General features: G+C 67.3%; 56 protein-coding genes (2 of these 56 only partly in view). 35 read left to right on the forward strand and 21 right to left on the reverse strand.

From position 1 onward, the window contains the following. On the reverse strand, positions 1–2105 hold the beginning of the coding sequence (locus KZX42_RS15040; RefSeq protein WP_248120621.1) for an NAD-glutamate dehydrogenase. Its footprint begins 2761 nt before the window's first position; the window shows 2105 of its 4866 coding nt (coding positions 1–2105); its start codon is at positions 2103–2105; its stop codon lies beyond the left edge, outside the window. Positions 2106–2552: 447 nt separating this feature from the next. Here KZX42_RS15040 and KZX42_RS15045 point away from each other — a divergent pair, with 447 nt between their 5' ends. After that, a complete protein-coding gene (locus tag KZX42_RS15045; protein WP_248120623.1) occupies positions 2553–3455 on the forward strand; it encodes a hypothetical protein in 903 nt (300 codons plus the stop codon). Here the strand turns inward: KZX42_RS15045 and KZX42_RS15050 are convergent, their stop codons facing one another. Next, the gene (locus KZX42_RS15050) at positions 3456–4616 is read right to left on the reverse strand and encodes an aminotransferase class V-fold PLP-dependent enzyme (protein WP_248120625.1); all 1161 of its coding nucleotides are present in this window, start codon (positions 4614–4616) and stop codon (positions 3456–3458) included. Positions 4617–4683: 67 nt separating this feature from the next. After that, on the reverse strand, positions 4684–7533 hold the full coding sequence (gene secA / locus KZX42_RS15055) for a preprotein translocase subunit SecA (protein WP_248120626.1): 2850 nt from the start codon (positions 7531–7533) through the stop codon (positions 4684–4686). Between the two features lie 318 nt (positions 7534–7851). On the opposite strand from secA, the gene KZX42_RS15060 reads away from it, so the two are divergent. Genes KZX42_RS15060 through KZX42_RS15075 form a run of 4 tightly spaced genes read left to right on the forward strand, consistent with a single transcriptional unit; the run spans position 7852 to position 10711 of the window. Then, positions 7852–8688: a peptidylprolyl isomerase gene (locus tag KZX42_RS15060; RefSeq protein WP_248120768.1), complete on the forward strand. Its 837-nt coding sequence runs from the start codon at positions 7852–7854 to the stop codon at positions 8686–8688. Positions 8689–8704: 16 nt separating this feature from the next. Beyond that, positions 8705–10096 (forward strand): bifunctional glutamate N-acetyltransferase/amino-acid acetyltransferase ArgJ, encoded by a 1392-nt coding sequence (argJ, locus tag KZX42_RS15065; RefSeq protein ID WP_248120628.1) that lies wholly within the window; start codon positions 8705–8707, stop codon positions 10094–10096. Continuing rightward, entirely contained in the window at positions 10093–10506 is a 414-nt protein-coding gene (locus KZX42_RS15070; RefSeq protein WP_248120630.1) for a (deoxy)nucleoside triphosphate pyrophosphohydrolase, read from the forward strand. The genes argJ and KZX42_RS15070 overlap by 4 nt, the downstream gene beginning before the upstream one ends. A gap of 25 nt (positions 10507–10531) precedes the next feature. Beyond that, positions 10532–10711, forward strand: coding sequence for a Flp family type IVb pilin (locus KZX42_RS15075; protein ID WP_248120632.1), 180 nt, complete (start codon positions 10532–10534; stop codon positions 10709–10711). Here KZX42_RS15075 and KZX42_RS15080 read toward each other — a convergent pair. Further along, complete coding sequence (locus KZX42_RS15080) at positions 10708–11610, reverse strand: methyltransferase domain-containing protein (RefSeq protein ID WP_248120634.1); 903 nt, start codon at positions 11608–11610, stop codon at positions 10708–10710. The two genes, KZX42_RS15075 and KZX42_RS15080, sit on opposite strands and share 4 nt — an antisense overlap. Between KZX42_RS15080 and KZX42_RS15085 the strand changes: the two genes are divergently transcribed. The 5 genes from KZX42_RS15085 (at position 11609) to KZX42_RS15105 (ending at position 14915) form a co-directional block, all read left to right on the forward strand. Beyond that, on the forward strand, positions 11609–12415 hold the full coding sequence (locus KZX42_RS15085; protein ID WP_248120636.1) for a ComF family protein: 807 nt from the start codon (positions 11609–11611) through the stop codon (positions 12413–12415). The two genes, KZX42_RS15080 and KZX42_RS15085, sit on opposite strands and share 2 nt — an antisense overlap. A gap of 42 nt (positions 12416–12457) precedes the next feature. Beyond that, positions 12458–12715 carry a glutaredoxin 3 gene (grxC, locus tag KZX42_RS15090; RefSeq protein ID WP_248120638.1) on the forward strand — a complete coding sequence of 86 codons (258 nt, stop codon included), beginning with the start codon at positions 12458–12460 and terminating at the stop codon, positions 12713–12715. 4 nt (positions 12716–12719) lie between these two features. After that, positions 12720–13559 (forward strand): carbon-nitrogen hydrolase family protein, encoded by an 840-nt coding sequence (locus tag KZX42_RS15095; RefSeq protein ID WP_248120640.1) that lies wholly within the window; start codon positions 12720–12722, stop codon positions 13557–13559. Between the two features lie 7 nt (positions 13560–13566). Further along, the gene (locus KZX42_RS15100) at positions 13567–14016 is read left to right on the forward strand and encodes a DUF1178 family protein (protein ID WP_248120641.1); all 450 of its coding nucleotides are present in this window, start codon (positions 13567–13569) and stop codon (positions 14014–14016) included. 353 nt (positions 14017–14369) lie between these two features. Next, on the forward strand, positions 14370–14915 hold the full coding sequence (locus tag KZX42_RS15105) for a GNAT family N-acetyltransferase (protein ID WP_248120643.1): 546 nt from the start codon (positions 14370–14372) through the stop codon (positions 14913–14915). Here the strand turns inward: KZX42_RS15105 and KZX42_RS15110 are convergent. Continuing rightward, positions 14912–15217, reverse strand: a complete 306-nt coding sequence (locus KZX42_RS15110) for a UrcA family protein (RefSeq protein ID WP_248120645.1) — start codon at positions 15215–15217, stop codon at positions 14912–14914. The genes KZX42_RS15105 and KZX42_RS15110 overlap by 4 nt on opposite strands. Before the next feature lie 250 nt (positions 15218–15467). On the opposite strand from KZX42_RS15110, the gene typA reads away from it, so the two are divergent. The 6 genes from typA (at position 15468) to KZX42_RS15140 (ending at position 24044) form a co-directional block, all read left to right on the forward strand. After that, on the forward strand, positions 15468–17300 hold the full coding sequence (gene typA / locus KZX42_RS15115) for a translational GTPase TypA (protein ID WP_248120647.1): 1833 nt from the start codon (positions 15468–15470) through the stop codon (positions 17298–17300). Positions 17301–17343: 43 nt separating this feature from the next. After that, positions 17344–20043 carry a [protein-PII] uridylyltransferase gene (glnD, locus tag KZX42_RS15120; RefSeq protein ID WP_248120648.1) on the forward strand — a complete coding sequence of 900 codons (2700 nt, stop codon included), beginning with the start codon at positions 17344–17346 and terminating at the stop codon, positions 20041–20043. Positions 20044–20079: 36 nt separating this feature from the next. After that, the gene (murJ, locus tag KZX42_RS15125; RefSeq protein ID WP_248120650.1) at positions 20080–21675 is read left to right on the forward strand and encodes a murein biosynthesis integral membrane protein MurJ; all 1596 of its coding nucleotides are present in this window, start codon (positions 20080–20082) and stop codon (positions 21673–21675) included. A 123-nt stretch (positions 21676–21798) separates the two neighbouring features. Further along, complete coding sequence (trpS, locus tag KZX42_RS15130) at positions 21799–22848, forward strand: tryptophan--tRNA ligase (RefSeq protein WP_248120652.1); 1050 nt, start codon at positions 21799–21801, stop codon at positions 22846–22848. A gap of 26 nt (positions 22849–22874) precedes the next feature. After that, positions 22875–23567 carry a GNAT family N-acetyltransferase gene (locus tag KZX42_RS15135; protein ID WP_248120654.1) on the forward strand — a complete coding sequence of 231 codons (693 nt, stop codon included), beginning with the start codon at positions 22875–22877 and terminating at the stop codon, positions 23565–23567. A 12-nt stretch (positions 23568–23579) separates the two neighbouring features. Then, positions 23580–24044, forward strand: coding sequence for an OsmC family protein (locus KZX42_RS15140; protein WP_248120656.1), 465 nt, complete (start codon positions 23580–23582; stop codon positions 24042–24044). A gap of 191 nt (positions 24045–24235) precedes the next feature. Here the strand turns inward: KZX42_RS15140 and KZX42_RS15145 are convergent, their stop codons facing one another. The 3 genes from KZX42_RS15145 to KZX42_RS15155 form a co-directional block, all read right to left on the reverse strand. After that, on the reverse strand, positions 24236–25168 hold the full coding sequence (locus KZX42_RS15145) for an NAD(P)/FAD-dependent oxidoreductase (RefSeq protein WP_248120657.1): 933 nt from the start codon (positions 25166–25168) through the stop codon (positions 24236–24238). Then, positions 25146–25625: an Rrf2 family transcriptional regulator gene (locus tag KZX42_RS15150; protein ID WP_248120659.1), complete on the reverse strand. Its 480-nt coding sequence runs from the start codon at positions 25623–25625 to the stop codon at positions 25146–25148. The genes KZX42_RS15145 and KZX42_RS15150 overlap by 23 nt, the downstream gene beginning before the upstream one ends. 195 nt (positions 25626–25820) lie before the next feature. Next, a complete protein-coding gene (locus KZX42_RS15155) occupies positions 25821–26570 on the reverse strand; it encodes a dienelactone hydrolase (protein ID WP_248120661.1) in 750 nt (249 codons plus the stop codon). A gap of 107 nt (positions 26571–26677) precedes the next feature. Here KZX42_RS15155 and KZX42_RS15160 point away from each other — a divergent pair, with 107 nt between their 5' ends. After that, a complete protein-coding gene (locus KZX42_RS15160) occupies positions 26678–27307 on the forward strand; it encodes a PadR family transcriptional regulator (RefSeq protein ID WP_248120663.1) in 630 nt (209 codons plus the stop codon). Next, positions 27304–28113 (forward strand): siderophore-interacting protein, encoded by an 810-nt coding sequence (locus KZX42_RS15165; protein ID WP_248120664.1) that lies wholly within the window; start codon positions 27304–27306, stop codon positions 28111–28113. The genes KZX42_RS15160 and KZX42_RS15165 overlap by 4 nt, the downstream gene beginning before the upstream one ends. Here KZX42_RS15165 and KZX42_RS15170 read toward each other — a convergent pair. Together KZX42_RS15170 and KZX42_RS15175 are read right to left on the reverse strand one after the other, a co-directional pair. Next, positions 28100–28750, reverse strand: a complete 651-nt coding sequence (locus KZX42_RS15170) for an alpha-ketoglutarate-dependent dioxygenase AlkB (protein WP_248120665.1) — start codon at positions 28748–28750, stop codon at positions 28100–28102. The two genes, KZX42_RS15165 and KZX42_RS15170, sit on opposite strands and share 14 nt — an antisense overlap. Continuing rightward, on the reverse strand, positions 28713–29096 hold the full coding sequence (locus KZX42_RS15175) for a hypothetical protein (protein ID WP_248120666.1): 384 nt from the start codon (positions 29094–29096) through the stop codon (positions 28713–28715). The genes KZX42_RS15170 and KZX42_RS15175 overlap by 38 nt, the downstream gene beginning before the upstream one ends. Positions 29097–29388: 292 nt before the next feature. On the opposite strand from KZX42_RS15175, the gene dnaK reads away from it, so the two are divergent. From dnaK to dapB, 3 genes are all read left to right on the forward strand, one after another. Beyond that, complete coding sequence (gene dnaK / locus KZX42_RS15180; protein WP_248120674.1) at positions 29389–31296, forward strand: molecular chaperone DnaK; 1908 nt, start codon at positions 29389–29391, stop codon at positions 31294–31296. Positions 31297–31471: 175 nt separating this feature from the next. Then, entirely contained in the window at positions 31472–32674 is a 1203-nt protein-coding gene (gene dnaJ, locus KZX42_RS15185) for a molecular chaperone DnaJ (protein ID WP_248120676.1), read from the forward strand. Further along, a complete protein-coding gene (gene dapB, locus KZX42_RS15190; protein ID WP_248120678.1) occupies positions 32671–33420 on the forward strand; it encodes a 4-hydroxy-tetrahydrodipicolinate reductase in 750 nt (249 codons plus the stop codon). The genes dnaJ and dapB overlap by 4 nt, the downstream gene beginning before the upstream one ends. A gap of 220 nt (positions 33421–33640) precedes the next feature. Here the strand turns inward: dapB and dnaQ are convergent, their stop codons facing one another. The 5 genes from dnaQ to KZX42_RS15215 are packed head-to-tail and all read right to left on the reverse strand — an operon-like array spanning position 33641 to position 37303. Next, a complete protein-coding gene (gene dnaQ / locus KZX42_RS15195; RefSeq protein WP_248120680.1) occupies positions 33641–34363 on the reverse strand; it encodes a DNA polymerase III subunit epsilon in 723 nt (240 codons plus the stop codon). 6 nt (positions 34364–34369) lie between these two features. After that, the gene (gene coaE / locus KZX42_RS15200) at positions 34370–35020 is read right to left on the reverse strand and encodes a dephospho-CoA kinase (RefSeq protein WP_248120682.1); all 651 of its coding nucleotides are present in this window, start codon (positions 35018–35020) and stop codon (positions 34370–34372) included. After that, positions 35017–35823 (reverse strand): shikimate dehydrogenase, encoded by an 807-nt coding sequence (locus tag KZX42_RS15205; protein ID WP_248120684.1) that lies wholly within the window; start codon positions 35821–35823, stop codon positions 35017–35019. The genes coaE and KZX42_RS15205 overlap by 4 nt, the downstream gene beginning before the upstream one ends. Beyond that, entirely contained in the window at positions 35820–36422 is a 603-nt protein-coding gene (locus tag KZX42_RS15210) for a nucleoside triphosphate pyrophosphatase (protein WP_292046506.1), read from the reverse strand. The genes KZX42_RS15205 and KZX42_RS15210 overlap by 4 nt, the downstream gene beginning before the upstream one ends. Further along, on the reverse strand, positions 36419–37303 hold the full coding sequence (locus KZX42_RS15215; RefSeq protein WP_248120685.1) for a pyruvate, water dikinase regulatory protein: 885 nt from the start codon (positions 37301–37303) through the stop codon (positions 36419–36421). The genes KZX42_RS15210 and KZX42_RS15215 overlap by 4 nt, the downstream gene beginning before the upstream one ends. 446 nt (positions 37304–37749) lie before the next feature. Between KZX42_RS15215 and hemE the strand changes: the two genes are divergently transcribed. The 11 genes from hemE to KZX42_RS15270 all read left to right on the forward strand — a co-directional run bounded on the left by hemE (position 37750) and on the right by KZX42_RS15270 (position 48177). After that, complete coding sequence (gene hemE, locus KZX42_RS15220) at positions 37750–38808, forward strand: uroporphyrinogen decarboxylase (RefSeq protein WP_248120687.1); 1059 nt, start codon at positions 37750–37752, stop codon at positions 38806–38808. Next, positions 38805–39881 carry a ferrochelatase gene (gene hemH, locus KZX42_RS15225; RefSeq protein WP_248120689.1) on the forward strand — a complete coding sequence of 359 codons (1077 nt, stop codon included), beginning with the start codon at positions 38805–38807 and terminating at the stop codon, positions 39879–39881. Before hemE ends, hemH begins: the two co-directional genes overlap by 4 nt. Then, positions 39878–40345 carry a CopD family protein gene (locus KZX42_RS15230; protein ID WP_248120691.1) on the forward strand — a complete coding sequence of 156 codons (468 nt, stop codon included), beginning with the start codon at positions 39878–39880 and terminating at the stop codon, positions 40343–40345. Before hemH ends, KZX42_RS15230 begins: the two co-directional genes overlap by 4 nt. A 205-nt stretch (positions 40346–40550) precedes the next feature. Further along, a complete protein-coding gene (gene rho / locus KZX42_RS15235; RefSeq protein WP_248120693.1) occupies positions 40551–41984 on the forward strand; it encodes a transcription termination factor Rho in 1434 nt (477 codons plus the stop codon). Between the two features lie 52 nt (positions 41985–42036). Beyond that, positions 42037–42261: a DUF6489 family protein gene (locus KZX42_RS15240; RefSeq protein ID WP_248120694.1), complete on the forward strand. Its 225-nt coding sequence runs from the start codon at positions 42037–42039 to the stop codon at positions 42259–42261. Between the two features lie 72 nt (positions 42262–42333). After that, a complete protein-coding gene (gene mnmE / locus KZX42_RS15245; protein ID WP_248120696.1) occupies positions 42334–43641 on the forward strand; it encodes a tRNA uridine-5-carboxymethylaminomethyl(34) synthesis GTPase MnmE in 1308 nt (435 codons plus the stop codon). 93 nt (positions 43642–43734) lie between these two features. Beyond that, on the forward strand, positions 43735–45615 hold the full coding sequence (mnmG, locus tag KZX42_RS15250) for a tRNA uridine-5-carboxymethylaminomethyl(34) synthesis enzyme MnmG (protein WP_248120771.1): 1881 nt from the start codon (positions 43735–43737) through the stop codon (positions 45613–45615). Further along, positions 45615–46247: a 16S rRNA (guanine(527)-N(7))-methyltransferase RsmG gene (rsmG, locus tag KZX42_RS15255; protein ID WP_248120698.1), complete on the forward strand. Its 633-nt coding sequence runs from the start codon at positions 45615–45617 to the stop codon at positions 46245–46247. The genes mnmG and rsmG overlap by 1 nt, the downstream gene beginning before the upstream one ends. Continuing rightward, complete coding sequence (locus tag KZX42_RS15260) at positions 46228–47049, forward strand: ParA family protein (protein WP_248120773.1); 822 nt, start codon at positions 46228–46230, stop codon at positions 47047–47049. Before rsmG ends, KZX42_RS15260 begins: the two co-directional genes overlap by 20 nt. A 26-nt stretch (positions 47050–47075) precedes the next feature. Further along, positions 47076–47969 carry a ParB/RepB/Spo0J family partition protein gene (locus KZX42_RS15265; protein ID WP_248120700.1) on the forward strand — a complete coding sequence of 298 codons (894 nt, stop codon included), beginning with the start codon at positions 47076–47078 and terminating at the stop codon, positions 47967–47969. 25 nt (positions 47970–47994) lie between these two features. Continuing rightward, complete coding sequence (locus KZX42_RS15270) at positions 47995–48177, forward strand: hypothetical protein (RefSeq protein WP_248120702.1); 183 nt, start codon at positions 47995–47997, stop codon at positions 48175–48177. Here KZX42_RS15270 and holA read toward each other — a convergent pair. From holA to KZX42_RS15290, 4 genes are all read right to left on the reverse strand, one after another. Continuing rightward, positions 48174–49226 carry a DNA polymerase III subunit delta gene (gene holA / locus KZX42_RS15275; RefSeq protein ID WP_248120704.1) on the reverse strand — a complete coding sequence of 351 codons (1053 nt, stop codon included), beginning with the start codon at positions 49224–49226 and terminating at the stop codon, positions 48174–48176. The two genes, KZX42_RS15270 and holA, sit on opposite strands and share 4 nt — an antisense overlap. After that, positions 49223–49714, reverse strand: a complete 492-nt coding sequence (gene lptE / locus KZX42_RS15280) for an LPS assembly lipoprotein LptE (RefSeq protein ID WP_248120706.1) — start codon at positions 49712–49714, stop codon at positions 49223–49225. Before lptE ends, holA begins: the two co-directional genes overlap by 4 nt. Beyond that, entirely contained in the window at positions 49714–52293 is a 2580-nt protein-coding gene (gene leuS, locus KZX42_RS15285; protein ID WP_248120708.1) for a leucine--tRNA ligase, read from the reverse strand. The genes lptE and leuS overlap by 1 nt, the downstream gene beginning before the upstream one ends. Positions 52294–52452: 159 nt before the next feature. Beyond that, positions 52453–52917 (reverse strand): DUF3576 domain-containing protein, encoded by a 465-nt coding sequence (locus KZX42_RS15290; protein WP_248120710.1) that lies wholly within the window; start codon positions 52915–52917, stop codon positions 52453–52455. 366 nt (positions 52918–53283) lie between these two features. Between KZX42_RS15290 and KZX42_RS15295 the strand changes: the two genes are divergently transcribed. Next, positions 53284–53667, forward strand: a complete 384-nt coding sequence (locus KZX42_RS15295) for an NtrZ family periplasmic regulatory protein (protein WP_248120712.1) — start codon at positions 53284–53286, stop codon at positions 53665–53667. Here the strand turns inward: KZX42_RS15295 and KZX42_RS15300 are convergent. Further along, entirely contained in the window at positions 53657–54316 is a 660-nt protein-coding gene (locus KZX42_RS15300; RefSeq protein WP_248120714.1) for a thiamine phosphate synthase, read from the reverse strand. The genes KZX42_RS15295 and KZX42_RS15300 overlap by 11 nt on opposite strands. Here KZX42_RS15300 and KZX42_RS15305 point away from each other — a divergent pair. Together KZX42_RS15305 and KZX42_RS15310 are read left to right on the forward strand one after the other, a co-directional pair. Further along, positions 54315–55013, forward strand: coding sequence for a YggS family pyridoxal phosphate-dependent enzyme (locus KZX42_RS15305; RefSeq protein WP_248120716.1), 699 nt, complete (start codon positions 54315–54317; stop codon positions 55011–55013). The genes KZX42_RS15300 and KZX42_RS15305 overlap by 2 nt on opposite strands. A gap of 83 nt (positions 55014–55096) precedes the next feature. After that, positions 55097–55783 carry a response regulator transcription factor gene (locus KZX42_RS15310; RefSeq protein WP_055755062.1) on the forward strand — a complete coding sequence of 229 codons (687 nt, stop codon included), beginning with the start codon at positions 55097–55099 and terminating at the stop codon, positions 55781–55783. Between the two features lie 3 nt (positions 55784–55786). Here KZX42_RS15310 and KZX42_RS15315 read toward each other — a convergent pair whose 3' ends face one another. Further along, positions 55787–56240 carry the 3' portion of a hypothetical protein gene (locus tag KZX42_RS15315; RefSeq protein ID WP_248120718.1) on the reverse strand. The gene runs 146 nt beyond the window's last position, so only the last 454 of its 600 coding nucleotides appear in the window; its start codon lies off the right edge, out of view; the stop codon is at positions 55787–55789.

Below are 56240 nucleotides of genomic sequence, written 5' to 3' on the forward strand. Positions count from 1 at the left end.
GACAGCAGGGCGCGGGCCACGTCGGGATACTCGCGCAGCGCCTCTTCCTGCACGGTCTGGGACGGATCGAGGCCTGTCTGCTGGCGATAGTGGGCCAGGGTGCGGATCAGGGCCGCCTCGCGCCATTCGACGCCCAGTTCGACCACCAGACGATTGAAGCCGTCGCTCTCGTTGCGGCCGGTCCAGACGGCGGCGAAGGCGTCCTCGAACGGCCCCTTCACATCGTCGAAGACCAGGGCCTCGCCGCGCGGATCCTCCATCAGGAACTCATGGATGTGGATCTCGGTGTCGCCCAGCGGACGGATGGCGTTGCCATATTCCTCCAGCGTCTTCAGGCCCATGTCGGCCAGGATCGGCAGAACGTCGGACAAGGGCACGGCCGAGCCGCGACGATACAGTTTGAAGCGGAACTGCAGGCGGCTGTCGTCCGGGTTGCGGAAGGCGCGCACGGCGACGGGCTCCCCCTCCCCCGGCGCGCCGGTGTCGTTCAACCGGGTCATGAACTGCAGGTCCACCGCCGCCTCGTCGGCGTCGTAGCGGTCGCGGTAGCCCGCGCCGAAGGCCCGCGCCCATTTGGCGCTGACCGGCCCGACCGAAACCTCTTCCACCCCCGAACGGCGCAGGCCCGCCTCGAAGCGATCGACCCAACCGCGACCCGCCTCGGCCACGTCGGCCTCCAGCTGGACCGGATCGGGGACCGGGTGATCGCCGGGCGTCACGCCGATGATGTAGTGAACGCGCACCAGGGGCGCGTCGGACAGTTGCGGATACCAGGCCGAGATACGGCCGCCCCAGGCGCGGGCGACGATCTGGCCGATGCGCTCGCGCACCGCCGCGTCGAACTTCTCGCGCGGGATGAAGCACAGCACCGAAACGAAGCGGTCGAACGGATCCTGGCGCGAGAACAGGCGAATGCGCGGCCGGTCATACAGATGCAGTATGCCCAGGGCGATGGACAGCAGTTCGTCCTCGCTGATCTGGAAAAGCTCGTCGCGAGGATAGTTCTCCAGAATGTTCTTCAGGCGTTTTTCGTTGTGGCTGCCCGGCGCCTTGTCCGCGCGGGCCAGGGCGTTGGCCACCTTGCGGCGCAGCAGCGGCACCTCGGTCGCCAACTGGTCGTAGGCCTCGGACGTGAACAGGCCGACGAAGCGGGTTTCGCCCGTCGCCTTGCCGTCCGCGCCGTAACGCTTGACCCCGACGTAGTCCATGTAAGCCCGGCGATGCACGCGCGAGCGGGCGTTGGCCTTGGCCACCGTGACCGGCTCCGACAGATCCAGCTGGCGGCGCATCTGGTGCGTCAGGACCGCGGGCTCGGACGCGCGGCGCAGCACGGTGCGCTCGGGGTCCGCCAGTATGCCAAGGCCCTGGCCGGACTGGCTGAGAGGCGCCTCGGCCTCGTAGTCGCCGTTGGCGGTGCGCGGATAGTCGTAGTCGCGCGCGCCCAGGAAGACGAAATGGTCGCTCTTCAGCCATTTCAGGAAGGCGATGTTCTCGTCCAGCACCGCCTGATCGACGGCCGAGGGCGGGGTGGTCTCCAGACGCTGGACCGCTTGGCGCATCAGGCCCGTCATGGCCTCGTGGTCGGCGACGGCGGCGTGGACGTCGGCCAGGCTCTGGGCCAGGCCCTCGCCCAGGACGTCGCGACGCTCCTGCGGCACGCTGTCGATGACCAGCATGATGATCGACAGGCGACGACCGTCCAGATCGACCACCGGGTGGAACAGGGCGCGCACCGAGACGGCGGCCTCGGCCAGGGCGCCCATGACGCTGTCGACCAGGAAGGGGGCGTCCGCCTGGACGATGCGGACCAGGTCATAGTCCAGCGCCTTGCCGTCCACCCCATGCATCGGACCGACAGTGATGGCCGGGGCCGTCGCTTCGGCGCCATAGGCCCTGGCCGCCGTCCAGGACGCGGCCAGCAGGGCGGCCAGGTCCTCGCCGCCCAGTTCGGGCGTCTCGTCAGCGGCGTAATCCTCGTACGCCTGGGCCAGATAGACCTTCTCCGTCGCGCCGGGCCCGGTTCCGACGATCCGGGCGAAGGCCGCCTCCAACGCGGCCTCGGTGATCGGCTGGACGACGGGTTGGCGCAGATCGGGGGCGGTCATGGACGAGCAGTCTCGAACAACGCGGCGGGGCCGCTGGAGAAGCGGCGCGACGTGGCGCCACAACTGCTGACTAGGCCAGGACCGGTCGCGCGGGAAGCCCCTGGCGACCGATCATTGTAATGATCGGTGATAAGCTTGGAATTATTGTGCGGCGCCACAAAGCAGAAAGCCGCCGGACTGGGGGAGTCCGGCGGCCTGCGCGAGCGGCGCCTGGAGGGGAGGGGAGGGCGCCGATCTCGCTTCGCTGCGGTACGGAGGGGGGGTGTCCCGCAGCTTCGAACTGGGAGATGGGAAGGCCGTTTCGCCGTTCAAGGGCGCGCGCGCGCGATTTTTCGCGACATTTTGGCCCCGCCGCGCGGCGGCCTGAAACACGCCACGGCGCAGACAACGGATTTCAGTGTTAAGCGTTGATCGCGTTCAAAGGTGAAGCTGGAGCACCGGGTCGATATGCGTCGATTTATCATGGGGTCCATCGTCGCGGCGGTGATCGGCCTGATGCTCGCGGGCGCGGGCTATTGGGCCTATTGGAACTTCTATTCCAGGTTCCAGCCCGTCACGATCAGCCGCAATCCCGGCGAGGTGCAGAGGCTGCTGGACGAGGCGTCCTGGGTGTCGGACGGCAGCGGGGGCCAGCCGCTCTACATCGTCACCTATCGCGACAGCGCGTCCGGGCATCGCTATCTGCGTGACGAGGCGCCCAAGCTGAAGGCGGCGGGGGTAGAGACCCGGTTCATCCTGTTCGCCCGGCCCGATGCCGAGGGGACGCCGCGGTCCACCGCCGCCGAACGGGCCACGGTCGCCGAGCTTTGGCTGAGCCGGGACTGGCCGCTTTACGAACGCTGGATGGCCACCCCGTCCAGCAGTTGGACCGCCGCCGGCCTGCCCCAGGCGGACGGCAATCTGGCGCGCTCGGCCGTGGTCGAGGCCGGGCGCCGGTTCGACGAACAGCTAGGCCGGTTGCTGCGCGAGTCCGGGGTCAAGCTCAGCTATCCGCTGATCCTGTGGCGCGACAGGGACGGATTTCTGAAGGCCTGCGGCTGCGCCGACAGCCGGGCCTGGGCCTTCATCCGCGACGACGTCGGGGCCCCGGATCGACTGGGCGCGCCGAACAACGAGGCGCCAGGGCCCGACGAAGACCAGATCGCGCCGCAAGGCGCGACGTCGGCCATGCCCTATCCCGACCTGCCCGCCATTCCGCCGGTCGATGCGCCAAACCGATCGCCCGTCGCACCGCCCGCCCAGGCGCAGAACCCGACACACACGCCGACCAGGCCATCGTCCCCATCCTCACGACCCTCCCCGCGCGCGGCGCCGGCGCCGACCCAGCAGGAAGACACCACCTTCTACTGATCAGAGGGCGGCCGAGGCGGCGATCAGCCGATCCACGTCATCGGCGTCTTGATAAAGGCCGAAGCCGAACCGGATGACGTCGTCGCGGACATCGGTGACGATGCCCGCCTGTCTCAGGGCCGTGCACCAGGCGGGGGCGTCGGAATGCCGCAATGCCAGGAAACGGGCGCGTGGCGCCAGGCCCTCGACCGGATTGAGGATTTCAGCCTCGGACAGCGGCCCAGCGCGTCCCGCGATCACCGCCGACTGGAACCGGGCGGCCAGGCCGCGGGCGTGGGCGGCGACGGCGGCGGTGTCCAGACCTTCGGCGGCCAACATCCGTCGCGCCGCATTGAAGCGGTACAGCGCCGAACAGTCGAAGGTCGCGCCCCAGAACCGGCCGCCGTCGCTGCGGTACTGGACCCCGCCGGGTGGTCCGCTCAGATCGCCGAACTCCGCGAACCAGCCCGTGACGACCGGCCGGGGGCAGAAGCCTGGCGGGGCGTGCAGGAAACAGGCGCCCTCGCCCGCCATGGCGTATTTATAGCCGCCCGCGACGTAGAAGACCTGGTCCGCCACCGCCGAAAGATCGGTCGGGGTCGCCATGAAACCATGGTAGCCGTCGACCAGAACCCACGGACCTTCAGGTCGGGCCAGGGCGGCGAGATCCCCGATCCGGTCGAACAGACCGCCAGTGCGGAAGAAGACCTGGCTGACTACGATCCAGTCGTAGGCGCCCGTCTGGGCCTCGGCGACGAAACGGTCGGCGAAGGTGTCGAAGGGCGCCAGCGGCGCCCGCGTCACCACCGCCGCTCCGACCTCTTCCCACCGATCCGCCTGACGCCGGAAGGAGTGGAACTCGCCGTCGGTTGACAGGATACGCACCGGCGCCCGCTCCACGCCCGAAAACAGGCGCAGCAGGAACTCATGGGTATTGGAGGAGAAGACGACGCTGTCGGGCGAGGGCAGGTTCAACTCGGCGGCGACGTGGGCCTGGGCCTCGGGGATCACCCGGCCGAACACCAGGTCCCACTTGTGATCCGCGTGCCGATTGGCGTCGAGCCACGCCTGCTGCTGGGCCTCGAAACTGGCGTCGGGCCACAGATGATGGCTGTGCGCCGCGAAATGCAGCCGATCCGGCGCCGCCGACAGGGCGCGGGAGAAGAGGGATTTGTAAGCCATCCCTCCTCTTTACCGACCAAACCGGCCTGTCACCAAGCGCTCAAGCCGTGACCCACGGCACGCGCGATCAGACCAGCGCGCCGTGGCAGTGTTTGAACTTGCGGCCAGACCCGCAGGGGCAGGGCGAGTTGCGGCCGGTCATTTCCCAGCCTGGCGGCAGCATTTCGACCGGCAGTCTGGCCCGGTCGTCGCCGATCAGGTTTTCTTCCGGGTTCTGGGCCGAGGGATTGGCCATCTCGTTCTCGCCGGTGCCGGGGTTCAGGTGGATTTCTTGGAACTCGGGCAGTTCGGGCGGGGCCTGGAAACGGAACTCGACCGTCATCAGCCAGCGCGTGACGTTGTGGCGCAGGTCATAGAGCAGGTTCTCGAACAACGAGAAGGCTTCGGTCTTGTATTCGTTGAGCGGGTCGCGCTGGCCATAGCCACGCAGGCCGATAACGCCGCGCAGGTGGTCCAGATGGACCAGATGCTCGCGCCATTGCATGTCGATCATCTGCAGCATGAACTGCTTTTCCAGACCGCGCGTCTGTTCCGCGCCGATCTGCTCCAGACGTTCGGCGGCGCGGGCGTCGGCGGCGGCCAGAAGCCGCTCCTCGATCTCCTCATTCGAAACGCCTTCCTCGGCGGCCCAGTCGTGCAGCGGCAGCTCCAGACCCAGGGTCGAGCGGACCTTCTCGTCCAGGCCGTCGATGTCCCACTGTTCGGCATAGGCCTTGGGCGGCATGTAACGTTCGACCAGGTCGGAGACCACGTCGCGGCGGAAGTCGCCGACCAGTTCCGACAGGTCCTCGGAGTCCATGAACTCCTGACGCTGCTCGAACACCGCCTTGCGCTGATCGTTTACGACGTCGTCGTATTTCAGCAGGTTCTTGCGGATGTCGTAGTTGCGGGTTTCGACGCGCTTCTGGGCGGTCTCGATGGCGCGGTTCAGCCAGGGATGGGTGATGGCCTCGCCCTCCGCCACGCCGAAGGTCTTCATGATCGAGTCCAGACGGTCGCCGGCGAAGATGCGCAGCAGATCGTCCTCGCAGGACAGGTAGAATTTCGACACGCCGGGGTCGCCCTGACGGCCGGTGCGGCCGCGCAGCTGATTGTCGATACGGCGGCTTTCGTGGCGCTCGGTGCCCAGAACGAACAGGCCGCCGGCGGCCAGGGCGCGGTCCTTCTGCACCGCGATCTCGGCCTTGAACTCGGCCTCCTTGGCGGCTTCCATCTCGTGGGTCACTTCGACAGCCATGTTGCGCTGTTCCAGCATCCACTTCTGCATCTTCATCTCGAGGTTGCCCCCGAGCTGGATGTCGGTGCCGCGGCCGGCCATGTTGGTGGCGATGGTCACCGCGCCCGGCAGACCGGCGTCGGCGACGATATAGGCTTCCTGTTCGTGCTGGCGCGCGTTCAGGACGCTGTGCGGAATGCCGCGCAGCCGGGTCTCGTAGGTGATGTCATAGGCGGCGTCGCCGATCTTCTCGGCTTCCTTGGTCTTGCCCGCGTAGTCCTTCTTCAAGGTGCGAGAGACTTCGACCTTGTGCTCGTAGCGGTTCAGCAGCTCCGACAGCTGTTCCGAACGCTCGATGGACACGGTGCCGACCAGGATCGGCTGGCCGGCCAAGTGGCACTCGGCGATCTGGCGGGCGATGGCCTGGTTCTTTTCGGCGTGGGTGCGATAGACCTCGTCGTCGAAGTCCTTGCGCTGGATCGGGCGGTTGGTCGGCACCTCCAGCACGTCCATCTTGTAGATGTCGCCGAACTCCTGGGCCTCGGTCGCGGCCGTGCCGGTCATGCCCGACAGCTTTTCGTACAGGCGGAAGTAGTTCTGGATCGTCACCGAGGCCAGGGTCTGGTTCTCGGGCTGGATCTTGACGTCCTCCTTGGCCTCTATGGCCTGGTGCAGACCTTCGGACAGGCGACGGCCGGTCATCATACGACCGGTGAATTCGTCGATCAGGACGATCTCGCCGCCCTTGATGATATAGTCCTTGTCGCGCTGATACAGGGTGTTGGCGCGCAGGGCCTGGTTGGCGTGGTGAACCAGGGTGATGTTCGCCGCGTCATAGAGGCCGGTGGTGTCCTCGGCGAAGTGGCCGCCCTGCTCCAGCGCCTCCTCCATCCGCTCGGACCCCAGTTCGGTCAGCAGAACCTGCTTCTGCTTCTCGTCCAGCTCATAGGCATCCTTGTCCTTGATCAGCTCTTTGATCAGGCCGTCCAGCACCTTGTAGAGATCCGAGCGGTCCTCGGTCGGCCCCGAGATGATCAGGGGCGTGCGCGCCTCGTCGATCAGGATGGAGTCGACCTCGTCGACGATGGCGAAGTTGTGCGGACGCTGCACCATCTCGCGACGGTCATAGACCAGGTTGTCGCGCAGATAGTCGAAGCCGAATTCGTTGTTGGTGCCGTAGGTGACGTCGGCGTTGTAGGCCTGCTGGCGCTGGCCTTGGCTCAGGCCGTTGACGATCACCCCGACCTCCAGCCCCAGGAAGCGATAGACCTTGCCCATCGTCTCGGCGTCGCGGCGCGCCAGATAGTCGTTCACTGTGATGACGTGCACGCCCTTGCCGGTCAGGGCGTTCAGATAGACCGGCGCCACGGCGACCAGGGTCTTGCCTTCGCCGGTCCGCATCTCGGCGATGCCGCCTTCGTTCAGGATCATGCCGCCCGCCAGCTGCACATCGTACTGACGCTGACCCAGCACACGCTTGGAGGCCTCGCGCACCACGGCGAAGGCTTCAGGCAGAATCTTCTCCAGCGTCTCGCCGTTCGCCAGACGATCCTTGAAGGCGTCGGTCATCATCCGCAGTTCGTCGTCGGACAGGGCCGCGAACTTGGGCTCCAGCGCATTGATGCGCTGGGCGTGGTCCTGGAAGGACTTGACCTTGCGGTCGTTGGAAGAGCCGAAAAATTTCTTGGCGAAGCCGAGCATGATGGGTCCGGTAGCGGTCGAGCGTCTGCGAGCTGAGCGGCTCTGAAATCCCGTGAGGGCGGCGATAGGGACGCCGCGAGAGAGGCCCGGACCGATGACGGCCGCGGCGCGCCGGAACCGGGCGCGCGCGAAGGGCCGCGCAGACGATCAAAACCCCTCGACTTGGGCGCAGGGCGGACTTAAGCACCGGCCTAACCCCTGTCAACGCGAGGGGCTTTAGGCCGCCTTCGACGGAGCGCCCCCTTGAACCCATTCCGGCGACCCTCACACCTGCGAAAAATCCCGGTCCTGGCGGTGCTTCTGGCCGCCGGTCTGGCGATGGCGGCCTGTTCGCGCGGCGGGGGCGATCGTCCGCCCGAGCCGGGCGACCGGGCGGTGGCGACGGTGCAGGACCGGACCATCTGGGCCTCGGACGTCAAGCGCGAGGCGGTGGCGCAAGGGTTGATCGGCGAGGGCGAGCCGCTGGACATCACCTCGGACCTGTTCCGCCGCGTGCTGGACGAGGTGATCGACCAGAAGCTGCTGGCCGGCGAGGCGCAGCGGCGCAGACTGGATTCCTCGCCCCTGGCCCAGCGCCGGCTGGAGGCGACGCGCGAACGCATCCTCGGCGACATGCTGGTGGAGAGCGTGGTCGACAAGGCCGTGTCCGACCAGGCGGTGCAGACGCTCTACAACGAACAGCTTCGGCTGGCCAAGAACGCCGAGGAGATCCGCGTGCGGCTGATCCTGTCGCGCACCAAGGCCGACGCCGACGCGGTGATCGGCATCCTGGGCCAGGGCGCCGGGTTCGAGGCGGTGGCCATGGAACGCTCGATCGACGAAGCGACGCGGTTCTCGGGCGGCGACCTGGGCTATTCGACGCCGGACGTGATGCCCCAGGCCTATGCCGACGCCCTGCGCGACAAGCCGGCGGGCGCCCTGGTCGGGCCGTTCCAGACCGAAGGCGGATGGGCGGTGCTGCGGGTCGAGGACCGGCGCAAGGAGACGCCGCCCACCCTGGAGCAGGCCCGGCCGCAGATCGTGCGCTATCTGACCTACGAGGGCGTGCGCCAGTTGCTGGAACAGCTTCGCGGCAAGGCCAAGGTCGATGTCCGCCTGCCCGGTCAGCCGACGCCGCCCGCTCATCCCACCTCCGCCGCGCCCGCCCAACCTTGAGAACCGGCTGCCGACCATGACCAAGCCCCCCTCCACGACCGGCCAGAAGATCGAGCATGCGCTGGAAAAGGCGCTGGACCCCTTCGCCACGGCGCTGAAGCGTGCGACGCGCGCGCCGGGATCGGAACCTGCACCGACGACGCAAGCGCCCGCCGCCGCCGGCAAGCCCGGCCTGGCGCTCTCGCCGCTGGCCGTGCCCTTCCCGACCATTCCGCCCATCGGCGGGGTGGAGATCGCCACCGCCCGCGCGGGTTTCTACAAGCACGAGCGCGACGATCTGGTCGTGTTCCGCTTTGCGCGCGGAACCAGCTGCGCCGGGGTCTTCACTCGCCACAAGATCGGCTCGGCGCCGGTCGACTGGTGCAAGAAACAGCTGGGATCGGCCGAGGGCGGCAAGGATGTGCGCGCCCTGGTCGTCAACGCCGGTTGCGCCAACGCCTTCACGGGCAAGGCGGGCGCCGATGCGGCGCGGCGCACGGCCTCCGAGGTCGCCAAACGCTTCGGATGCCGTCAGCGCGACGTCATGCTGGCCTCGACCGGCGTGATCGGCGTGGTGTTGGACGAAAAGAAGATCATCGCCAAACTGCCCGAGATCGAAAACGGGCTGGACGCGGACGCCTGGGCCAGGGCTGGCCGCGGCATCATGACCACCGACACCTTCCCCAAGGGTTCCTACGCCGAGGCAGAGATCGAGGGCTACAAGGTCCGTATCGCCGGGATCGCCAAGGGGTCGGGCATGATCGCGCCGGACATGGCGACCATGCTGGCCTTCATCGTCACCGACGCCGACATCCATCCCAATGTGCTGCAGGCGCTGCTGGGCCTGCATGTGCGCACCACCTTCAACTCGGTGACGGTGGACGGCGACACTTCGACCAATGACACGGCCTTGCTGTTCGCCACCGGCACATCGGGCGCGCCGCGCATCGGGCGGGTCGGGGATCGCCGCCTTAAGAGCTTCTCGGCCGCGCTGGACAGGGTGATGCTGGATCTGGCGCACCAGCTGGTGCGCGACGGCGAGGGGGCGACCAAGTTCGTCAAGGTGACGGTGGACGGCGCCGCCAGCCCGGCATCAGCACGAAAGCTGGCCAAGTCCATCGCCGACAGCCCCCTGGTCAAGACCGCCATCGCCGGTCAGGACGCCAACTGGGGCCGGGTCGTCATGGCCGTGGGCAAGACCGAAGAGCCGGTCGACCGCGACCATCTGGCCATTTGGTTCGGCCCACACGAAGCCGCCGTCGACGGGGCGCCGTCCCCGACCTATGACGAGGCTAAGATGACCGCCTATATGGAGAACCCCGAGATCGACATCACCGTCGACGTGGGTTCGGGCCGGGCGTCGGCGACCGTGTGGACCTGCGACCTGACCAAGGGCTACATTGAGATCAACGGCGATTATCGCTCGTGACCGAAACCTCCCTTCCTATCGTCCTGGTCGTCGCCGTCGCCCTGATCGACGTCGATGGGCGGGTGCTGATCGCCAAACGGCCCGAAGGCAAGAAACTGGCTGGCCTTTGGGAGTTTCCGGGCGGCAAGGTCGAGCCGGGCGAAAGGCCCGAACAGGCGCTGATCCGTGAGTTGAAGGAAGAGCTGGGCATCGAGGTCAGCGAAAACTGTCTGTCCCCGTTCGTTTTCGCCAGCCACGCTTACGATTCGTTTCACCTGTTGATGCCATTGTACCTGTGCCGACGATGGGACGGCGTGGTCACGGCGCGTGAACACGACGGTCTGGCCTGGGTGAAGCCGAATGCGCTTTCGGACTATCCCATGCCGCCGGCGGACGAGCCCCTGGTCGCCTGGCTGCGCGACCTGTTGTAACCATCGCCGACCAGGGAGGCTGGCCATGCGACGTCTTATCGGCCGGTTTCTGCGCGACGACAGCGGCGCCACCGCCATTGAATACGGCCTGATCTGCGGGCTGATCTTCGTGGCCTTGATGGGTTCGATCGGACTGATGATGAACATCGACGACGGCCTTCTGGCCGTGACCTTCGCCAAGCTGAGCGCCGCGCTCGGCGGTTAGTTCGGTTCCTCGCCCGTCATTTCCCGAACGCCCAAGGCATCGGCGAGCCGCGTCTTGGCCGAGCCGCGCGGCAGGGGCTTCTGCTGGCTTTCGTGCGGTTTCCAGCCGGCCAGGTGGATGATCTCGAACGTCGCGGGAATGCGGCCGTCCTCAAGGCCGTAGCGTTCGGCGTAGAGGGCCGCCGCGCGGGCGACGATGCGACGGTTCAGCGGACGCACCATCCCCTGCAGCACATTGGTCTCGCCCATGGCGCGAAGATCGCGAACCAGAGCGAACAGATCGCGGTAGCGGACCGTGAACCGATCCACGTCGGAAACGGGCAGGGCGAAACCGGCCCGCTGCAGCAGGGCCGCCCCGTCATAGCCGTCGGCGAAGGGCGAGACCCGCGCCTGGGCGCCGCCACGCTCGGCCAGTTCCGCCTCGGTCAGGACGCCCCGCAGCTCCTTCAGCGTCCCCGCCCCGAAAAGCGTCCCGATGAACAGGCCGTCCGGCTTCAGGGCGCGCCTGATCTGGGCCAGGGCGCCGGGCAGGTCGTTGGCCCAATGCAGGGTGAGGAGGGAGACGATCAGATCGGTCGAGTCTGCGTCCAGAGGCAGGGCTTGGGCGCCGGGCGCCGCCCGCTGCGCGAGATCCAGGGTCGCAATGACGGGGCCGACCCTTCCAGCCGCGTCGCTGGCGCGCACCGCTTGATCGAACACGCCGGGATGGGCGGACAGATCGACCGCGACGGGAAAATCGCGCAGTATTGCTTCCAGGCTCTCGGCGGCGTTCTCGGCTGCGCGGACATGCAGGAAGTCGGCCTGGTCGAAGCGGCCGGCCGAGCGCGTCAAGCGGTCCTGGCGGCGCTTGGCGTCGAAGATGCGCGGGGGGGCTTCGGAAGGAGAGTAGGGGACGGTCATGACGTTGCAGGATGGGGGCTGGCGGCGCGCCTGGGAAGGGGCGGGACGACGGTTGCGGACGAACAGTGTCGGTTGGGGACGGGCGCTGGCCGATCTGATCCTGCCGCCGATGGCCCATGACAGCCGCGAAGCGACGGCCGCCGCCGGCCTGACGCCCGACGCCTGGAGCCGGATCAGGTTTTTGGAGGCGCCGGTGTGCGACGGCTGCGGGGCCGCGTTCGACTATGACGGCGGCGCCTTCGCCGAGTCTCGTTGTGCGGCCTGCATCGCCCAGCCCTATGCCTTCGAACGGGCGCGGGCCGCGTGTCTGTACGACGAGGCGTCGCGCGGCCTGATCCTGCGCTACAAGCACGGAGACCAGCAGCAGTTCGCGCCGTTGTTCGCCCGCTGGATCGGCCGGGCGTCGGCAGAACTGGTCGAGGCGGCGGACGCCGTCGTTCCGGTGCCGCTGCATCGACTCCGGCTGCTGTCGCGCCGGTTCAATCAGGCGGCCGAGATCGCCCGGCCCCTCGCCCGCAGCGCAGGGCGCGACTATTTGCCCGACGCCCTCGTTCGAACGGTCCACACCACCAGCCAGGGGGGAAAGAGCCGACGCGGGCGGCGGATGAACGTGAAGACGGCCTTCGTCGTGACCGAGGCGGGGCGGAGGCGCGTCCGGGGGCGACGCATCCTTCTGATCGACGATGTGTTGACCACGGGCGCCACCGCCGAGGCCTGCGCGCGCGCCCTGCTGGACGCCGGAGCGCGCGCTGTGGACCTGGCGGTCGTGGCCCGGGTGCGAAACGCCCGCGAAATCGTTATGTAGGCCCCAAGGCTCGCCTTGCCCTCAGTTCTGGAGATTTAGATTTTGGCCGACGTCGTCATCTACACCAAGCCCGGTTGCCCCTACTGCTTCAGCGCCATGTCGCTGCTGAAGAAGAAGGGCGCGGACTATACCGAGATCGTCGCTTCCAACGATCCTGCCAAAAAGGCCGAGATGGTCGAAAAATCTGGAGGTCGCATGACCTTCCCGCAGATCTTCATCGACGGCCGGCACGTCGGCGGGTCCGACGACATCCACGCGCTGGACCGCGACGGCAAGTTGGACGCCCTGCTGGCCGCCTGACGTCATGAGCGGGGGGATCGACATCGCCCTGGTTCAGACCCGCACCCCGGCGACGGCGGCGGCGGGGCTGGCCCATGTCGAACCCCTGATCCGCGAGGCGGCGTCAGGTGGCGCGCGCTTCGTCCTGACGCCCGAGGGCGCCAATCTGCTGGAGCAGCGTCGCGACCGGCGCGACGCGGCCATAACCGATGAGGACCGGGACGCAGCGGTTCTGGGCCTGCGCCGTCTGGCGGCGGAACTGGGCGTCTGGCTGCTGATCGGATCGGCCATCGTGCGGTCCGGCGGTGTCGGGGATGCGCGGGCGGCCAATCGCTCTATGCTGGTCGACCCCTCGGGCGCGATCACCGCGCGCTATGACAAGCTTCACGTCTTCGACGTCGATCTGCCGAACGGCGAACGGTATCGCGAAAGCGCGGCCGTGCGGCCCGGCGATGCAGCGGCGGTCGCGGATACGCCCTGGGGTCGGCTGGGGCTGACCATCTGCTACGACATCCGCTTTCCCCATCTGCATCGCGAGCTGGCCAAGGCGGGCGCGTCGATGATCGCGGTCCCCGCCGCCTTCACCGCCCCGACCGGCGAGGCGCATTGGGAGACGCTGCTGCGCGCCCGCGCCATCGAAACCGGCGCCTATGTGCTGGCGCCCGCACAGGGCGGGCTGCACGAGGACGGCCGGCGGACATGGGGCCGTTCGACCGTCGTCGGGCCGTGGGGCGAGGTGATCGCCAGGGCTGACCACGACGACCCTTGCATCGTGCGGGCGAAACTGGACATGGAGGCCGTGGCGCGCGCCCGCGCCGCCATACCCGCCCTGACCCACGACCGCGACTTCCTGCCGCCCGCCTGATCCGTCCATGATCCGATACGCCCTGAAATGCGACCACGACCACGGGTTCGAGGCCTGGTTCGGCTCGTCGTCCGACTATGACGACCAGGCGGCGCGCGGCCTGGTCGAATGCCCGTTCTGCGGCTCGCGCGGGGTCGAGAAGGCGGTCATGTCGCCCTCGATCAGCGGAACGAAGCGCGCGGACGCCGCGCCGGACCCGGCGGCGCCCGAAATCATGCGCAAGATGCAGACCATGATGATGGAGGCGGCGCGCGAGGTTCGCGCCCATGTCGAGGCGAACTTCGACTATGTCGGCGACGCCTTCGCCCGCGAGGCGCGCGACATCCACGAAGGCCGCTCCGAAAAGCGAGAAATCTACGGCGAGGCCACGCCCGCCGACGTCAGGAAGCTGAAGGACGACGGCGTCCCCGTCTCGGCCCTGCCCGAAGCCCCGCCCGATCCGACCAAGGTGAACTGAGTCGCCCTTGGGGGAGGATGACTACAGGGAGTTCGCGCCGCCCAAGGCCCTCCGTCCCTGGCTGGAAGACGGGCGGCGCCGTGAGAGGTGGAGCCTGGATCACGACGTCCGCGCCGCGGTCGAGGCGGGAGAGGCGGAACGACGAACACTCGTTCGGGACGCGCGCGAACGGCAGGCGCTGCAACGGCGTTTCGCGGACAGGGTCGGGGCGCCGCCGCGTCTGGTCGCGGCCGCGTCGTTTTCGAGCAGGCCGCCGACGACGACTTTCCCAAACGCCTCGTCTATGAACGGGACGGCGAGACCCTGAACGCTTGTATCGAAGGCGTGATGGACGGGCAGGAAAGGATCATTCGATGGCGCTCCCACAAGTCGGAGTTGAACGCGCGCTGCCCAGCACCGAAAGCGGGCTGAACTGGCGGCCCATGCGGCCGGACGACATCCCGGCTGTGGTCGATGTGGCGCGGCTGTCGTTTCCCGATCATTTCGAGGATCGGGCCTGTTTCGAGAACCGTCTGGCGCTTTATCCGCGCGGATGTTTCGTGCTGGCGGACGGAGACGGGCCGGCGCGCGGCTATCTGATCGCCTATCCGTGGAAGGCCGACAGCGCCCCGCCGTTGAATACGGTGATCGAGGGCCTGCCGGCCGATCCGACCCTGATCTATCTCCACGACCTGGCGCTTCATCCCGAGGCGAGGGGCGGGGGCGTCACCGGCGCCATTGTTGAACGGCTGGCAGAACAGGCGACAGAGGACGGCTGGCCCATGATCGCCCTGGTGGCGGTCAATGACGCGGTGGGCTTCTGGTCCCGGCATGGGTTCGTCGAACAGTCCGCCGAAGCCATGGCGGCCAAGCTGGCCAGCTATGGCCCGGACGCCCGCTATATGCTCAGGCCGCTTTAAGGCCGGTTCAGCGCCGTCTGTCCGCCGGCGCGTACGAAGGCCAGGCGTTGGGACCGGGGTATGGCGTTGGACGCCCGGCGGCGCATTTCCCGCTCGCAAACGCGCGGGTCGCCCACGGAATCCGGCGTCAGGAAGGCGCGGTGCGCGGCGCACCAGTCGCGACTGGCGGCCTGGATGCGGCCCGCCAGGATCATCGGATCGCCTGGCCGGGCCATGTCCAGCCCGTGCGCCTCGACCCGCATGTCCGGCGCGGGGTCGCCCAGCAAGGCGCCAACCAGCATCAGTCCCAGCATCGCGGTCATCGTCGTCATCTCCTGCATCGGCACGACCTGGCTTCAGGTCCGTTGCTGGAAGGAGGCGACGTCAGACGGCGGCGGATGCGGCCAAGCGGATGAAATATCGGTAAGCTTGGAAACAACGCCGCGAACGCCCGCTCTGGCGTTTCACCGCTCTTGCCTGTAAGAGGCGCGCGAAACTTTCTCCCCCCAATGCCTGCATCCCTTGCAGCGGCGCGGATCCTCCGCGACCGAACACAGTCCGGCCGAGCCCTTCATGAACCTGCGCAACGTCGCCATCATCGCCCACGTTGACCACGGCAAAACGACCCTGGTTGACCAACTCCTCGCGCAGTCCGGCGTGTTCCGAGCCAATGAGGCGACGACCGAGCGCGCCATGGACTCCAACGATCAGGAGAAGGAACGCGGCATCACCATCCTGGCCAAGTGCACCTCGGTGCTCTGGAACGGCAAGGCCGGCGAAACCCGTATCAACATCATCGACACCCCCGGCCACGCCGACTTCGGCGGCGAGGTCGAGCGTATCCTGGGCATGGTGGACGGCTGCGTCATCCTGGTCGACGCCGAAGAGGGCGTCATGCCCCAGACCAAGTTCGTGCTGACCAAGGCCCTGAAGATGGGCCTGCGTCCGATCCTGTGCATCAACAAGGTCGACCGCGCCCACGCCGATCCGGACCGCGTCCACAACGAGACCTTCGACCTGTTCGCCGCGATCGGCGCGACGGACGAGCAGCTGGACTTCCCGCACATCTACGCCTCGGGCCGCAACGGCTGGGCGACGCTGGATCTGAACCAGCCCAACGACAACCTGGCCCCGTTGTTCGACCTGATCGTCGACCACGTGCCGCCGCCCGCCGTCCAGGCCAACAAGGACAAGCCGTTCCGCATGCTGGACGTGCTGATCGAAAGCGATCCCTTCCTGGGCCGCCTGCTGACCGGCCGTATCGAGAGCGGCAAGGCCGTTCCCGGCATGGCGATCCACGCCCTGGATCGCGACGGCAAGGAGATCGAGCGCGGCCGCATCACCAAGGTCCTGGCCTTCCGCGGCCTGAAGCGCCAGCCGCTGGACGAGGGTTCGGAAGCGGGCGATATCGTCGCCATCGCCGGCATGTCCAAGGCCACCGTCGCCGACACCCTGTGCGCCATGGAAGTGACCGAGCCGCTGGACGCCCAGCCCATCGACCCGCCGACCATCTCCATGACCGTCTCGGTCAACGACAGCCCGCTGGCCGGCCGCGAAGGCGACAAGGTCCAGTCGCGCGTCATCCGCGACCGCCTGCTGAAGGAGGCCGAGGCCAATGTCGCCATCCGCGTCACCACGACCGAAGGCGGCGACGCCTATGAGGTCGCCGGCCGCGGCGAACTGCAACTGGGCGTTCTGATCGAGAACATGCGTCGCGAGGGCTTCGAGGTCTCGATCTCGCGTCCGCGCGTGGTGTTCCAGACCGGCGAGAACGGCGAGAAGCTGGAGCCGATCGAAGACGTCATGATCGACGTGGACGACGAATTCTCTGGCATCGTCATCGAGAAGCTGTCGGCCCGTAAGGCGGAAATGACCGACATGGGTCCGTCGGGCGCCGGCAAGACCCGCATCCAACTGAAGGCGCCGTCGCGTTCGCTGATCGGCTACCAGGGCGAGTTCCTGACCGACACGCGTGGTTCGGGCGTGCTGAACCGCGTGTTCAGCCACTACGAGCCGCACAAGGGCGCCATCGCCGGCCGTCTGAAGGGCGTGCTGATCTCGAACTCGGACGGTGAAACGGCGGCCTTCGCCCTGTGGAACCTGGAAGATCGCGGCGTCATGTTCGTCGGCGCCGGTGAAAAGACCTATCAGGGCATGATCATCGGCGAGAACGCGCGCTGGGACGACCTGGACGTCAACCCGATCAAGGGCAAGCAACTGACCAACGTCCGCGCCGCCGGCAAGGACGAGGCCGTTCGCCTGACCCCGCCGCGCCAGATGTCCCTGGAACAGGCCATCGCCTACATCGACGACGACGAACTGGTCGAGGTGACGCCCAAGTCGATCCGCCTGCGCAAGCAGATCCTGAACCCGTCGTTCCGCAAGAAGCGCGTTCGCCCGGAATAATCGCCGACTGACGCGGCGGGGGTTTGAGGCCTATATCGGCGACATGACCTCCGCTTCGCCCAGCCTGGACGACCGACTAGACGAGGCCGCCGCCGCGCAGGATCCGCGCGCGGCGGTCTCTTTCGTTCTGCGCGAGGCCTATGACGCCGCCCGCACCCGCGCCGAACGCAAGCTGGACGCCGGACTGAAGGGGCGCGAGGTCGCCCGCCTGTACGCCTCGGCCGCCGACGAGATGCTGATCGCCCTGTGGCGGGTGGCGACCCAGGTGCTGTTTCCGGTCTCCGCGGTCGAGAGCGAACGGCTGTCGCTGGTCGCGGTGGGGGGGTACGGCCGGGGCGTGCTGGCGCCCTTTTCGGACCTGGACCTGCTGTTCCTGCGCCCGGCCAAGGCCACGCCGCGGGGCGAGAGCGTGATCGAATTCGTCCTCTACGTCCTGTGGGATCTGGGGGTGAAGGTCGGGCCGTCCGTGCGCTCGGTAGAGGAATGTCTGTCGCTGTCGCGCACCGACATGACGGTGCGGACCACCCTGCTGGAGGCGCGTCACCTGGCGGGCGATCAGCGCCTGTCCGAGCTGATGATCGGCCGGTTTCGCGACATGGTGTCCAAGTCCGACCCGCGCCCCTTCATCGCCGCCAAGCTGGAAGAACGGGCTGTGCGGCACGAGAAGGCGGGCTCAACACGTTACAAGGTCGAACCCAACGTCAAGGACGGCAAGGGGGGGCTGCGCGATCTGAACACCCTGTACTGGATCGCCCGGTCCCTGGCGCCCGAAAGCCGGCTGGGCGCGACGGTGATGGACGAGCTGTTCACCCCGCGCGAACGCCGGACCTCGGACGAGGCCTTCGACTTCCTGTGGCGCGTGCGCATCCATCTGCATCTGATCGCGGGGCGGGCCGAAGAGAAGCTGACCTTCGACATGCAGCCCGAGGTCGCGCGGCGCATGGGCTGGCGCGGACGCGGCGACGAGCCGGCGGTGGAGCGGTTCATGCGCCGCTATTTCCTGGTGGCGCGCGACGTCGGCGCCCTGACCCGCGCCATGTCGGCCAAGCTGGAGGCGCGGCACCAGAAGACGGCGCAAGGGCTGTCGCGCCTGATGACCCCTTTTCGACCGGCGCGCCGCAAGCTGGAGATCGACGGCTTCTGGATCGACCAGGGGCGACTGTCGGTAGAGGGGTCGGAGGTGTTCGCCGCCGACCCGGTCAAGCTGCTGACCCTGTTCGCAGTCGCCGACAGGCAGGACCTGGACCTGCACCCGGACGCCTTTTCGGCGGTCACGCGGTCGCTGTCGCTAATCACGCCCCGCCTGCGGCGCGACCCTTCGGCGTCGCGGGCCTTCCTGGAGGTGCTGGCGCACGGACAGCGGCCCTACCGTGTGCTGACCATCATGAACGAGACGGGTCTGCTGGGCCGGTTTCTGCCCGAATGGGGTCGGATCGTCGGCCAGACCCAGTTCAACATGTACCACGCCTATACGGTGGACGAGCACACGCTGCAGGCCATCGGCGTCATCAACGACATCGCGCGCGGAAAGCTGAAGACCGACCACCCGATGGCCAGCGAGATCGTGCATCTGATCTCGGACATGGAAGCCCTGATGCTGGGCATGCTGCTGCACGATGTGGGCAAGGGCGGCGAGCGCGGGCAGTTGGAGGACGGCGCCATCGCCGCGCGCCGGGCCTGCGAACGGCTGGGCGTCGATCCCCGCCGGATCGAACTGGTCGTCTGGCTGGTGCGCAGCCATCTGGCGCTCAGCGACTACGCCCAGAAGCGCGACCTCAGCGATCCCGCCACCATCCGCGCCTTCGCCGAACTGGTCGGCGATCCCGAGCGGCTGCGGATGCTGCTGGTCCTGACCGTCGCCGACATCCGGGCGGTGGGGCCGGGGGTGTGGAACGGCTGGAAGGGTCAGCTGATGCGCACCCTCTACAATCAGGTCGCGGCCCTGTTCCGGGGCGAGGATGTGGCGCGAGAGGATCCGCTGTCGGTCCATCCGGCCCTGGTCGAACGCGCGCGCCGGACCGGGGCGGCGGCCGAGGCCGCGCCGGTCTCGCCGGTCGAGGGACTGCCGGTCCAGGCCACCGAAATCTCCATCGCCGCCGCCGATCGGCCCGGCCTGTTCGCCGACCTGGCCCAGACCATGGCCGCCCTGGGCGCCGACGTCACCGACGCGCGCGTGGCGACCGAGGACGGGGTGGTCCTGGATGTCTTCCGGGTTCAGGACGGGGCGGGCCTGCCCTATGGCCAGGCCGAGCCGCGCCGGGTGAAAACCCTGGTCGAGGCGCTGGAGAAGGCCGCGCGCGGGGAGGGTCGGATCGGCCAGCCGCCCCAGCCGGCCGGCAACGCCCGAAAGGCCGCCTTCGAGGTTCGTCCCGTGGTCATGGTGGACCACCACGCCAGCGAACTCGCCACCGTGGTCGAGGTGTCGTGCGCCGACCGGCCGGGCCTCCTGGCCGATCTGTCGCGCGTGTTCAACGACGAGGGTCTCAGCATCCGCTCGGCCCATGTCGCCAGCTATGGCGAGCGGGCGGTGGACAGCTTCTATGTGGTGGATCGCAAGGGGCGCAAACTGACGTCCGAACAGCGGATCGCCGAACTGCGTACGGCGCTGGAGGCGGTTCTGGACAGCCGCGCGCCTGCGCCGGCCGGGCGCAAGGTCCGTTCCGCGAGGGCCAGCGCCCGCGACGTCTCCGAACTGGGCCGGCGGGCGCGCAAGCCCGTATCGCCGGGCGAACAAGCGCGCTAAGCGACATTTGTCTTCCGCGCCCTGTCGAATGTCCGCATGAGCCTCGCCCGCAACACCCTGGTCCAGTCCAGCCTGACGCTGGGCAGCCGAATTCTGGGCTTCGTGCGCGACATGGCCCTGGCGGCGCGGTTCGGTCAGGGGCCGATGATGGACGCCTTCACCACCGCGTTGATGCTGCCCAACATGTTCCGACGGCTGTTCGCCGAGGGCGCCTTCGCCCAGGCCTTCGTGCCGGTCTATGGCGGCGTGCGGACGCGCGAGGGCGAAGAGGCCGCCGCCGTCACCGCGTCCGAGGCGCTCAGCTTCATGCTGGCGGTGGTCGCAGGTTTCTGCATCCTGCTGCAGGTGATCATGCCATGGATCATGCCGTGGATGCTGTCGGCCTATCGGGGTCAGCCCGAGGTGCTGCGCGCGGCGGTGATCGCGACCCAGCTGGCCATGCCCTATCTGGCCTGCATGACGGTGGCGTCGCTGCTGTCGGGCGTGCTGAACACCGGCGGTCGGTTCGCCCTGTCGGCGGCCGTTCCAGTCTTCCTGAACCTGTGCACTTTGGCCGCCCTGTTGCCGCCGATGATCCTGCCTATTCCGCAGGAGACCGTGCTGCTGATGGTGACGGCGGCGGTGACGGTGTCGGGACTGATCCAGGCCGGTCTCTTGTGGTGGGGCGTGCGGCGGCTGGGTATAAAGCTGAAGATCGGCCTGCCCCGCATCACGCCCAATGTCCGCCACACCCTGGCGCTGGCCGTGCCGGGCGCGCTGGCGGGCGGCGCGCTGCAGATCAATTCGCTGGTGTCGCAGTTTCTGACCGGATCGGACGAGGGCGCCCGTTCGGTGCTGTATAACGCCGACCGCCTGTATCAGCTGCCGCTGGGCCTGGTCGGGGTGGCCATCGGGCTGGCTCTCGTTCCCCGTCTGACGAAGGCCTTCGTTTCCGGCGATCACGAGGGCGGGCAGAAGACGCTGGACGACGGCATCAACCTAGCCATGGCCTTCACCCTGCCGGCGGCGGTCGCCCTGTTCGTCATTCCCTTCTTCATCATCGACGCCACGGTGACGCGCGGCGCCTTCACCTCGGCCGACGCCGCCCGCACAGCCGATGTGCTGCGCCAGTTCGCCTGGGGCGTGCCCGCCTTTGTGCTGGCCAAGGTCCTGACCCCGCCCTTCTTCGCGCGCCAGGACACGCGCCGGCCGATGATCTTCGCCGTGGCCAGCGTGATCGTGACCGTCATCCTGGGGTCGGGCCTCTTCTTCTGGTTCCGCGCCCAGGGCTGGGACGGGGTGCTGGGCCTGGCCATCGCCACCAGCACCTCGGCCTGGATCAACGTCGGCCTGCTGGGCGGGGTGCTGATCCGCGAGAACAGCTGGCGACCGTCGCCCGCCTTCCTGTCGCGTTTCGCCCGCGTAGTCGCCGCCAGCGTCATGATGGCCGCCCTGCTGTTCGCCGCCGACGTCTTCTACCCGCAGCTCAGCCGCATCTTCCTGGCCAAGGAGATCGCGGTCCTGATCGTCTGCGGCGTGGGCGCGGGCCTTTACGGCGCCTGCCTGTTCCTGTTCCGCGCCGTCACCCTGTCGGAACTGAAGGCGACCCTGCGCCGCGAGCCGGGCGGCGGCGCAGTCTCCGGTCTGGACTGACCGGCGCCGAACCGATAAGCGCGAGGCCATGATGAACTCGGGCCTCATTTTCGACCTGCGATGGCGCGGCTGAACCGCCGTTCCCTTCGCCACGCCTGATGTTGTTTTTCCGAGATTCGATCCATGACTGACCCGACCCCGGCCCCCGCCGCCCCGGCCTATACCGGCCCGCGCCGCATCCTGTCCGGCATCCAGGCCTCCGGCGCCCTGCACCTGGGCAACTACCTCGGCGCCCTGAAGCGGTTCGTCGAGCTTCAGGACCAGGGCGCGCCGGTCTTCGTCTTCGTCGCCGACATGCACGCCATCACCGTCTGGCAGGAGCCGGAGAAGCTGGCCGCCCAGACGCGCGAGATCGCCGCCGCCTATTTGGCCTCTGGCCTTGATCCGGCCAAGTCGATCATCTTTCCGCAGTCGTCGGTGCGCGCCCACGCCGAACTGGCCTGGGTCTTCAACTGCGTCGCCCGCCTGGGCTGGCTGGACCGGATGACCCAGTTCAAGGAGAAGTCGGGCAAGCACAAGGAACGCGCCTCGGTCGGCCTCTACACCTATCCGGTGCTCCAGGCGGCCGACATCCTGCTGTACAAGGCCACCGAAGTGCCGGTCGGCGAGGATCAGAAGCAGCATCTGGAACTGACCCGCGACATCGCCCAGAAGTTCAACAACGACTTCGGCGTGCCCGGCTTCTTCCCCGTGCCCGAACCCGTCATCCAGGGACCTGCGACGCGCGTCATGTCCCTGCGCGACGGGGCGGCGAAAATGTCCAAGTCGGACCCGTCCGACAACAGCCGCATCAACCTGACCGACAACGCCGACACCATCGCGTCGAAAATACGTAAGGCCAAGACCGATCCGGCGCCCCTGCCGGAAACCTTGGAAGAACTGAACGACCGCCCCGAGGCCAGGAACCTGGTCGCCATCTATGCGGCGCTGTCGGGCCAGACCCGCGAACAGGTGATGGCCGAGTTCGGCGGTCAGGGCTTCGGCGCCTTCAAACCGGCGCTGGCCGATCTGGCCGTGTCGTCCCTGGCGCCCGTCACGGCGGAAATGCGCCGCCTGCTGGATGATCCGACCGAGATCGACCGGGTGCTGAAGGAGGGCGCCGAACGCGCCGCCCAGGTCGCCGACCCCGTGGTCGACGAGGTCAAGAAAATCGTCGGCTTCTGGCGCGCCTGAGCTGCGCCGCCGCAGAGACATCGGTCATGAGCCATCCCCTCGACCGGGGTGTCTGGAACGCCCTGAACACCCGGCTGTCGTCCTTCGCGACGCTGGACTCCAACGCTCACGCGGCGCGCATCGACCCTGAGGTCGGGGTCTTTCTGGCCTGCGCCGAGGACACGTCCGACAGCATCGCGGCCTTGAGCGAACTGGCGCGCGCCTATCCGGGCTCGGCTTTGATCGAGGTGGAAGGCGCCGCGATCGCGGATGTTCTGCCTAGCGGGGTTGCTGTCTCCAGCCGCATCCCTCTGGTGCAGATGACGGCCCAGGCCCTGACCGCCAGCAGCCGCTCTGTGACCTATGAAACCCTGACCGAGGCCGACGCCCCGGCCATGCTGGCGCTGGCCACCCTGACCAAGCCCGGCCCGTTCCGCTCGTCCACCCGCAAGCTGGGCCCCTTCATCGGGGTGAAGCAGGACGGTGAACTGATCGCCATGGCCGGGCGTCGTCTACGGGTCGACGGCTTCACCGAACTGAGCGGCATCTGCACCCACCCCGACCACCGGGGAAAGGGTCTGGCCGCGGCCCTGTCGCGCGCTGTGGTGGCCGAGATTCTGGCGAGCGGCGAGACCGCCTTCCTGCACGCCTTCGCCGATCATGAGGCGACCATCGCCTTCTATCGCTCGCTGGGCTTCGAGGTTCGGGCGCGGATGACCTATACGATTCTGGCGGACTGACAGGAGGACGGCATGGGCGTCTATGAGGCCAAGATCATCTGGGAGCGCGGCGACCAGCCCTTCCTCGACAAACGCTACAGCCGCGCCCACACTTGGACCTTCGACGGCGGGGCGGTGGTGCCGGGATCATCGGCGCCGTCCAGCGTGCCCCTGCCGATGTCGGACGCCTCGGCCGTCGACCCGGAGGAAGCGATGATCGCCTCCCTGTCCAGCTGCCACATGCTGTGGTTCCTGGCCTTCGCCGCCAACGCCGGCCTGGTGGTGGACGCCTATGCCGACGAAGCGTCGGGCAAGATGGGCAAGGACGACGACGGCCGCCGCTATCTGGCGGAGGTCACTCTACGCCCCTACACCAGCTTCAGCGGGCGCGAGCCGGACCAAGCCGAGATCGACGCCCTGCACCACCAGGCCCACGACCACTGCGAAATGGCCCATTCGGTGCGGGCCAGGATCAACATCGAGGCCCGGCTGGGCTAGGTTCAATCGACATTCAGTCGGTTGAAAATCTTAGATCGTCATTCTGGGGCTGAACGAAGCGAAGAACCCGGAACACAGGGCTGCAGCACCTTTGCTGGGCGCATTCGACTCTGAATCGCGAGCCTCCTGGGTTCCGGGTTCGTCCTGCGGACGCCCCGGAATAACGTTTTGGAGGTGACCGTCGGTTGCTGTCAGGCCGTCTCTTCCTCGACCAGCGAGCGGAAGAGGGCGTGGGCCGCCGTCATGCCGTCCGCCGTCGCCAGGGTGATGTTCGACGCCGCGCGCGCCAGATCGCCAGCGGCGAAAACGCCGGGTTGGGATGTCTGCTGCAACCCGTCCACCTTGACGATACGGCCCATGGGCGTGTCGATCATCTCGCAGCCCAGCCGTTCCGCAAAGGGGCTGGCCACGCGGACACTGGCCCCGACAAAGATCGCTTTCAGCGGTATGACCCGCCCATCCGTCAGGCGCGCGCCGGTCAGGGCGGGCGCTTCGCCCTCCAGCGAGGCGATGGGCGTCGGCTCCATCATCACCCCGCGTCGATCCAGCCGACGGGCGTCTTCGGGCGACAACGGGTTGGACAGGTCCATGAACAGGGTCACCTGCCCCCATTCGGCGACCGTGACGGCGTACTGCACGGCGTGCTCGCCCCGTCCCAGCACGCCGATGGGGCCGCCGCCGACCTCATAGCCGTGGCACCAGGGACAGTGCAGGGCCGTGCGCCCCCAGCGTTCCTTGACCCCCGGAATATCGGCCAGCACGTCCTCGACCCCGTGTGACAGCAGCAGCCGCCGCCCGCTGGTCCGCGTGCCGTCCGCGAAGGCGACCGAGAAGCCGCCGTCGATCCGTTCGACCTCAACCGCCTCGGCCATGCGGAAGGCGGCGGTGGGATAGGCCGACACCTGGGCGCGGGCGACGGCGGCGATCTCGGCGCTTGGCTTGCCGTCCTGACTCAGGAACCCGTGAGCCCGCGCGGCGAAGCGGTTTCTGGGCCTGCCGTCGTCGACAATCAGCACCCGGCGACGCGCCCGCGCCAGCTGCATGGCCGCCGACAGACCGGCGTAGGAGCCCCCGATGATCACGGCGTCATGCGGCATGGGTTCAGGCTTTCCCGTGGTGGGCATGGAGGCGATCTCTTTGAGGATGGGCGGCCATCCGGCGCGAGAAGTCCGCCGCCAGATCCGCCAGGGTGATGTCGTTCAGCCGCGCCGTGAGCAGGGCGCGCGCGGCGGCGTAGGTTTCGGCCAGGGCGTCGTTGACCGCCGCCTCGACCAGACAGCCGTCGGTCTCGACCGGCGGGGTTTCGGGAAATAGACCCGGCTCGCCCAGCGCCAGATTAACCTGTCCCAGCGTCACCTGATTCAGCGGTCGGGCCAGTCGCCAGCCGCCGCCGTGGCCCTTCTCTGACACCACCAGCCCCTGTTCACGCAGACCCGCCATGGTCCGGCGCACCACGACCGGGTTGGTCGAAAGGCAGGTCGCCAGCATGTCCGAGGTCATCGGCGCCCCATGCCGCGTCTCATGCTCGGCCATGTGCAGCAGGGCGTGAAGGATGTTGGAGAGACGGCTGTCGCGTTTCATGTAACTTCAATTGTTACGTGATGGGCCGTCCGTCAAGTCAGACGCCTGAGATTATTTTCAGACCCGCAGGCTCATCCAGATCGCCAAAGCGGTCAGCAGGCCGCCCGACAGCACGCCGCCGGCAAAGATCAACGCCACGTGTTCCTGTTTTGAAACGATGAACTTCATGGGCTTGCTCTGCTTCAACGCCATAATTCAGTTATGCGGAGCCACGTCTTTCAGGAAGGCCCCGAAGCGACGTAGCGCCTCCAGCGTCAGTTGCGGATCATGGCGCATGGGGCCGTTGTTGGTGGGCTCGTCAAAGGCGTGGGTGCCGACGGCGACCCAGCTTTCGACCTCGGAACCGCAGTTTCGGATCATGGCGTTGACCCGGTCGGCGTTTCGCACCGTGGTCAGGTGATCGCTCTTGCAGGTGACGGCCAGAACCTTGGGGCAATGCCGCCAGGGCTTCATCCTGTTGAAGGCGAACGGCCCGATATAGGGGTACATCAGCCAGACCGCCTTGACCCCTGACAGGTCCACGTCGCCGGGGTTGGAGACGCCCAGCGTATTGGGCGTGCGGTCCGCGCTCATCATCTCCATGATCGACCAGCCGCCGTGGCTCCAGCCGCCCAGAACCAGTTGCGTCTTATCCACATCGGGCCGGGCGGACACGCCCTGGATCGTCGCCAGCACATCGCCCGCCCGCTCGTAACCCCGGAACGACAAGCCGGTGCAGACCGCCGTGAGGGTGAAAGCCCGGCCCCAGCCGCGCGGACCGTAGGAATCGATGATGAAGGCGCGCCATCCCGCCGCCCTGGCGACCTCGGCATAGCGCGGCAGGTGATCGCGCAGCCCCCCGCAGCCATGAAACAGCAGAACCGCAGGTCGCGGCAGGGCGTCGTCCGGCCCCACGACGGTCAAGTGCGGTTCAAGGCGGGCCCAGCGGCGCTTCAGGTCGTCCATCCCTCTTTTACGCCGCAGCTTGAAGGCGAAAGCCAGCCCCCTTGCACATTTCGATATTCAGATATATCTGAACCGAGGTGAATAGATATATCGAAAAGGAATCGATCATGCGATCCATGGGGATCCTCAAAGGCCGACGCGACGGATGCGGCGGACGCCACGACCGACACGGCGGTTTCGGCCACGGCTTCGGTCGGGGAATGCGCGGGCCGCGCGGGGCCGATTTCGGACCGGGTTGGGAAGGGCGGGAAGCGCGCGGTCACGGCCACGGCCGGCGCGGCGGCGGTCGTCTGTTCGACCACGGCACGCTGCGCTGGGTGCTGCTGTCGCTGATCGCCCAGAAGCCCAGCCACGGCTACGAGCTGATCAAGGCGGTGGAGGCGAAACTGGGCGGCGCCTATTCGCCCAGCCCTGGCGTCATCTATCCCAGCCTGACCCTGCTGGAGGAGATGGGCGCGCTGGAGTCCGAGGCCCATGGCGGCAAGAAGCGGTACGCCATTACCGACGCCGGCCGCGCCATGCTCGCGGAAAACGAAGAGGTGCTGAAGGCCGCCGAGGCGACCATGAACAAGTTCTCCGCCCGCGCCATGCGGCCGGCCGCCATCCACGACGCCATCGGGCGCCTGCGCCACACCATCCATGCGCGGCTGACCGGCGAAGCCGCCCTGACCGAGGACCAGGTCCAGGCCATCGCGACCATATTGGCCGAGGCCGCAGACAAGGTGGAGAAGGCATGACCGACGCGCTTCGCATCACCCGTCGGGTGCGCCACGACCTGAAGTTTCGCACCCTGAACGTGGCCGCGGTCCATGACCTGACGCCCGATCTTCGCCGCATCGTGCTGGAGGGGCCGGAACTGGCGGGTTTCATCTCGGCGGCGTTCGACGATCATGTGAAGATCTTCCCGGCGGCCGAGGGGCAGACCCCGGTCATGCCCACGGCGGGGCCGGACGGACCGATCTTTCCCGAACCGCGCCCGGTCGCGCGCGACTATACGCCCCGCGGCTATGATGGGGCGACGAACCGGCTGACGATGGACTTCGTGACCGGACATGGCGGGCCCGCGACCGAATGGGCGATGAGCGCCAAGGTCGGCTCGGTCCTGGGGATCGGCGGGCCGCGCGGGTCCTTCGTCGTACCGACCGCCTTCGCCGACCATGTGCTGATCGGCGACGAAACCGCGCTGCCCGCCATCGCCCGCCGACTGGAGGAGTTGCCCGCCGGAGTTCGCGCCCATGCGGTTATCGAGGTCGCGGATGCGGCGTCGCGCCTGGACCTGCACAGCCAGGCCGAGGTCGCCTTGACCTGGGGGACCCGGGACGGCGCACCGCGCGGCCGGACCGAAACCCTGCTTACGGCGGTCGAAACGGCTCTGGCTGGGGTCGATCCGTCCGACGCCTATATCTGGATCGCCGCCGAGGCCGCTGTCGCCAAGACTCTGCGCGCCCACGTCCTGGCGCGTGGGTTCTCGCCAAAGACGATGAAGGCGGCCGGCTATTGGCGGCTGGGCGGCGCCGGCGGGGAAAAGATCAACCTGGACTGACGCCGGCCCGTCGCAGCGTCAGGTTCAGCCGCCCGCCGCCGGGGATCAGCCGCGACGACCCCGCCAGCACGCGGTCGATCCCATGCCGCGCCAGACGGGCCGGCCCCGTCAGGGCGCAGACGTCGCCGCTGTTCAGCCGAAGGCTGGTGGTGCGCCCGCCCTCGGCCGGACCTATGCGGAACAGGGCGGCGTCCCCCAGGGACACCGACAGGACCGGCGCCCCGAGATCGGCCTCGTCGCGATCCTGATGAAGGCCCATTTTGGCCCCCTCGCGATAGAGGTTGACCAGACAGGCGTCGGGCGGCTCGGCCCAGCTCACCGTGTCGCGCCACAGGTTCAGCAACACGGTCGGGATCGCGGGCCACGCGCGCCCCGTCGCGGGGTGCGTCGCCTGATACCGATAGCCGGCCCGGTCCGAGACCCAGCCCAGCGAACCGAAATTGCTCATTTCGACCGAGAAGGGCCGTCCGCCCGGCGTGATCGGCCGATAGAGCGGCGCCTGCTCGAGCCGTTCGAACACGTCCGCGACCAGCGCCGCCTGCCCCGCCGCATCGAAGGCGTCCGGCCACAGCCGAAAGCCCTCCACGGCGGTTCCGACCTCAGCGGGTGTAGGTGTAGTCGCTGATCTCACAGACATTGATACGCGACCGCGTCAGCTCCTGGCCGTTGGTGAACTCGGCCTTGAAATCATAGACGCAGGCGCCCGAGCCGTCATCGATGTTGATGCGGACATTCTGGCCGTCTTCCAGCACGTCGGAACCCAGGATGTCTTCTTGCCAGTCGTCTGTGCGCGAGTCCGAGGCGTAGAAACGCAGCATCGTCCAGCCGGTGCGGTTCTGGATGGTGACATGGCGATCATAGCCGTCGCGCGATTGCATCGGCGCCGGCTGGGCGGTCGGTTGCGACGGCGGCGCAGCGATGGCGGTTCCCGCGCCCGCAAGCATCGCCACGGCGACGGCGGTTTTCAGCATCATTCGGGTCATGGTTTTTTCCCTTCCCTCGGCGACGCTCCCCTGACCATCGCCACGCCGCCCTTATGCCTCAGGATCGACCAACGAGCATCGTTGAATTTCATCGTTCTTCGAACCGAAGGAATCGCAGATCGCCCTTGCGGGGCCGGGGGATTTTCCCATATCGGGGCCAGCTTCGGAGAAACCCCGCGAAAACTGGGGCTATCCGGCCCCTACAACGCCAACCCAACCGGGGGCGGTCACGCGCGGCGCTTCGTCGAAGGCCGCCGCATCGCCCGCTGAACGAGAGAGACAAAGAACGCCCATGGCCAAGATTATCGGCATCGACCTCGGCACCACCAACTCCTGCGTGGCCGCCATGGATGGCAAGACCCCCAAGGTCATCGAGAACGCCGAAGGCAACCGCACGACCCCGTCGGTCGTGGCGATCCAGGACGGCGCCGAAGTGCTGGTGGGCCAACCCGCCAAGCGCCAGGCCGTGACCAACCCCTCCAACACCTTCTTCGCGATCAAGCGCCTGATCGGCCGCAGCTTCGACGATCCGGTGGTCGCCAAGGACAAGGGCATGGTGCCCTACGAGATCGTCAAGGGTCCGAACGGCGACGCCTGGGTGCGCGCCTTCGGCAAGGACTATTCCCCGCAGCAGATTTCGGCCTTCATCCTGCAGAAGATGAAGGAATCGGCCGAAGCCTTCCTGGGCGACAAGGTGACCCAGGCCGTCATCACCGTGCCGGCCTATTTCAACGACAGCCAGCGCCAGGCCACCAAGGACGCCGGCAAGATCGCCGGCCTGGAAGTGCTGCGCATCATCAACGAACCGACCGCGGCGGCCCTGGCCTATGGGCTGGAGAAGAACGACGGTCAGAAGATCGCCGTCTATGACCTGGGCGGCGGCACCTTCGACGTTTCGATCCTGGAGATCGGCGACGGCGTCTTCGAGGTGAAGTCCACCAACGGCGACACCTTCCTGGGCGGCGAGGACTTCGACCTGCGCCTGGTCGACTATCTGGCCGACGAGTTCAAGAAGGAGCAGTCGGTCGATCTGCGCCAGGATAAGCTGGCCCTGCAGCGCCTGAAGGAAGAGGCCGAAAAGGCCAAGAAGGAGCTGTCGACCACGACCCAGTACGAGGTCAACCTGCCGTTCATCACCATGAACGCCTCGGGTCCGCTACACCTGAACATCAAGCTGACGCGCGCCAAGCTGGAATCCCTGGTCGACGATCTGGTTCAGCGCACGATCGAGCCGTGCAAGAAGGCCCTGGCCGACGCCGGTCTGAAGGCTTCGGACATCGACGAAGTCGTCCTGGTCGGCGGCATGACCCGCATGCCCAAGGTGCAGGAAGCGGTGAAGGCTTTCTTCGGCAAGGAGCCGCACAAGGGCGTGAACCCCGATGAAGTCGTGGCCCTGGGCGCCGCCGTTCAGGCCGGCGTGCTGCAAGGCGACGTCAAGGACGTGCTGCTGCTGGACGTGACGCCGCTGACCCTGGGAATCGAGACCCTGGGCGGCGTCTTCACGCCCCTGATCGAACGCAACACCACCATCCCGACCAAGAAGAGCCAGACCTTCTCGACCGCCGACGACAACCAGTCGGCCGTGACGATCCGGGTCTTCCAGGGCGAGCGTCCGATGGCGGCGGACAACAAGATGCTGGGCCAGTTCGACCTGATGGGCATTCCGCCCGCACCGCGCGGCATGCCGCAGATCGAGGTCGCCTTCGACATCGACGCCAACGGCATCGTCAACGTCTCGGCCAAGGACAAGGCGACCAACAAGGAACAGTCGATCCGCATCCAGGCGAACGGCGGCCTGTCGGACGCCGACATCGACAAGATGGTCAAGGAAGCCGAGGCCAACGCCGCCTCCGACAAGGTGCGCAAGGACCTGGTCGAGGCCCAGAACGCGGCCGACAGCCTGATCAACTCGACCGAAAAGGCTCTGGCCGAACACGGCGACAAGGTCGGCGCGGACGAGAAAACGGCCATCGAGACCGGACTGGCCGAGCTGAAGGCCGCCCGCGAAGGCACGAACGCCGAAGACATCCGCGCCAAGACCAACACCCTGGTCCAGGCCTCGATGAAGCTGGGCGAGGCGATGTACGCCCAGCAGCAGGGCGCGGGCGAGGGAGAAGCCGCCCCGGCCGACGACGGCGTTGTCGACGCCGAGTTCGAGGACGTCTCGGACACGGACGGCGACGACAAGAAGAGCGCCTGATCCGCCACAGGTCGCTGAAATGATATGGCCCCGCTTGTCTTGCGATAGGCGGGGTCTTTTCATGAAACTTGCATCATTCGTCCCGGCCCCCATGTCAGCCGGGACACCGTAGTTCCGTCATCGCCCGCAGAGGCGGGGCGGAGCCCGGCAGGGGAAGTATGAGGACGAACGCCCGATGGCGCGTGACTATTACGAGGTTCTTGGCGTCGAACGCACGATCGACGCGCCCGGCCTGAAGGCCGCCTACCGCAAGCTGGCCATGATCCATCACCCCGACCGCAACGGCGGTTCGGAAGAGTCCATGGCCCAGTTCAAGGAAGTGTCCGAGGCCTATACGGTGCTTTCGGACCCGAACAAGCGCGCCGCCTATGACCGGTTCGGCCATGCGGGCGTGAACGGCGGCGGCGGTGGGAATCCGTTCGGTCAGGGCCAGCAGGGCTTTTCCGACATCAACGACATCTTCTCCCAGGTCTTCGGCGATGCGTTCGGCGACGCCTTCGGCGGCCGCCAGGGTCGGGGTCAGCAGGGCGGGCCGCGTCGCGGATCGGACCTGCGCTACGATCTGGAGATCACCCTGGAGCAGGCCTACAAGGGCGAGGACGTCGAACTGGACATCCCCGCCACCCTGACCTGCGACACCTGCGAGGGGTCAGGCGCCAAGCCGGGCACCAAGCCAGTGACCTGCACCACATGTCAGGGCGCCGGCCGCGTGCGCCAGGCCAATGGCTTCTTCCAGGTCGAGCGCACCTGCCCTCGGTGCCACGGCCAGGGGCAGATGATCGCCGACCCGTGCCCGACCTGCCACGGCCACGGCCAGGTGCGGAAGACCCGCACCCTGAACCTGAAAATTCCCGCCGGCGTGGACGACGGCTCGCGCATCCGCCTGTCGGGCGAGGGCGACGCCGGTCAGCGCGGCGGTCCTCGCGGCGACCTGTACGTCTTCATCTCGGTGACGCCGCACGACCTGTTCGAGCGCGACAATCTGGACCTTCTGGTCACCGTGCCCGTGCCGATGACGGTGGCGGCCCTGGGCGGCGAGATCGACGCGCCGTGCCTTGTGTCCACGGCCTGCGACGGCAAGTGCAAGGCCTCGGTCGCCGTGCCCGCCGGCGCCCAGACCGGCAAGACCGTTCGCATCAAGGGCAAGGGGATGCCGCATCTGAACGGCCGCAATCGCGGGGATCTGGTGGTCGAGCTGTTCGTCGAGACGCCCACCGATCTGACCGCGCGCCAGCGTGAGTTGTTGGAAGAGCTTGCCCTGTCGTTCGGGGAAGGGCAGAACCCCCGCAATTCCAGCTTCGCCGGAAAGGCGAAGCGTTTCTGGGCCGACATCCTGGGGAACCAGGAGGCGGACGGGTCGAAAGAAAACGCGGCTTGAGCGCAATCTTCCATGCCGGCATCTCCGGCTATCGCGGCCGGATGGGCCGCGCGGTGTCCCAGGTGCTGGACGCGCGCGAGGACGTAGTGGTCGCCGCCCGTTTCGACTGGGGCGAGACCGCGGACCTGTCGCTGTGCGACGTGATCATCGACTTCTCAACGCCGGACGCCTCGGTCGCCTTGGCTGAAAAGGCGGCCGAGAACGGCGGGCCGGCCCTGGTCATCGGCTCGACCGGCTTCACTCCCGAGCAGGAGAACGACCTGCTGAAGGCGGCCGAGAAGGTCGCCATCGTCAAGAGCGGCAACTTCTCCCTGGGTGTGAACATCCTGATCGGCCTGGTCCAGCACGCGGCCCAGCGGCTGGACGCCCGGGACTGGGATATCGAGATCACCGAGGCGCACCACCGTCGCAAGGTGGATTCTCCGTCCGGCACCGCCCTGATGCTGGGCGAGGCGGCGGCCGAGGGCCGGTTCGCCGATCTGGCCGAGCTTCGCACCGCCCCCTACGACGGCGTTCAAGGCGAGCGGGAGACGGGCAAGATCGGCTTCTCCTCCATCCGCGCCGGCGGGATCGTGGGTGAACACACGGTGCTGTTCGCCTCCGAGGACGAGGTTCTGACCCTCAGCCATTCGGCCATCGACCGGTCGCTGTTCGCTCGCGGCGCCGTCGCCGCCGCCGCCTGGGTCCGCACCCGCCGCCCCGGCCTCTACGACATGCAGGATGTGCTGGGCTTCAGACAGGCCTGATGCCTGAGGGCGATCGCCGCCCTGCCATGTTCGCGACGCGGCCACGACGTCAAAACAGATTTCTTGCGTAATTCCGGGGCGGCCGAAGGCCGAACCCGGAAACCCAGGTTCGCAATCCGGCTCTGGAGATGGCTACTGGCTGCCCGACTTCCCGGGGTGGCTTCCGGGTTCCTCGCTTCGCGAAGTCCCGGAATGACGGCAGGTTTCAGGATAGTCTTGGCTATGCCGCGTCCTCGTGAACCGGCAGGCCGTAGGCGTCCCACAACGAGCGGTCCTTAAGCACCTTGGCCAGGAAGGCGATGTGGGCGGCCTGTTCCTCTGGCGTGGAGCGAGGGCCGAGGGGGCGAGGGCGAGGACCATAGGCGGCCACCTGCGCGACACCGCCCTGACTGCGACCAACGGGCCCTGACGACAGGTCCAGCACCCGCTCCTTGCCGCCGCGCAGTTCCAGATAGACTTCCGCAAGCAGCCGGGCGTCGATCAGGGCGCCGTGCAGGGTGCGCTCGATCAGCGACACCTTGTAGCGTTTGCACAGGGCGTCCAGCGAGTTGGGCATGCCGGGAAACCGGCTCTGGGCCAATTTCAGCGTGTCGATCCAGCGCGCCTCGCCGGTGATGGGCCGGCCGCAGCGATTATATTCGAAGTCGATGAAGTTCCGGTCGAAGGCCGCATTGTGGGCGATCATCTGCGCGTCGCCGATGAACTCGATCAAATCGTCGGCGATCTCGGCGAACTTGGGCGCATCCTTGACCTTCTCGTCGGTGATGCCGTGCACCCGGATCGCATCGGGGGGGATCAGCCGCTCAGGGTTGACGAAGCGGTGGAAGGTGCGGCCGGTCGGCAGCAGATCCTGCAACTCGATACAGCCCACCTCGATCAGCCGGTCGCCCGTCTTGGGGTCGAAGCCGGTGGTTTCGGTGTCCAGAACGATCTCGCGCGCCATGCGCCCTTAATGGGGGCGTTCGGCGTCCGGCGAAAGAGCGGGACGCCCGCGACGCGGAGATATCCACGCCGGATCCAGCACGGCATCGACGACGGCGTCGACCTGGGCGCGAGCGGCGTCCAGACCCTGGCCGGTGTCGATGACGAAATCGGCGCGCGCGCGCTTTTCCGCATCGGGCAGCTGGCGCGCCAGAATCGCCTCGAACCGTTCTCGCGTCATGCCGGGGCGCGCCAAAACCCTTTCGGCCTGGATGGCGGGATCGGCAGACACCACCACCACCGCATCCACCCCGGCGTCGCCGCCGGTTTCGAACAGCAAGGGGATGTCCAGCACGGCCAGGCCCACGCCCACCGCCCGCGCGGCCTCCAGATCGTCGGCGCGGCCCGCCGCCACCAGCGGATGGACGATGGCCTCAAGCCGTCTGAAGGCGGTTTCGTCGCGTCCCAGAGCCTCGGCCAAGCGCGCGCGGTCCACCGCGCCGTCCACCACCACGCCGGGGAAGGCAGCGCCCACAGCCGCCACGGCCCCGCCGCCGGGGGCGTAGAGCCGGTGCACCGCATCGTCGGCGTTCCAGACCACGGCGCCCCTGTCGGCGAACATGGCCGTGGTCGTCGACTTGCCCATGCCGATGGAGCCGGTCAGGCCGATCAGGATCACACCGTCTCTCCCAGATGGTTCAGCACCCGCTCGCGCACGTCGGTCTGGGGAACCGGGCGGCCGAAGATCGCCTCGAACGACGGGCGCGCCTGGCCGATCAGCATGGCCAGGCCATCGACGCCCGTCAGACCGCGGTCCCGGGCGGCGGCCAGCAGCGGCGTCTCCAGCGGGCGATAGGTCATGTCCATGACCACCGTGTCCGCCTGCAGCCGCGCCACATCGAGATCGGGCCGGACGCTGAGCGCATTGACCACCAGCACGGCGTCGGCGAAGGCGTCCGCCCCCTCGACCACCGTCACGCCCGCGCCCAGATCGGCGGCCAGGCGTTCGGCCCGGTCGCGCGAGCGGTTGACGATGCGGACGCCAGCCCCGGCCGCCGCAAGGGCGCCCGCCGCCGCGCGGGCCGCCCCGCCGGCGCCCAGGATCACCACCGCCCGCCCGGCGACTTGCAGAGCCGGCGCCTGCTCCGCCAGGGCGTTCATCAGCCCATGACCGTCGGTGCTGTCGGCGGCGATGCGCCCGTCCTCGAACACCAGCAGATTGGCCGACCCGACAAGGCGGGCGGCGTCGGACACGCGATCCGCGGCGGCGAAGGCCTGTTCCTTGTAGGGGGCGGTGACGTTCAGCCCGCGCAGCCGGCCCGCGCGCCCCTGGTCCAGCAAGGCCGCGAACTGGTCCGGCGTCTCCGGTCCATGGGCGACGTAGGCGGCGTCCAGGCCCGCCGCCGCGATCCAGGTGTTGTGGATCAGGGGGCTGAGCGAATGGGCGATGGGCCAGCCGACGACCCCGGCCTGGACGGTCATCGGATCAGCACCCCGGCCCGGCGCAGTTCCGCCAGAACGGGCCACAGCGGCAGGCCCAGGACGGTGAAATAGTCGCCGTCCACCGCTTCGAACAACTGCGCGCCTAGCCCTTCCAGCCGATAGGAGCCCACGCAGGACAGCAGGGCCTCGCCCTCGGCCGCCAGATAGGCGTCTAGGAAGGCGTCGGAAAAATCGCGCATCCGCATCTGAACCGTATCGACGCCCGACCACACGATCTGGCCCTTGGTCGCCAGGGCGGCGCCCGAATGCAGCTGGTGCGACCGGCCGCTCATGGCCTTCAGGCGCTCGCGCGCCTCGTCCAGCGACCGAGCCTTGGACACCAGACCGCCTTCGAAGGCCAGGGTCTGGTCCGACCCCAACACCCAGGCGTCCTCATCGTCGCGTGATACGGCCAGGGCCTTGGCCTCGGCCAGGCGGACGGCCAGGGTGGCGGGGTCCAGGTCGCCGGATGCGGCCTTGATCGCATCCTCGTCCACGCCGACGACGCGCGCTCTGAACGACACGCCGGCGTTTTCCAGCATGGCCCGCCGGGCCGTGCTCTTGGACGCCAGGATCAGAGGCTGTGTCGTCTCGCTCACCAGCTGGTTCCTATCTTCTGGTTGCGATGCTCGCTGAGCAGGTTGGTGATGGCGGCCGCCGTCTCCTCGACCGACCGCCGGCTGACGTCGATGGTGGGCCAGCCGCGCCGTTCGAAGGCCCGGCGCGCCTTGATCGTCTCGTCGCGCACGGCTTCCTGGTCGGTGTAGGCGGAAGAGGGGTTGGCGTTCAGATTGTCGATCCGGTTGCGCCGGATCTGGACCAGCCGATCCGGCGAGACGGTCAGGCCGATGACCAGGGGATTCTTCAACCTTGTCAGCCGCTCGCCGTCCTCCTGACCCGGCACCAGGGGAACATTGGCGGCGCGGATGCCCCGGTGGGCCAGATAGATGCAGGTCGGGGTCTTGGAGGTTCGGCTGACGCCGCACAGCACCACATCGGCCCCCTCCAACTGCTCCAGCGAGCCCTGGCCGTCGTCATAGGCCATGGCGAAATCCAGAGCCGCGATGCGGTTGAAATAGTCGTGGTCCAGGGCGTGCTGAGCGCCGACGCGGGTGGACAGGGCCGCCCCGAGATAGCGCGACATGGCCCCCACCAGGGGATCGAGCGCGCCGATCTGGGGCATGTCCAGGCGACGACAGCCCTCTTCCAGCTGTTCGCGCAGATCGCGGTCGACCAGGGTGTGGAGAACCACGCCGGGGGCCGAGGCCACCTCCTGCAACACCCGATCCATCTGCTTGTCGGAACGGACCAGGGCGTAGATGTGCTCGATGGGTATGACGCCGTCGAAGCGGGCGGTGACCGCCTTGGCCATGGCGTTCAGCGTCTCGCCGGTGGAATCCGACACGAGATGGACGTGGAAATAGGTGGCCAAACGGCCCGGATTGGACGGCCGGACGCCGGACGGTCGGGCAGGGCTCATGCGGTCGGTCTCCCTGTTGAAACTTCGGGGACGGCGGGGGATCGCCGGGGCGCCGTTTGTCTTAGCCGCTCAGCGTTCGCGCCGCGAGCGGGGATGAGGGTGGATCGCATCATCCGCACGCGGCCGGTTCATCCCAAGGCGGAAAACCCGTTTCGCCTTCGCTGTGGAAATCCTAATGAAGGGTTAACGACGCTTAACCGCGTTCACAGGCTCAAAGTCCCGCAAAGCCTTGCTCGTTAAGGTTTCGTTAGGGATTATCCACCGGCGTTCCAGTCGGCGAGATCATCCCCGTTAACGATAGTCGGGCCGGGGATATCCGTTTTTGTTCCGTTGTAAGAGCCGAGGTCATCCCCGTCATTCCACCGCCCTACCTGCCACTTCGAATCTTTTAATTCTTATTCTGATTAGGGATTGAGAGCGGGGGGCTGTGACCTTAATCGTCCGGCATGACCGATCCGACCCAGAACGCCGATCAGACACCCTTGATGATCCGGGCTCTCCGAGGAGAGACGTTGGATCGTCCGCCGGTCTGGTTCATGCGCCAGGCCGGGCGGTATCTGCCGGAGTACCGCCGGCTGAGGGCCGAGGCGCCGGACTTCATCGCCTTTTGCCTGAATCCAGAGATGGCGGCCGAGGCGACGCTTCAGCCCATGCGCCGGTTCGGCTTCGATGCGGCCATCGTCTTCGCCGACATTCTGCTGATCCCCCGCGCCCTGGGCCAGGACGTCTGGTTCGAAACGGGCGAGGGGCCCCGGCTTGGCGAAATGCCCATTCCCGGCCGAATGGCCGAGCTGGCGCCGTCGGCGGGCGAGCATTTGTCGGCTGTGGGTGAAACCCTGTCGATCGTCCGTGCGGCGCTTGAGCCCGAGCGCGCCCTGATCGGGTTCGCGGGCGCGCCCTGGACGGTGGCGACCTATATGCTGGACGGCGAGCATCGCACCATCGGCAAGGGCGAGCGCGCCCAGGCCCGCACCTACGCCTACGCCGATCCCAAGCGCGTGGACGAGACGCTGGAGGTTCTGGTCGAGGCCACGGCCCGGTATCTGAAGATGCAGGCGGACAGCGGCGCCCAGGTGCTCAAGATCTTCGAGAGCTGGGCCGAAGGGCTCCCCGATGATCTGTTCGAACGTCTGGTCCTGAAGCCCCACCAGGCGCTTGTGAAGCGCACGCGGGAGCTGGGGGTCACCGTGCCCATGATCGGCTTCCCACGCGGCTCTGCGACGCTTGCAGAGCGGTATGCCGAACAGGTCGAGGTGGACGGCGTCGCGCTCGACACCGCCTGTCCCTTGGAGATCGGCAAACGGGTGCAGCAGATCAAGCCTATCCAGGGCGCCCTAGACCCGTTGCTGCTGCGCGCGGGCGGCGAAATGCTGGACCGCCGCGTCGATCAGCTGATGGAGGCCTGGGGGCGGGGGCCTTGGATCTTCAACCTGGGCCACGGCATCCTGCCGGACGTGCCTATCGACCATGTCGAACAGGTGCTGAAGCGGATCGGCGCCCAATGAGCGCTGCGCGGCATGGGGCGGGGTTCAAGGGGCGGCGGATCGCCGTGGTCCTGTTCAATCTGGGGGGACCGGACGATCAGGCCTCGGTCAAACCCTTCCTGTTCAACCTGTTCAACGACCCCGCCATCATCGGCCTGCCTGGCCTGTTGAGAACGCCGCTGGCCCGACTGATCTCCAGCCGGCGCGAGGTCGCCGCCCAGGCCAACTATCGCCTGATGGGCGGGGGCTCGCCGCTGCTGGCCGAGACGACGGCCCAGGCCCAGGCGCTGCAGGTCGCTCTGGCCGACCGCATGGCGGGCGACGAGGTCAGGGTGTTCATCGCCATGCGCTACTGGAACCCGCTGACCGAGGAAACGGCCGCCGACGTCGCCGTGTTCGGGCCTGACGAAGTGGTGCTGCTGCCGCTCTATCCGCAGTATTCGACGACCACGACCCAGTCGTCGCTACAACTCTGGATGGCGACCTACGCCGGATCGGGGGTCAGCCGGGCGGTCTGCTGCTATCCACAGGCGGCTGGCTGGATCGCGGCCCAGGCCCAGGCCATCGTTCAGAAGCTGGACGAGGCGGGCGACGCCCCGGTGCGGGTGCTGTTTTCCGCCCACGGCATTCCCGAAAAGCTGGTCAGCGGCAAGGGCGATCCCTACCAGGAGCAGGTCGAGACGACCGTCGCCGCCGTGGTCGCGGAGATCGAGGCCCTGCGCGGCCCCATCGAGCACGCCCTCTGCTATCAGAGCCGGGTCGGACCGATGAAATGGCTGGGGCCGTCCACGCCCGAGGCGATCCAGACGGCGGCCGACGACGGGGTCGGAGTGGTCGTCACCCCCATCGCCTTCGTCTCCGAACATATTGAGACCCTGGTCGAGCTGGATATCGAATACGCCGAACTGGCCCATGCCAAAGGCGTTCAACCCTATCTGCGGGCGCCCGCCGTCGGGATCGAGCCGCTGTTCATCGACGCCCTGGCCGAGGCGACCGTGGGGGCCTTGGGCCGAACCGGCGTCGCGCCGCACGGCCAGGGGTGCAAGGCGGACTGGAAGGCCTGTCCGCATCGTAACGGGAGACACGCGGCATGAACCTGTATGATCTGGCGCGGGGCCTGCACATTCTGGCCGTGATCGCCTGGATGGCCGGATTGCTGTTCCTGCCGCGCCTCTACGCCTATGACGTCGAGCAGAACGCCAAGCCCGAACCGTTGCGCGGCGAGATGCAGGGCCTGCTTCGCCTGTGGCAGACGCGGCTTCTGCGCATCATCGTCAATCCGGCGATGATCCTGGCCTGGGCGTTCGGCCTGTGGCTGATCCACATCGACGTCGCGGCGCGGGGCGCGGCGTTCCTGGCCGAGCCGTGGATGGTGACGAAGCTGGTCGGGGTCTTCCTGCTCAGCGGTTGGCACGGGTTCCTGGCCGCGCAGCGAAAGAAGATCGCGGCCGGCACGTCGAAATATTCCGGAAAGTTCTGGCGGATGACCAATGAGGTTCCGTTCGTCCTGGCCATCATTATGGTCCTGTCGGTGACGACGGAATGGCGGTTCGGCTAGTCGGCTCCGCTTGACCTGGGTCGCCGGCTGTGGTTCGGCTGGTGGCGAACCGTTCGACCCTGGCGTCGGCGGTCCCTCTCTTCTTCGCGACGCCTGCCGGTTCGACCAGCAGGAGGCCGTCGCGCCCTCCTCCGGCCGAAAGGCCAGACAATCCTAGAGACCCGACGCCGCAGCGACCGTCTGCGAGCGCCCGCGAGCCTGCATCATGACCGACGTCCGCGACACCAATCCCGACACCCCCGAAAACGAAGGCGTCGAGGCCGAAGCCCCGATCCATCACGGGGCCCAGCATGAAGCCGGCGAGGCGGCGGGCGCCGATTCCGGCGTGGACACCACGGCCGACGAGGACGAGGACGGCGAACCCGTCGTCGCGAACGGCCGTATCACCCTGGCGGAACTGAACGAGAAGACGCCGGCCGACCTGGTCGCCTTCGCCGAACAGCTGGAGGTCGAGAACGCCTCGAACCTGCGCAAACAGGACCTGCTGTTCGCCATCCTCAAGGCCCTGGCCGACGAAGAAGTCGAGATCATCGCCGACGGCGTTCTGGAGATCCTGCCGGACGGTTTCGGCTTTCTGCGCAGCCCCGACGCCAACTATCTGCCCGGCCCGGACGACATCTATGTCTCGCCGTCGCAGATCCGCCGCTTCGGCCTGCGCTCGGGCGACACCGTCCACGGCGCCGTGCGCGGCCCGCGTGAGGGTGAGCGTTACTTCGCCCTGCTCAAGGTCGACACGATCAACCTGGAAGACCCGGAACTGGTCAAGACCAAGGTCCTGTTCGACAACCTGACGCCCCTCTATCCCGAAGAGCGGCTGCACATGGAAATCCAGGACCCGACCCTGAAGGACCGTTCGGGCCGGGTCATCGACATTGTCGCGCCTTTGGGCAAGGGCCAGCGCTGCCTGATCGTCGCCCCGCCGCGCGTGGGCAAGACAGTGATGCTGCAGAACATCGCCAAGTCGATCGAGAAGAACCATCCGGAGGTCTTCCTGATCGTCCTGCTGATCGACGAACGCCCGGAAGAAGTCACCGACATGCAGCGCACCGTGAAGGGGGAGGTGGTCGCCTCCACCTTCGATGAGCCCGCCACCCGCCACGTCGCCGTCGCAGAAATGGTGATCGAAAAGGCCAAGCGTCTGGTCGAGCACAAGAAGGATGTTGTGATCCTTCTGGACTCCATCACCCGTCTGGGCCGCGCCTACAACGCCACCGTCCCGTCGTCGGGCAAGGTGCTGACCGGCGGTGTCGACGCCAACGCCCTGCAGCGTCCCAAGCGCTTCTTCGGCGCCGCGCGGAATGTGGAACAGGGTGGTTCGCTGACCATCATCGCCACGGCCCTGATCGACACCGGCAGCCGCATGGACGAGGTGATCTTTGAAGAGTTCAAGGGCACCGGCAACTCGGAAATCGTGCTTGACCGCAAGGTCGCCGACAAGCGCATCTTCCCCGCCATCGACGTGCTGAAGTCGGGCACCCGTAAGGAAGACCTGATCACGCCCAAGGACCAGCTGGCCAAGACCTATGTCCTGCGCCGCATTCTGAATCCGATGGGGCCGCAGGACGCCATCGAGTTCCTGCTCGACAAGCTGCGTCAGTCCAAGAACAACGCCGACTTCTTCCAGTCGATGAACACCTGAGACGGCGCCCGCCATCGGGCGCACTGTTTCACGTGAAACGGAGTTAAGGCCGATGAAGATCAATGTCGAAGTCGATTGCACGCCGGCCGAGGCGCGGGCCTTTCTTGGCCTGCCCGACGTCACCCCGCTGAATGACGCCATGGTCGCCGAAATGCAGAAACGGATGCAGGACAATATCTCCGCCATGCAGCCCGAGGAGCTGATGAAGACCTGGACCAGCTTCGGCCTGCAGGCCCAGGATCACTTCCGGCGCCTGATGGAAGCGGCCGTGAAGTGACCGGCGATCGCCTCCCATAAAGCGGGGAGGACGCGACGCGCCGATGATCGCGCTCGAATGGGAGGAGACCTGATGACCGACACCATCTTCGCCCTCGCCACGCCTCCTGGTCGTGGAGCCATCGCCGTAGTTCGATTGTCGGGTCCCGGCGTCGAATCGACGTTGGCCTCACTGGGCGCGCATCGGCTCAAGCCGCGCATGGCCTCGGTCCGCAGCCTCACCCATAGAGGCGCTACCATTGACCAGGCGCTGGTGCTGCGCTTCGTGGCCCCCCATTCCTATACGGGCGAAGACGCGGCCGAGCTTCATCTTCACGGGGGACGAGCCGTGGTGGAGGCCGCCAGCCGCGCCCTGATCGCGCTGGGCGTCCGACCGGCTGAGCCCGGCGAATTCACCCGCCGCGCCTTCCAGAACGGCCTCATGGATCTGGCTCAGGCCGAGGCGGTCGCAGATCTGATCGACGCCGAGACGACTGCTCAGGCCAAACAGGCGCTGGGCCAGCTCGACGGGCGACTGAGCGAGTCCTACGCTGGTTTTCGTCGCGACCTGCTTCACGCCCTTGCGCTGGTGGAAGCCGAGATCGACTTCCCCGACGAAGAGGTTCCCGACAATCTGGCGCAGACCGCCGGCCCGGTGCTGGACCGGCTGATCGACGATCTGCGCCGGGCCATCGACACCGGCCGGAGAGGAGAGCGGGTGCGGGATGGTTATCGCATCGTCCTGATCGGGGAGACGAACGCGGGTAAGTCCTCGCTGTTCAACGCCTTGATCGCGCGAGAAGCCGCCATCGTTACGCCGATTGCAGGAACGACGCGCGATGTGCTGGACGCGGAACTGGTGATCGGCGGCTATGCCGTCACCTTGTCCGATACGGCGGGGCTGCGCGATAGCGACGATCCCGTTGAGGCCGAAGGGGTTCGTCGGGCCCGTGCGCGGGCGGATCAGGCCGACCTCCGCCTTTGGGTGCGGGCGCCGGGCGACGCGACCGGGGCTGCCGCTGACTACGCCCGTGCTGGCGATCTGATCGTTGCGACCAAGAGCGATCTATGCGGCCAGGACCTTGGCGATAGTCTGGAGGTACTGAGCATAAGCACGACAACCGGGCAGGGGCTTGCCGCATTGCATGACTGGATCGCCGCCAGGCTGTCGTTTGATCTGGCCGGTTCAGACTTCCCGGCCGTCACCCGTGAACGGCACCGCCTTCGTCTGATGGAAGCCCTCGTCGCCGTCGAGGCTGGCCGTATTGCATTAGATATCGCGCCCGAAATGGCGGGTGACGATTTGCGTCGCGCCGCGGAAGCCCTGGCGCGCGTGACCGGCGCCATCGGGGTGGAAGACATACTGGGTCAGGTCTTCTCTACCTTCTGCATCGGCAAATAGCCCTTTAGCCATACCGCTGTTTCACGTGAAACAGCTTAGACGGTGGTGCGTCTGTGGCTGGCGAAAAGCGTCCACTTGGCCTATGTGGCGCGGATGAACGATCCCATTGAAAGCGTGTGCGACGTCATCGTTATCGGTGGCGGGCACGCGGGCTGTGAAGCGGCCGCGGCCTCTGCGCGAGCGGGCGCTCGAACTCTCCTGCTGACGCAGAAGCTGGAGACGATTGGCGAGATGTCCTGCAACCCGGCCATCGGCGGCCTGGGGAAGGGCCATCTGGTGAGAGAGATCGACGCCCTGGATGGGGTAATGGGGCGTCTCGCCGATGTATCGGGGATTCAGTTTCGATTGCTGAATCGGTCTAAGGGTGCGGCCGTTCGCGGTCCGCGCAGCCAGATCGACCGTCGTCTTTACCGCGAGGCTATGCAGGCTGAGTTGGCCGCAACGCCTAATCTGACGCTGATGGCCGGAACGGCCGAACGCTTGCGTCTTGAGGGCGACCGGGTTGTTGGTGTGGTGACGGGGGCGGGCGAGACGATCCGCGCTGTCGCAGTCGTGCTGACCACGGGCACATTCCTGAATGGGGTCATCCACCGGGGGGACGAGCGTATCCCTGCCGGACGGCATGGCGAAGATCCTTCGACCGGACTGGCGGCAGACCTCCATGCCGCCGATTTGTTGATGGGTCGATTAAAGACGGGCACCCCGGCGCGGCTGGATGGTCGCACGATCGCTTGGGACCGGCTGGAAATGCAGCAGGCGGACGAGGAGCCATCCGCCTTTTCCTTCATGACCGACGCCATAACCGTGCCCCAGATCGCCTGCGGCGTGACCCACACAACCGAAGAGACACACCGCATCATCGCCGAGAACCTGGGCGAAAGCGCCGTCTATGGCGGTCGCCTGTCGGGGCGGGGGCCTCGCTACTGCCCGTCCATCGAGGACAAGGTGGTTCGGTTCGAAGACAAGACCAGTCATCAGATCTTCCTGGAGCCGGAAGGTTTGGACGATCCAACGGTCTATCCGAACGGCATCTCCACCTCCGTTTCGGAGGCTACTCAGCTCGCCTTCTTGCGGACCATTCCCGGTCTCGAGGCGGTCGAGGTGTTTCGCTACGGCTACGCCATCGAGTATGATTATGTCGACCCGCGAGAACTGACCCCGGCGTTGGAAGTAAAGAAGCGGCCGGGCCTTTATCTTGCGGGGCAGATCAACGGCACGACCGGATATGAGGAGGCGGCGGCCCAGGGCCTGATGGCTGGGCTGAACGCCGCGCGGGCTTCCGCCGGCCAACCGCCTGTAATCCTCGGGCGGGACCGGGCCTATATCGGCGTGATGATCGACGACTTGGTGACGCGCGGGGTTACAGAGCCCTATCGGATGTTCACCAGCCGCGCAGAGTATCGTCTGACCCTGCGAGCGGACAACGCCGATCAGCGGCTGACGCCATTAGGCATCGAGCTGGGTATTGTCGGAGAGGCGCGCCGCCAGCGGTTTGAAACCAAGGCGGTCGCGCTTGCGGAAGCGGGCGCTGTTTCACGTGAAACACTGTTCACGCCGAACGAGGCGGGCGGGCTGGGGATCACAGTGAATGCTGATGGCCGGCGCAGGTCAATGCGCGAACTGCTGGCCTTCCCCGGTGTGGCGTTGGACCAGTTCCTGCCGGCTGTGCCGCAGATTGCGCGATGGTCCGACGAGGTCCGCGAGCAGGTTGTGATCGACGCGGGCTACGCCAACTATCTGGACCGCCAGTCCCTCGACGCTGAAGCCTTGAGAACCGAGGAGGCGTTAGCCCTGCCGCTTGATCTGGACTATGCAGCGATCGGTGGACTGTCCAATGAGGTGCGGGAGAAACTGTTGCGGGTCCGGCCGATCACCCTGGGCCAGGCTGGCAGGATCGAGGGCATGACGCCTGGGGCCCTGACGGCCCTGCTCGCCTATGTAAAGCGCGGGCCTCGCGCGACGGTCGCCGCGTAATGCTGGAACCGGAAAAGACCGCCTTTGGGGCGCGCGCCCGAGCCACCGAAACGCAGCTTTCGGATATGGAGGCGTTTCGTATCCGGCTCGCAGACGCCAATGCCGTGATGAACCTGGTCGGGCCGGACAGCCTGCCGGACTTCTGGAACCGTCATGCCTGGGACAGCGCCCAGTTGCTGCAAGAGGCGCCTCAGGCCTTGACGTGGGCGGACCTTGGGGCCGGGGCGGGCTTCCCGGGGGTGGTGTTGGCGGTCCTGGCCAAGGGCCGCCCTGGCGCGCACGTCTGGCTGATCGATTCGTTGGGCAAGCGCTGTCGCTTCCTGCAAGAGGTGGTCGATGCGCTGGAGCTTCCCGCCACGGTCATCAACGGCAGAGCGGAGGAACAGCGGATCAGGTGCGACATCGTGACGGCTCGGGCCGTTGCGCCGATGGATCGGCTGCTAGGTTATGCACAGCCGTACTTTGAAAGAGGTGCACAAGGTCTGTTCCTGAAGGGGGAGAAGGCCGAATCCGAGTTGATCGAAGCGCGGAAATCCTGGCATTTCGATGCGGAACTGGCCCCGTCGCAGAGCGACCCGCGCGGCCGTATCGTGAAAATTCGGAGTGTTCGACGTGCCCGCAGCCGGTCGTAAGAAGCAGCCCGCACGGGTTCTCGCAGTATCCAATCAAAAGGGCGGCGTGGGCAAAACCACGACTGCAATCAATCTGGGCACCGCGTTAGCGGCGATCGGCGAGCGCGTGCTGATCGTCGACATGGACCCGCAGGGCAATGCCTCCACAGGCTTGGGTGTTCCACGTGAAACACGGCGGGTCACAATCTATGACGTGGTTGTGGACCAGCGGTCCATCGACGATGCGGCTGTGCAGACCACGGTTCCTGGGCTGTGGATCGTGCCAGCGGACGCCGATATGTCGGGTGTAGAAATCGAGCTGAGCCAGGCGGATCGTCGCTCTTACCGCCTGCGCGACGCGCTAAGGGCGCACGATGACGGCCCTACCGCGTATGACTATGTGCTGATCGACTGCCCGCCGTCTCTGAACCTGCTGACCTTGAACGCCATGGCGGCGGCTGATGCCGTTCTGGTCCCGTTGCAGTGCGAGTTCTTCGCGCTGGAGGGTTTGAGCCAGCTGATGCGGACCATCGACATGGTCAAGCACAGCCTCAATCCGTCATTGGAAATCCAGGGCCTTGTCCTGACCATGTTCGACCGCAGAAGCGCCTTGTCGGGCCAGGTGGCGAACGATGTCCGCGCCCATTTCGGCGACAAGGTCTATGAGAGCGTCATTCCGCGCAACGTTCGCGTGGCCGAGGCGCCGTCTTTCGGCAAGCCGGCTTTGATCTATGATCTGAAATGCGCCGGCAGCCAGGCCTATCTCCGCCTGGCCCGAGAGGTCGTGAAGCGCGAGCGGCAGCGGCTGAAGCTGGCCGCCTGAACTCTAGAAGAAACGGAAGCAGTATCTTGGCTGAACGACAAAGAGGTCTGGGCCGCGGCCTGTCCGCGTTGATGGGCGAGAACGCGGAGGCGCCGGTGGCCGCCGATGCCCCGACGCCCGCCGGTGTGCGGCGCGCGCCCATCGAGAGCCTGAAACCCAACCCGGACCAGCCGCGCAAGGTCTTCCGCCAGGAGGACTTGGAGGAGCTGACGGCCTCGATCCGCGACAAGGGCGTGCTTCAGCCGATCCTGGTGCGCACACAGCCGGGCGAGGCGGGCGTGTGGCAGATCATCGCCGGCGAGCGTCGCTGGCGCGCTTCACAGGCCGCGCGTCTGACCGAGGTGCCGATCGTGGTCCACGAGATGGACGACGTGGAGGTGTTCGAGGTCGCCATCGTCGAGAACGTTCAGCGCGCCGACCTTAACCCATTGGAGGAGGCCGAAGCTTACCGGGTGCTGATGGAGCGGTTCGGTCGCACCCAGGACGCGGTGGCGGGCGTGGTCGGCAAGAGCCGTAGCCATGTGGCCAATACCATGCGCCTGCTCCAGCTGCCGGAGCGGGTGTTGTTCTATGTGCGTGAGGGCAAGCTGTCGGCGGGCCATGCGCGGGCGCTGATCAACACGCCCGATCCCGGCCAACTGGCCGACATCGCCTTTGTCGATGGCCTGAGCGTGCGCGAGACCGAGGCCTTGGCAAGGCGCGCGGTCGAGGGGCCGAAAGCGCCCAAGGCGCGGTCAGGCGGCGGCAAGGCGAGCGGCGGCGGCGGATCGGCGGATGTGGTCGCCCTGCAGCAGGATCTGGCGGACGCCTTGGGGCTGAATGTCCAGCTGACCGACCGCGACGGCAGGGGCGAGCTGACCATCCGCTATGGCACGCTGGAACAGCTGGATGATCTGTGCCGGCGCCTGATGCGGGGTTGAGGCGCGGATGTGATAGGGTGGGCGGATGACCGATCAGAATATGCCCACGGCCGCCGAGAAGCTGAAACAGGCGCTCGCCGCCAAGAAATCCAAGACGAGGCATGGCTTCAACGCCCAGATCGGCGCCAAGGCCGAGGAAAAGTCCGTCGCCGCGCGCAATGTCGCTATGGCCAAGCCCGCCTTCCGTCGCGCGTCGAAGCGCGGTTAAAGCCCCAGTCGCCGAGCGCGGCTGGCGATTTCGAGCAGTAGGCGTTCGGCGATCAGCTGATCCGGCATCCCGGTCGTCTTGGTGGCGACGTCGGCGCTGTTGATGCTGTCCATCACCTCGTCCAGCGCCTCAAGACGCCAGGAGCGGGCCTGACGCAGCATTTCCGCCTCCTGTTTCCAGAAGACGCCGGCGGCCTTGGCTGCTTCCTTGGCGTTCGCGCCGTTGGCCTGCAAGATGTTGATTCGACGTAGCTTTCCTAGATGGATGGCTGCGAACCGCACGGCCATGACCGAGGATTCCCCCTCGGCGAAGGCGCGTCTCAGGCCCGACTGGGCCGGGGCGGGGCGGGCGCCGAAGGCCTGAAGGGCGGCGTCGGACAGCGAGGCGTCGGGTTCAACGCCCAGGTGCTGTTCCAAGGCGTCCATGTCCAAGGTGCGGCCCGATCCGGGTCCGATGAACAAGGCCAGACGCTCGATCTCCTGACGCATCAGGCCGCGCTCGCGGGGCAGGCGGGCGACAAACCGATCCAGGGCGTCGGAGGTCAGACCGACCTTGTCACCGGCCAGGGCCTCGCGCACCATTCGGGCCACGTCGCCGGTCTCGTCCTCGTAACAGACGATGCCGACCGCGCCGTCTTCCTTTTCCGCCGCTTTCCGCAGCGCCGATTCGCGGCCTAGCTGGTCGGCCTCGACCACCAGCATGGCGTCGGGATTGTAGCCGCCCTGGGCATGGATCTTCAGCGCGGCGGCGACCGCCTTGTCCACGCCGGGCTTCAGCGCCGACAGCCGGATGCGAACCAGCCGGCGCCCGCCCATCAGCGACATGGCCGTCAGGGCCTCTTCCAGCCGGGTCTCGTCGCTGTCGATGTCGCTGTCGGTCAGGACAGTGACATTGAAGGGGTCGTTCAGGTCGGTCGTGACCGTTCGACACAGCGTCTCCGCTCGCTCCGCGACGCCCGACCGGTCCTTGCCGTGGATGACCGCCGCGCGGATCGCCGGATCGGGCGCCTTCAGGAAGCGTTCGATCTCAGGGCGTTTGGCCAGGATCACGGGTTGGACAGGGCCTGCATGAGGTCCAGCCGGATCAGGCGAGCCAGTTCCGACGCCGCGCGCTCCTCGCCGTCCTGCTGGGCGGCGATGGCGGCATAGGGCTGGTCGGCGGCGGCGTAGGTCGTGGTGACCGTCTCCGTTCCGGTGACCGGCGCGCCGCCGGAGGCGGGCGTCAGGGTCCAGGTCGCCTTGACCGTCAGTTCGTAGCGGGTCGCGGTGTCGTCGATGCGTCGGCCCAGCGAGCGGCGGTTCTGTTCGACCTGGGTGGTCAGGCGATAAAGCGGCGTCGCCGCCCGATCCCACGCCAAGGCGTCCTCCAGCTGCTCGCGCAGCCGATAGCCCAGGCGGTCGTCCTGGGTGGTCACCACGATGCGGCGCAGCGACGACCCCACGGCCGCCTCGCCGTACAGGGGCGTGAAGCCGCAGGCCGAGAGGGTCAGCGACCCCGCGACCGAAGCCAGAACGGCTAGCCCCGCCGTGCCGCGCATCAGCCGGCCACCAGATTGACGATGCGGTCCTTGACCACCACGATCTTCTTCACGCTCAAACCCTCCAGCCGCGCCTGCACCGTCTCGTCGGCCAAGACCAGCGGCTCGACCTCGGCGGGCTCCATGCCGCGCGGCACGCGGATTTCCGCGCGACGCTTGCCGTTGATCTGGATGGGCAGGACCACCTCGTCGTCGGCCGCGAGCGCAGCGTCCCACACGGGCCACGGCGCGTCCAGAACCATCCCGTCCTCGCCCAAACGGGTCCAGCATTCCTCGGCCAGGTGTGGGGTGAAGGGCGCGATCAGACGGGCCAGCGCCGACAGAGCCTGGCGCCGAGCGTCGCCACCGGCCTGGGCGCTGTCGCGGATGGTGGCGACGAAGGCGTAGAGCTTGGCGATGGCCGAGTTGAAGCGGAAGCCCTCGACCCCTTCGGACACGGCCTTGATGGCCTTGTGCGTCTCGCGCAGCAGGTCGGCGTTGGCCTTGTCCTCGCCGGCGAAGGCGGGATCATAGGCGTCGAACAGCGACCAGGCGCGCTGGACGAAGCGGCTGGCGCCCTCCACCCCGCCGGGGGTCCATTGCACGTCGCGCTCGGGCGGGCTGTCGGACAGGACGAACAGGCGGCCGGCGTCCACGCCGTGGCTTTCCAGGATTTCGGCCGGGGCGACGACGTTCTTCTTGGACTTGGACATCTTTTCGATGTCGCCGATGACCAGGGTCTCGCCGGTCGACAGCTGGCGCGCGGCGCGCACGCCATTGTCGTTGGTCAGTTCGACGTCGGTCGGCTCGACCCAGGCGCCGTCGGGCCGGCGATAGGTCTCATGGACCACCATCCCTTGCGTGAACAGGCCGGCGAAGGGCTCCTTGACCGACAACATGCCGGCGTCCGACAGGGCGCGGGTCACGAAGCGGGCATAGAGCAGGTGCAGAACCGCGTGTTCGACCCCGCCGATATACTGATCCACCGCCAGCCAGCGGTCGGCGGCGGCCTTATCGATCGGCGCCGCGGCGGTCGGGTCGGTGAAACGGGCGAAATACCAGCTGGAATCGACGAAGGTGTCGAGCGTGTCGGTCTCGCGCGTCGCGTCCGAGCCGCATGACGGGCATTTGACGTGTTTCCACTCGGGGTGGCGATCCAGCGGATTGCCCGGCACGTCGAACGTCACGTCGTCGGGCAGTTCGACCGGCAGCTGGTCGGCCGGAACCTCCACCGGGCCGCAGGACGGGCAGTGGATGATCGGGATCGGACAACCCCAGTAGCGCTGGCGCGAGACGCCCCAGTCGCGCAGGCGATAGATGGTCTCGGCGCGGCCCTGGCCGGCAGCCTCCATCTTGGCGATGGCGGCGGCCTTGGCGGCCTCCACATCCATCCCGTCCAGGAAGCCGGAGTTGAAGATCCGGCCCGGTCCGACATAGGCCTCGGTTCCGATCTCGATGGCGTCCACATCGTCAGGCTTGACCACCGGCGTCACCGGCAGATCGTATTTGCGGGCGAAGTCCAGGTCACGCTGGTCATGGGCGGGGCAGCCGAAGATGGCGCCCGAGCCATAGGTGGACAGGACGAAGTTGGCCGACCAGACGGGCAGGGTCTTGTCCGGGGCGAACGGGTGGCGGACGCGGACGCCCAGATCGACGCCGAGCTTTTCGGCCTTTTCGATCTCGGCCTCGCTGGTCCCGGTCTGGGCGCAGGCCTTGATGAAGTCCGCCACATCCGGCCGATGCTCGGCGATGGCCTTGGTCAGCGGGTGGTCGGGCGCCAGGGCCAGGAAGCTGGCGCCGAACAGGGTGTCGGGGCGGGTGGTGTAGACCTCGATCGGATCGCGGGCGTGGTTCGGTTCACCCTCGGGCGAGGCGGGCAGGAAGTCCGGCGCCTCGGCGATGGTCCACCACAGGGTCGCGCCCCTTGACTTTCCGATCCAGTTTTCCTGCATCAACCGGACCTTCTCGGGCCAGCGGTCCAGGGTCTTCAAGCCCTCGATCAGGTCGTCGGCATAGTCGGTGATGCGCAGGAACCACTGGTTCAGCTTGCGTTTCTCGACCAAGGCGCCCGAGCGCCAGCCGCGGCCGTCGATGACCTGTTCATTGGCCAGGACGGTGTTGTCGACCGGGTCCCAGTTGACGACACCGTCCTTGCGATAGACCAGGCCGCGCCGATACAGCTCCAGGAACCAGGCCTGTTGCTTGCCATAGTATTCCGGGTCGCAGGTCGCGAACTCGCGCGACCAGTCCAGCGACAGGCCCAGCAGCTTCAGCTGCTCGCGCATGTTGGCGATATTGGAATAGGTCCAGCCCTTGGGATGGATGCCGCGCTCCATCGCCGCGTTCTCGGCCGGCATGCCGAAGGCGTCCCAGCCCATGGGGTGCAGGACATCGAAGCCCTGGGCCCGCTTGGACCGCGCCACCACGTCGCCCATCACATAGTTGCGGGCGTGGCCCATGTGGATATTCCCCGACGGATAGGGGAACATCTCCAGCACATAGTATTTCGGACGGCCGGTGTCCTTCGTGACGAAGGCGGACGCTTCGGCCCAGCGGGCCTGCTGGCGGGGTTCGGCGGTCTTGGGTTCGTAACGGGCCACGGTCGTCCTGAAAGTCGAAAAGGGCGCTGACGCCCTCCCGACTGAACTAGCCCGAAGGACGACAGCGCCCAAGAAGTAATGCGCCCCACGAACGCTCGGGCGCGGCGCGCTGAACTCGTCCGAAGGGCCGTAGCGCTAAAAAGAAACTAATGGGGACCTTCAGCCCGCATTAGACAGGTTCAGCTGGCGCGCCTTGGTCAGGATGGCGTTTTCCAGATCAGCCTCGGTCTGGGCGGCGACCGGGGCGGCGGTCCACTGGCCGTCGGCGCCCTTCACTTCCTTGGTCACCGTCACGTTCAGCGCATCGGCGCGCAGACGGGTGTCCAGGATGAAGACGGTCGCCTTGAAGCGCTCGTTCGGCGTCTGGGGGTTGATGTACCAATCGTAGTTGATAACGCCGCCCCAAGGGTCGGCGGTCAGCAGCGGCATGAAGCTGAGGGTGTCGAGCGAGGCGCGCCACAGATAGGCGTTCACCCCGATGCCCTGCTGAGCGTTCGTCTTGGGCGCGGACTTCTTGCCACCGACGAAGGGCACGCTCGAGCAGGCCGAAAGCGACGCGCCCAGGGCCACGCCAGACACCAGCACGACCGCGACGTTGCGAACCAGGGCCTTGTTGAGGCTCATCAAGAGAAGTCTCCGTAAACTCAGGGACGTGGGAGCCCTCGCTCGCACGGGCGCACGACGTGATGAAACGCCGACTGCACGGCTCTATAACACGGTGAAAAGGGGCGATGACAAGGCGAAGTCGCAGCCTACGACCTTCGGCGGCCCGCCCCTTTTGCGACAAAGCTGCGTCATTCGACCCGAACCGGCCCAAATCCCGTGACGCTTGAGCCACATAAGCCGACAACAATGATGGGGAACCTTGTTATCGAGCGGTCATTCCGTTGACCGGGTTGACGCCCGGTGTCTAATCGCCGCGTTCACGACCATATAAGGTCGGTCCGGGGATGAAACGTCGCCGTGTGGCGGGGTTCGAAGGGTTTGGTTATGCGTCTCAGTGGTTTCCTGGCTGTGATGATGGCGACGACGGCGGTTGTCGGGTCGACGTCGGCGCTCGCCCAGAGCGCGTCCGGCACGGTCTCGCTGTCGGAAGCCCAGGCCGCCCAACGCAATACGCCCGCGCCGCAGCGTCGCGGCCTTCGCCTGAACGACCGTGGCCGCTGGGGCCTGGACTTCAACCTGAACCAGCCCGTCGGCCGCGAAACCGACTGGGGCGACGTCGAGGCGGGCGCCTACTATCGTCTGAACGACCGCCTGCGCGTCGGGGCCGCCGCCGCCGTGGCCACGCCCGAGGCCGACCCGGCCCGTGCGCCCGAAACCAACAGCCGCGCCCAGCCGCGCGTGCGTCTGGAAACCATCTTCAAGTTCTGATCCGCGGCGGCGCGCCAAAGGCCGACCGGATCGCATCGACGCCCGCCAGGCCGCAGGCGCCGACGATCTGGCTGGCGTTGGTCACGTCGACGCCGCCCAGCGCATAGATCGGCAGGCCGGCCTGCGCCGCCCGCGCGCTGAAAGCCTCGGCGCCCAGGGCCGGCTTCGACGCCGACGCTCCGCCGGCCGGAAAGACGGGCGACAGGACCAAGGCGTCCAACCCTTCCGTCAGTGTGGCTCCACCATGCCAGGCGGCGGTCAGCAGCCAGTCGGGATGGGCCGCGCGCATCGCCGGCGCACGGTGCGCCGCCCGTTCGGGCAGATGCAGGCCGTCCGCCGACGCCGCCTCGGCCAAGTTGGCGTCCTGTCCGACCAGAAGCCGGACCGCGGCCCTGGTCGTCGCCTCGCGAAGTTTCAGGCCGGTCTCGAGTGCATCCGGCACCCCGAACGCGCGATAGACCACGGCCGAGCCGGCGGGCAGTCGGGCCGCCGTGTCCCACGGGCGTGGGGTGCGGTCGGGATCGGTGAAGAACAGCAGGGGGGGAAGGGCGGCGGCGCGCGGGCTGACAGCGGCGGCGGCGCGGTTTAGAGCGGTCGCGACATCCCAGAGCGTTCGCGCATCGTCGCTGTAACCGGCCGGCAGGATCATGACCCCTTCTTCCCCCGCTTCCGCCCCGCCGTCCATCGCCGAACGGGTCGCCGAGGTCCGGGCGCGGATCGAGGCCGCCTGCCGGGCAGCCGGGCGCGACCCCGCCGGCGTCGTCCTGACCGCCGTATCCAAGACGCAGACGGCCGAGGCCATCGACGCCATATTGGCGACCGGCCAGCGGGTCTTCGGCGAGAACCGCGTACAGGAGGCGCAAGGCCGCTGGACCGACCGGATCGCCGGTCCGCCGAACCTGGAGCTGCGGCTGATCGGGCCGCTGCAGACCAACAAGGCCGAGGACGCGGTCGCCCTGTTCGACGTGATCGAGACCCTGGATCGCGAGAAACTGGCTCGCGCCCTGGCCGAGGCGGCGGGCAAACGCGGCCGATCGCCGCGCGTCCTTATTCAAGTCAACACTGGCGCCGAGCCGCAGAAGGCCGGTGTTTCCCCTGAGGCAGCCGACACCCTGATCGCCTCGGCGCGGGCCGTCTATGGGCTGACCGTGGAGGGACTGATGTGCATTCCCCCGGCGGATCAGGACGCTGAGCCGCACTTCGCGATGCTGCGCGCCTTGGCTGAACGCAATGGCCTGTCGGTTCTTTCGATGGGTATGAGCGGCGACTACGAGGCCGCCATCCGCTGCGGCGCGACCCATGTGCGGGTCGGAACGGCGCTGTTCGGGGAACGAAATCGGCCCTAAAGGGGCTCTAGCCCGTAACCCGATGTGAATATTCGCACCCCCAAGCCTTGGCGCGGGGGCCAAGCCTCGCCATTGTCTGTCCCATGCCTACGCCCAAGACCATCCTGATCATCGACGACGACGACGACCTGCGCGAGGCCTTGGCCGAGCAGTTGAACCTGCACGAGGAGTTTCGCACCCAGCAGGCCGCGACCGCCACGGACGGGGTGCGGATGGGACGCGAGATTCGCGCCGACCTGATCCTGCTGGACGTCGACCTGCCCGACATGGACGGGCGCGAGGCCTGTCGCCTGTTGCGCAAGGACGGGGTCTCGACCCCGGTGATCATGTTGACGGCCCAGTCGGCGGACGCGGACGCCATCCTGGGGCTGGACGCGGGCGCCAACGACTATGTGACCAAGCCCTTCCGTTTCGCCGTGCTGCTGGCGCGCATCCGCGCCCATCTGCGCAGCCACGAACAGTCCGAGGACGCGGTCTTCACCATCGGCCCGTACGAGTTCCGGCCCGCCGCCAAGGTGCTGATGGACGCCAAGGGCAAAAAGGTGCGGTTGACCGAAAAGGAAACCAACATCCTGAAATATCTCTATCGCGCCGGCGCCAAGCCGGTGTCGCGCGAAGAGTTGCTGACCGAGGTCTGGGGTTACAACGCCGGGGTTACGACCCACACGCTGGAAACCCACATCTATCGCCTGCGCCAGAAGATCGAGCCGGAGCCGGGCCATGCCCGCCTGCTGCTGACCGACGCGGGCGGATACCGGCTGCAGCCTTAAGGTTCAGTCGCTCGCCTTCGGGCGAATGGTGAACAGCGGCAGGAAGACGTGGACCAGTGGACCGATGGTCACGGCGTAGAGCACCGTGCCCAGTCCGACCGAGCCGCCCAGCAGCCAACCGACCGCGATGACGCTCAGTTCGATGGCGGTCCTCACCCATTTCACCGGCCAGCCGGTGCGCGCCACGATGCCGGTCATCAGGCCGTCGCGCGGACCAGGGCCGAGGCCCGCGCCGATATAGGCTCCGCTCGCCACCCCATTCAGAACGATGCCGGCGATCAACAGGCCAGCGCGCAGCCACAGGTTCAGGTCGGTCGGAATCCAGTCCAGTCCGACGTTGGCGACGGTTCCGATGACCAGCACATTGGCGATTGTGCCGACGCCGGGCTTTTGACGCAGCGGGATCCACAGCAGCAGAACGGCCAAACCGATCAGATTGACCACCAGGCCGAAACTG

The organism is Brevundimonas sp. EYE_349, assembly GCF_023147505.1.
GTDB lineage: Bacteria > Pseudomonadota > Alphaproteobacteria > Caulobacterales > Caulobacteraceae > Brevundimonas.

Coding starts and splice junctions, on each gene's coding strand:
- KZX42_RS15045 (WP_248120623.1), top strand. CDS start 2,553: ATGCGTCGATTTATCATGGGGTCCATCGTCGCGGCGGTGATCGGCCTG.
- KZX42_RS15050 (WP_248120625.1), bottom strand. CDS start 4,616: ATGGCTTACAAATCCCTCTTCTCCCGCGCCCTGTCGGCGGCGCCGGAT.
- secA (WP_248120626.1), bottom strand. CDS start 7,533: ATGCTCGGCTTCGCCAAGAAATTTTTCGGCTCTTCCAACGACCGCAAG.
- KZX42_RS15060 (WP_248120768.1), top strand. CDS start 7,852: ATGGCGGCCTGTTCGCGCGGCGGGGGCGATCGTCCGCCCGAGCCGGGC.
- argJ (WP_248120628.1), top strand. CDS start 8,705: ATGACCAAGCCCCCCTCCACGACCGGCCAGAAGATCGAGCATGCGCTG.
- KZX42_RS15075 (WP_248120632.1), top strand. CDS start 10,532: ATGCGACGTCTTATCGGCCGGTTTCTGCGCGACGACAGCGGCGCCACC.
- KZX42_RS15085 (WP_248120636.1), top strand. CDS start 11,609: ATGACGTTGCAGGATGGGGGCTGGCGGCGCGCCTGGGAAGGGGCGGGA.
- KZX42_RS15080 (WP_248120634.1), bottom strand. CDS start 11,610: ATGACCGTCCCCTACTCTCCTTCCGAAGCCCCCCCGCGCATCTTCGAC.
- KZX42_RS15095 (WP_248120640.1), top strand. CDS start 12,720: ATGAGCGGGGGGATCGACATCGCCCTGGTTCAGACCCGCACCCCGGCG.
- KZX42_RS15100 (WP_248120641.1), top strand. CDS start 13,567: ATGATCCGATACGCCCTGAAATGCGACCACGACCACGGGTTCGAGGCC.
- KZX42_RS15105 (WP_248120643.1), top strand. CDS start 14,370: ATGGCGCTCCCACAAGTCGGAGTTGAACGCGCGCTGCCCAGCACCGAA.
- KZX42_RS15110 (WP_248120645.1), bottom strand. CDS start 15,217: ATGACCGCGATGCTGGGACTGATGCTGGTTGGCGCCTTGCTGGGCGAC.
- typA (WP_248120647.1), top strand. CDS start 15,468: ATGAACCTGCGCAACGTCGCCATCATCGCCCACGTTGACCACGGCAAA.
- glnD (WP_248120648.1), top strand. CDS start 17,344: ATGACCTCCGCTTCGCCCAGCCTGGACGACCGACTAGACGAGGCCGCC.
- murJ (WP_248120650.1), top strand. CDS start 20,080: ATGAGCCTCGCCCGCAACACCCTGGTCCAGTCCAGCCTGACGCTGGGC.
- trpS (WP_248120652.1), top strand. CDS start 21,799: ATGACTGACCCGACCCCGGCCCCCGCCGCCCCGGCCTATACCGGCCCG.
- KZX42_RS15135 (WP_248120654.1), top strand. CDS start 22,875: ATGAGCCATCCCCTCGACCGGGGTGTCTGGAACGCCCTGAACACCCGG.
- KZX42_RS15140 (WP_248120656.1), top strand. CDS start 23,580: ATGGGCGTCTATGAGGCCAAGATCATCTGGGAGCGCGGCGACCAGCCC.
- KZX42_RS15145 (WP_248120657.1), bottom strand. CDS start 25,168: ATGCCCACCACGGGAAAGCCTGAACCCATGCCGCATGACGCCGTGATC.
- KZX42_RS15150 (WP_248120659.1), bottom strand. CDS start 25,625: ATGAAACGCGACAGCCGTCTCTCCAACATCCTTCACGCCCTGCTGCAC.
- KZX42_RS15155 (WP_248120661.1), bottom strand. CDS start 26,570: ATGGACGACCTGAAGCGCCGCTGGGCCCGCCTTGAACCGCACTTGACC.
- KZX42_RS15160 (WP_248120663.1), top strand. CDS start 26,678: ATGCGATCCATGGGGATCCTCAAAGGCCGACGCGACGGATGCGGCGGA.
- KZX42_RS15165 (WP_248120664.1), top strand. CDS start 27,304: ATGACCGACGCGCTTCGCATCACCCGTCGGGTGCGCCACGACCTGAAG.
- KZX42_RS15170 (WP_248120665.1), bottom strand. CDS start 28,750: ATGTCTGTGAGATCAGCGACTACACCTACACCCGCTGAGGTCGGAACC.
- KZX42_RS15175 (WP_248120666.1), bottom strand. CDS start 29,096: ATGACCCGAATGATGCTGAAAACCGCCGTCGCCGTGGCGATGCTTGCG.
- dnaK (WP_248120674.1), top strand. CDS start 29,389: ATGGCCAAGATTATCGGCATCGACCTCGGCACCACCAACTCCTGCGTG.
- dnaJ (WP_248120676.1), top strand. CDS start 31,472: ATGGCGCGTGACTATTACGAGGTTCTTGGCGTCGAACGCACGATCGAC.
- dnaQ (WP_248120680.1), bottom strand. CDS start 34,363: ATGGCGCGCGAGATCGTTCTGGACACCGAAACCACCGGCTTCGACCCC.
- KZX42_RS15205 (WP_248120684.1), bottom strand. CDS start 35,823: ATGACCGTCCAGGCCGGGGTCGTCGGCTGGCCCATCGCCCATTCGCTC.
- KZX42_RS15215 (WP_248120685.1), bottom strand. CDS start 37,303: ATGAGCCCTGCCCGACCGTCCGGCGTCCGGCCGTCCAATCCGGGCCGT.
- hemE (WP_248120687.1), top strand. CDS start 37,750: ATGACCGATCCGACCCAGAACGCCGATCAGACACCCTTGATGATCCGG.
- hemH (WP_248120689.1), top strand. CDS start 38,805: ATGAGCGCTGCGCGGCATGGGGCGGGGTTCAAGGGGCGGCGGATCGCC.
- KZX42_RS15230 (WP_248120691.1), top strand. CDS start 39,878: ATGAACCTGTATGATCTGGCGCGGGGCCTGCACATTCTGGCCGTGATC.
- rho (WP_248120693.1), top strand. CDS start 40,551: ATGACCGACGTCCGCGACACCAATCCCGACACCCCCGAAAACGAAGGC.
- KZX42_RS15240 (WP_248120694.1), top strand. CDS start 42,037: ATGAAGATCAATGTCGAAGTCGATTGCACGCCGGCCGAGGCGCGGGCC.
- mnmE (WP_248120696.1), top strand. CDS start 42,334: ATGACCGACACCATCTTCGCCCTCGCCACGCCTCCTGGTCGTGGAGCC.
- mnmG (WP_248120771.1), top strand. CDS start 43,735: ATGAACGATCCCATTGAAAGCGTGTGCGACGTCATCGTTATCGGTGGC.
- rsmG (WP_248120698.1), top strand. CDS start 45,615: ATGCTGGAACCGGAAAAGACCGCCTTTGGGGCGCGCGCCCGAGCCACC.
- KZX42_RS15270 (WP_248120702.1), top strand. CDS start 47,995: ATGACCGATCAGAATATGCCCACGGCCGCCGAGAAGCTGAAACAGGCG.
- lptE (WP_248120706.1), bottom strand. CDS start 49,714: ATGCGCGGCACGGCGGGGCTAGCCGTTCTGGCTTCGGTCGCGGGGTCG.
- KZX42_RS15290 (WP_248120710.1), bottom strand. CDS start 52,917: ATGAGCCTCAACAAGGCCCTGGTTCGCAACGTCGCGGTCGTGCTGGTG.
- KZX42_RS15295 (WP_248120712.1), top strand. CDS start 53,284: ATGCGTCTCAGTGGTTTCCTGGCTGTGATGATGGCGACGACGGCGGTT.
- KZX42_RS15305 (WP_248120716.1), top strand. CDS start 54,315: ATGACCCCTTCTTCCCCCGCTTCCGCCCCGCCGTCCATCGCCGAACGG.
- KZX42_RS15300 (WP_248120714.1), bottom strand. CDS start 54,316: ATGATCCTGCCGGCCGGTTACAGCGACGATGCGCGAACGCTCTGGGAT.
- KZX42_RS15310 (WP_055755062.1), top strand. CDS start 55,097: ATGCCTACGCCCAAGACCATCCTGATCATCGACGACGACGACGACCTG.